General features: G+C 61.0%; 55 protein-coding genes (2 of these 55 running past the window's edge). 22 read left to right on the top strand and 33 right to left on the bottom strand.

Features of this window, described 5'->3' with window-relative positions:
- The 4 genes in view from AB4N92_RS00840 to AB4N92_RS00825 are tightly spaced (at most 46 nt apart) and all read left to right on the top strand, a layout consistent with a single transcriptional unit that may run on beyond the window.
- A protein-coding gene (locus AB4N92_RS00840; protein ID WP_010209525.1) for a branched-chain amino acid ABC transporter permease crosses the window boundary here: on the top strand, nt 1-230 show its end. It extends 820 nt beyond the left edge of the window; 230 of the gene's 1,050 nt are visible here — the last part of the coding sequence; its start codon lies off the left edge, out of view; the stop codon is at nt 228-230.
- A 46-nt stretch (nt 231-276) separates the two neighbouring features.
- Nucleotides 277-1,617, top strand: a complete 1,341-nt coding sequence (locus AB4N92_RS00835; protein WP_010209526.1) for an ABC transporter substrate-binding protein — start codon at nt 277-279, stop codon at nt 1,615-1,617.
- Nucleotides 1,618-1,620: 3 nt separating this feature from the next.
- Nucleotides 1,621-2,388 (top strand): ABC transporter ATP-binding protein, encoded by a 768-nt coding sequence (locus AB4N92_RS00830; RefSeq protein WP_042572131.1) that lies wholly within the window; start codon nt 1,621-1,623, stop codon nt 2,386-2,388.
- 12 nt (nt 2,389-2,400) lie between these two features.
- Nucleotides 2,401-3,792 (top strand): FAD/NAD(P)-binding protein, encoded by a 1,392-nt coding sequence (locus AB4N92_RS00825; protein WP_044287361.1) that lies wholly within the window; start codon nt 2,401-2,403, stop codon nt 3,790-3,792.
- Nucleotides 3,793-4,023: 231 nt separating this feature from the next.
- On the opposite strand, the gene AB4N92_RS00820 is transcribed toward AB4N92_RS00825, so the two are convergent.
- The 4 genes from AB4N92_RS00820 to AB4N92_RS00805 are packed head-to-tail and all read right to left on the bottom strand — an operon-like array spanning nt 4,024 to nt 8,650.
- Complete coding sequence (locus AB4N92_RS00820; protein WP_010209530.1) at nt 4,024-5,271, bottom strand: efflux RND transporter periplasmic adaptor subunit; 1,248 nt, start codon at nt 5,269-5,271, stop codon at nt 4,024-4,026.
- Complete coding sequence (locus AB4N92_RS00815; RefSeq protein WP_042572134.1) at nt 5,261-6,739, bottom strand: TolC family protein; 1,479 nt, start codon at nt 6,737-6,739, stop codon at nt 5,261-5,263. The genes AB4N92_RS00820 and AB4N92_RS00815 overlap by 11 nt, the downstream gene beginning before the upstream one ends.
- A complete protein-coding gene (locus tag AB4N92_RS00810) occupies nt 6,732-7,949 on the bottom strand; it encodes an ABC transporter permease (RefSeq protein WP_042572135.1) in 1,218 nt (405 codons plus the stop codon). The genes AB4N92_RS00815 and AB4N92_RS00810 overlap by 8 nt, the downstream gene beginning before the upstream one ends.
- Entirely contained in the window at nt 7,946-8,650 is a 705-nt protein-coding gene (locus AB4N92_RS00805; RefSeq protein WP_010209535.1) for an ABC transporter ATP-binding protein, read from the bottom strand. The genes AB4N92_RS00810 and AB4N92_RS00805 overlap by 4 nt, the downstream gene beginning before the upstream one ends.
- Before the next feature lie 360 nt (nt 8,651-9,010).
- Here AB4N92_RS00805 and AB4N92_RS00800 point away from each other — a divergent pair, with 360 nt between their 5' ends.
- Complete coding sequence (locus AB4N92_RS00800; RefSeq protein WP_010209536.1) at nt 9,011-9,769, top strand: TetR/AcrR family transcriptional regulator; 759 nt, start codon at nt 9,011-9,013, stop codon at nt 9,767-9,769.
- A 181-nt stretch (nt 9,770-9,950) separates the two neighbouring features.
- Here the strand turns inward: AB4N92_RS00800 and AB4N92_RS00795 are convergent, their stop codons facing one another.
- Both AB4N92_RS00795 and AB4N92_RS00790 read right to left on the bottom strand, forming a co-directional pair.
- A complete protein-coding gene (locus tag AB4N92_RS00795; RefSeq protein WP_137205671.1) occupies nt 9,951-11,009 on the bottom strand; it encodes an FUSC family protein in 1,059 nt (352 codons plus the stop codon).
- Nucleotides 11,010-11,032: 23 nt separating this feature from the next.
- Nucleotides 11,033-12,649 carry an NADP-dependent glyceraldehyde-3-phosphate dehydrogenase gene (locus tag AB4N92_RS00790; RefSeq protein ID WP_047540883.1) on the bottom strand — a complete coding sequence of 539 codons (1,617 nt, stop codon included), beginning with the start codon at nt 12,647-12,649 and terminating at the stop codon, nt 11,033-11,035.
- A gap of 138 nt (nt 12,650-12,787) precedes the next feature.
- Between AB4N92_RS00790 and AB4N92_RS00785 the strand changes: the two genes are divergently transcribed.
- From AB4N92_RS00785 to AB4N92_RS00740, 10 genes are all read left to right on the top strand, one after another.
- The gene (locus AB4N92_RS00785) at nt 12,788-13,648 is read left to right on the top strand and encodes a Dyp-type peroxidase (protein ID WP_042572137.1); all 861 of its coding nucleotides are present in this window, start codon (nt 12,788-12,790) and stop codon (nt 13,646-13,648) included.
- 467 nt (nt 13,649-14,115) lie between these two features.
- Nucleotides 14,116-14,388 carry a BufA1 family periplasmic bufferin-type metallophore gene (locus tag AB4N92_RS00780; protein WP_010209548.1) on the top strand — a complete coding sequence of 91 codons (273 nt, stop codon included), beginning with the start codon at nt 14,116-14,118 and terminating at the stop codon, nt 14,386-14,388.
- Nucleotides 14,385-14,792: a DoxX family protein gene (locus AB4N92_RS00775; RefSeq protein WP_010209549.1), complete on the top strand. Its 408-nt coding sequence runs from the start codon at nt 14,385-14,387 to the stop codon at nt 14,790-14,792. Before AB4N92_RS00780 ends, AB4N92_RS00775 begins: the two co-directional genes overlap by 4 nt.
- A gap of 18 nt (nt 14,793-14,810) precedes the next feature.
- A complete protein-coding gene (locus tag AB4N92_RS00770; protein WP_010209550.1) occupies nt 14,811-15,572 on the top strand; it encodes an alpha/beta fold hydrolase in 762 nt (253 codons plus the stop codon).
- Between the two features lie 26 nt (nt 15,573-15,598).
- On the top strand, nt 15,599-15,871 hold the full coding sequence (bufA2, locus tag AB4N92_RS00765) for a BufA2 family periplasmic bufferin-type metallophore (protein WP_010209551.1): 273 nt from the start codon (nt 15,599-15,601) through the stop codon (nt 15,869-15,871).
- A 59-nt stretch (nt 15,872-15,930) separates the two neighbouring features.
- Nucleotides 15,931-16,755 carry an MNIO family bufferin maturase gene (bufB, locus tag AB4N92_RS00760; protein WP_010209552.1) on the top strand — a complete coding sequence of 275 codons (825 nt, stop codon included), beginning with the start codon at nt 15,931-15,933 and terminating at the stop codon, nt 16,753-16,755.
- Nucleotides 16,752-17,501 carry an HvfC/BufC N-terminal domain-containing protein gene (locus AB4N92_RS00755; protein ID WP_236266937.1) on the top strand — a complete coding sequence of 250 codons (750 nt, stop codon included), beginning with the start codon at nt 16,752-16,754 and terminating at the stop codon, nt 17,499-17,501. The genes bufB and AB4N92_RS00755 overlap by 4 nt, the downstream gene beginning before the upstream one ends.
- Nucleotides 17,494-17,946, top strand: a complete 453-nt coding sequence (locus tag AB4N92_RS00750) for an alpha/beta fold hydrolase (RefSeq protein ID WP_154847079.1) — start codon at nt 17,494-17,496, stop codon at nt 17,944-17,946. The genes AB4N92_RS00755 and AB4N92_RS00750 overlap by 8 nt, the downstream gene beginning before the upstream one ends.
- Before the next feature lie 86 nt (nt 17,947-18,032).
- Entirely contained in the window at nt 18,033-19,397 is a 1,365-nt protein-coding gene (locus tag AB4N92_RS00745; RefSeq protein WP_010209557.1) for an MFS transporter, read from the top strand.
- A gap of 46 nt (nt 19,398-19,443) precedes the next feature.
- The gene (locus tag AB4N92_RS00740; RefSeq protein WP_045791930.1) at nt 19,444-20,574 is read left to right on the top strand and encodes an MFS transporter; all 1,131 of its coding nucleotides are present in this window, start codon (nt 19,444-19,446) and stop codon (nt 20,572-20,574) included.
- Between the two features lie 41 nt (nt 20,575-20,615).
- Here the strand turns inward: AB4N92_RS00740 and AB4N92_RS00735 are convergent, their stop codons facing one another.
- Nucleotides 20,616-21,137, bottom strand: a complete 522-nt coding sequence (locus AB4N92_RS00735) for a DUF3087 family protein (protein WP_010209560.1) — start codon at nt 21,135-21,137, stop codon at nt 20,616-20,618.
- Between the two features lie 113 nt (nt 21,138-21,250).
- Between AB4N92_RS00735 and AB4N92_RS00730 the strand changes: the two genes are divergently transcribed.
- Both AB4N92_RS00730 and AB4N92_RS00725 read left to right on the top strand, forming a co-directional pair.
- On the top strand, nt 21,251-21,427 hold the full coding sequence (locus tag AB4N92_RS00730) for a hypothetical protein (protein WP_010209563.1): 177 nt from the start codon (nt 21,251-21,253) through the stop codon (nt 21,425-21,427).
- Nucleotides 21,428-21,441: 14 nt separating this feature from the next.
- Entirely contained in the window at nt 21,442-21,642 is a 201-nt protein-coding gene (locus tag AB4N92_RS00725) for a DUF6021 family protein (protein ID WP_010209565.1), read from the top strand.
- A gap of 31 nt (nt 21,643-21,673) precedes the next feature.
- Here AB4N92_RS00725 and AB4N92_RS00720 read toward each other — a convergent pair whose 3' ends face one another.
- On the bottom strand, nt 21,674-21,910 hold the full coding sequence (locus tag AB4N92_RS00720; protein ID WP_010209566.1) for a DUF6555 family protein: 237 nt from the start codon (nt 21,908-21,910) through the stop codon (nt 21,674-21,676).
- 120 nt (nt 21,911-22,030) lie between these two features.
- On the opposite strand from AB4N92_RS00720, the gene AB4N92_RS00715 reads away from it, so the two are divergent.
- Entirely contained in the window at nt 22,031-22,858 is an 828-nt protein-coding gene (locus AB4N92_RS00715) for an arylamine N-acetyltransferase family protein (protein ID WP_010209568.1), read from the top strand.
- 133 nt (nt 22,859-22,991) lie between these two features.
- Nucleotides 22,992-23,744, top strand: coding sequence for an outer membrane beta-barrel protein (locus AB4N92_RS00710; RefSeq protein WP_236266938.1), 753 nt, complete (start codon nt 22,992-22,994; stop codon nt 23,742-23,744).
- Between the two features lie 61 nt (nt 23,745-23,805).
- On the opposite strand, the gene AB4N92_RS00705 is transcribed toward AB4N92_RS00710, so the two are convergent.
- The 24 genes from AB4N92_RS00705 to AB4N92_RS00590 form a co-directional block, all read right to left on the bottom strand.
- Nucleotides 23,806-24,120 (bottom strand): helix-turn-helix domain-containing protein, encoded by a 315-nt coding sequence (locus AB4N92_RS00705; RefSeq protein WP_010209571.1) that lies wholly within the window; start codon nt 24,118-24,120, stop codon nt 23,806-23,808.
- Nucleotides 24,110-24,460 carry a toxin gene (locus tag AB4N92_RS00700; protein ID WP_236266939.1) on the bottom strand — a complete coding sequence of 117 codons (351 nt, stop codon included), beginning with the start codon at nt 24,458-24,460 and terminating at the stop codon, nt 24,110-24,112. Before AB4N92_RS00700 ends, AB4N92_RS00705 begins: the two co-directional genes overlap by 11 nt.
- A 238-nt stretch (nt 24,461-24,698) precedes the next feature.
- Complete coding sequence (gene nuoN / locus AB4N92_RS00695) at nt 24,699-26,162, bottom strand: NADH-quinone oxidoreductase subunit NuoN (protein ID WP_012724956.1); 1,464 nt, start codon at nt 26,160-26,162, stop codon at nt 24,699-24,701.
- 7 nt (nt 26,163-26,169) lie between these two features.
- On the bottom strand, nt 26,170-27,702 hold the full coding sequence (gene nuoM, locus AB4N92_RS00690) for an NADH-quinone oxidoreductase subunit M (protein ID WP_010209575.1): 1,533 nt from the start codon (nt 27,700-27,702) through the stop codon (nt 26,170-26,172).
- 39 nt (nt 27,703-27,741) lie between these two features.
- Nucleotides 27,742-29,595, bottom strand: a complete 1,854-nt coding sequence (nuoL, locus tag AB4N92_RS00685) for an NADH-quinone oxidoreductase subunit L (RefSeq protein WP_021492765.1) — start codon at nt 29,593-29,595, stop codon at nt 27,742-27,744.
- Nucleotides 29,592-29,900 carry an NADH-quinone oxidoreductase subunit NuoK gene (gene nuoK, locus AB4N92_RS00680; RefSeq protein WP_236266940.1) on the bottom strand — a complete coding sequence of 103 codons (309 nt, stop codon included), beginning with the start codon at nt 29,898-29,900 and terminating at the stop codon, nt 29,592-29,594. The genes nuoL and nuoK overlap by 4 nt, the downstream gene beginning before the upstream one ends.
- Before the next feature lie 2 nt (nt 29,901-29,902).
- Nucleotides 29,903-30,406, bottom strand: coding sequence for an NADH-quinone oxidoreductase subunit J (gene nuoJ, locus AB4N92_RS00675; RefSeq protein WP_003174726.1), 504 nt, complete (start codon nt 30,404-30,406; stop codon nt 29,903-29,905).
- A 9-nt stretch (nt 30,407-30,415) separates the two neighbouring features.
- Nucleotides 30,416-30,964: an NADH-quinone oxidoreductase subunit NuoI gene (nuoI, locus tag AB4N92_RS00670; RefSeq protein WP_003174725.1), complete on the bottom strand. Its 549-nt coding sequence runs from the start codon at nt 30,962-30,964 to the stop codon at nt 30,416-30,418.
- Nucleotides 30,965-30,975: 11 nt separating this feature from the next.
- Nucleotides 30,976-31,983: an NADH-quinone oxidoreductase subunit NuoH gene (gene nuoH / locus AB4N92_RS00665; protein WP_003174724.1), complete on the bottom strand. Its 1,008-nt coding sequence runs from the start codon at nt 31,981-31,983 to the stop codon at nt 30,976-30,978.
- Nucleotides 31,980-34,694 (bottom strand): NADH-quinone oxidoreductase subunit NuoG, encoded by a 2,715-nt coding sequence (gene nuoG, locus AB4N92_RS00660; protein WP_236266941.1) that lies wholly within the window; start codon nt 34,692-34,694, stop codon nt 31,980-31,982. Before nuoG ends, nuoH begins: the two co-directional genes overlap by 4 nt.
- A 135-nt stretch (nt 34,695-34,829) precedes the next feature.
- The gene (gene nuoF / locus AB4N92_RS00655) at nt 34,830-36,185 is read right to left on the bottom strand and encodes an NADH-quinone oxidoreductase subunit NuoF (protein ID WP_003174722.1); all 1,356 of its coding nucleotides are present in this window, start codon (nt 36,183-36,185) and stop codon (nt 34,830-34,832) included.
- Nucleotides 36,182-36,679: an NADH-quinone oxidoreductase subunit NuoE gene (gene nuoE, locus AB4N92_RS00650; protein WP_003174721.1), complete on the bottom strand. Its 498-nt coding sequence runs from the start codon at nt 36,677-36,679 to the stop codon at nt 36,182-36,184. The genes nuoF and nuoE overlap by 4 nt, the downstream gene beginning before the upstream one ends.
- A gap of 2 nt (nt 36,680-36,681) precedes the next feature.
- Nucleotides 36,682-38,466, bottom strand: a complete 1,785-nt coding sequence (nuoC, locus tag AB4N92_RS00645; RefSeq protein ID WP_021492763.1) for an NADH-quinone oxidoreductase subunit C/D — start codon at nt 38,464-38,466, stop codon at nt 36,682-36,684.
- A 72-nt stretch (nt 38,467-38,538) separates the two neighbouring features.
- A complete protein-coding gene (locus AB4N92_RS00640; RefSeq protein ID WP_003219572.1) occupies nt 38,539-39,213 on the bottom strand; it encodes a NuoB/complex I 20 kDa subunit family protein in 675 nt (224 codons plus the stop codon).
- Between the two features lie 10 nt (nt 39,214-39,223).
- Nucleotides 39,224-39,637, bottom strand: a complete 414-nt coding sequence (locus AB4N92_RS00635; protein ID WP_003219575.1) for an NADH-quinone oxidoreductase subunit A — start codon at nt 39,635-39,637, stop codon at nt 39,224-39,226.
- Between the two features lie 658 nt (nt 39,638-40,295).
- Nucleotides 40,296-41,621 carry an isocitrate lyase gene (aceA, locus tag AB4N92_RS00630; protein ID WP_003174717.1) on the bottom strand — a complete coding sequence of 442 codons (1,326 nt, stop codon included), beginning with the start codon at nt 41,619-41,621 and terminating at the stop codon, nt 40,296-40,298.
- Nucleotides 41,622-42,111: 490 nt separating this feature from the next.
- The gene (locus tag AB4N92_RS00625) at nt 42,112-42,849 is read right to left on the bottom strand and encodes a secretin N-terminal domain-containing protein (RefSeq protein ID WP_236266942.1); all 738 of its coding nucleotides are present in this window, start codon (nt 42,847-42,849) and stop codon (nt 42,112-42,114) included.
- Between the two features lie 231 nt (nt 42,850-43,080).
- Nucleotides 43,081-43,503, bottom strand: a complete 423-nt coding sequence (locus tag AB4N92_RS00620; RefSeq protein WP_010209584.1) for a GNAT family N-acetyltransferase — start codon at nt 43,501-43,503, stop codon at nt 43,081-43,083.
- Entirely contained in the window at nt 43,496-44,662 is a 1,167-nt protein-coding gene (locus AB4N92_RS00615) for a ribosomal protein uL16 3-hydroxylase (RefSeq protein ID WP_010209588.1), read from the bottom strand. The genes AB4N92_RS00620 and AB4N92_RS00615 overlap by 8 nt, the downstream gene beginning before the upstream one ends.
- Nucleotides 44,663-44,745: 83 nt before the next feature.
- Nucleotides 44,746-46,116, bottom strand: a complete 1,371-nt coding sequence (gene purB, locus AB4N92_RS00610; RefSeq protein WP_010209589.1) for an adenylosuccinate lyase — start codon at nt 46,114-46,116, stop codon at nt 44,746-44,748.
- 125 nt (nt 46,117-46,241) lie between these two features.
- Complete coding sequence (hflD, locus tag AB4N92_RS00605) at nt 46,242-46,865, bottom strand: high frequency lysogenization protein HflD (protein ID WP_021492762.1); 624 nt, start codon at nt 46,863-46,865, stop codon at nt 46,242-46,244.
- Entirely contained in the window at nt 46,862-47,986 is a 1,125-nt protein-coding gene (mnmA, locus tag AB4N92_RS00600) for a tRNA 2-thiouridine(34) synthase MnmA (RefSeq protein WP_010209592.1), read from the bottom strand. The genes hflD and mnmA overlap by 4 nt, the downstream gene beginning before the upstream one ends.
- 59 nt (nt 47,987-48,045) lie before the next feature.
- Complete coding sequence (locus AB4N92_RS00595) at nt 48,046-48,492, bottom strand: NUDIX hydrolase (protein WP_010209593.1); 447 nt, start codon at nt 48,490-48,492, stop codon at nt 48,046-48,048.
- A 226-nt stretch (nt 48,493-48,718) separates the two neighbouring features.
- The gene (locus AB4N92_RS00590) at nt 48,719-50,944 is read right to left on the bottom strand and encodes an NADP-dependent isocitrate dehydrogenase (RefSeq protein WP_236266943.1); all 2,226 of its coding nucleotides are present in this window, start codon (nt 50,942-50,944) and stop codon (nt 48,719-48,721) included.
- A gap of 493 nt (nt 50,945-51,437) precedes the next feature.
- Here AB4N92_RS00590 and icd point away from each other — a divergent pair, with 493 nt between their 5' ends.
- Nucleotides 51,438-52,694: an NADP-dependent isocitrate dehydrogenase gene (gene icd / locus AB4N92_RS00585; RefSeq protein ID WP_010209595.1), complete on the top strand. Its 1,257-nt coding sequence runs from the start codon at nt 51,438-51,440 to the stop codon at nt 52,692-52,694.
- An 81-nt stretch (nt 52,695-52,775) separates the two neighbouring features.
- Here icd and cspD read toward each other — a convergent pair whose 3' ends face one another.
- Nucleotides 52,776-53,054, bottom strand: a complete 279-nt coding sequence (gene cspD / locus AB4N92_RS00580; protein WP_029529108.1) for a cold shock domain-containing protein CspD — start codon at nt 53,052-53,054, stop codon at nt 52,776-52,778.
- A gap of 224 nt (nt 53,055-53,278) precedes the next feature.
- Here cspD and clpS point away from each other — a divergent pair, with 224 nt between their 5' ends.
- Together clpS and clpA are read left to right on the top strand one after the other, a co-directional pair.
- Nucleotides 53,279-53,647, top strand: coding sequence for an ATP-dependent Clp protease adapter ClpS (clpS, locus tag AB4N92_RS00575; protein ID WP_010209597.1), 369 nt, complete (start codon nt 53,279-53,281; stop codon nt 53,645-53,647).
- Nucleotides 53,648-53,676: 29 nt separating this feature from the next.
- Nucleotides 53,677-55,881, top strand: the 5' portion of a protein-coding gene (gene clpA, locus AB4N92_RS00570; RefSeq protein ID WP_010209598.1) for an ATP-dependent Clp protease ATP-binding subunit ClpA. It continues 66 nt past the right edge of the window; the window shows 2,205 of its 2,271 coding nt (coding positions 1-2,205); the start codon lies at nt 53,677-53,679; its stop codon lies off the right edge, out of view.

The following is a 55,881-nucleotide window of genomic DNA, read 5'->3' as shown; positions in this document are numbered from 1 at the left end:
TCGCCGGCAACTTTGTCGGTGCGGCCTTCATCAGCCTGCTGCCGATCTTCCTCAGCCATGCCGGCCAGGCACTCTTCGGCGGTTCGGTGGATGCGGGGCAGTTGCAGAACCTGCAGAAAATCATCTTTGGCGTGTTGATCATCGTGTTCTTGATCAAGGAACCCGAGGGTTTGATTCGCCTGTTGCACAACCTGCGTGACCGTGTGCGGCAGTGGCCGCTGCGTTTCTGAGCCTTTTCGACTGACTGTTTATTTTACTGACTGATAGAGAGCCCCCATGCGTGCATCCTTGAAACGTTCCTTGATCGGCGCCGCGTTTACGCTGGCAACCCTGGCCGGTGCGGTCCCCCAGGCGACGGCCTCGCCGGACCAGCAGTTCATTCCCCTGGCCACCTATCGCGTGGGCGCCTACGCCTCCAGCGGTGTGCAGGTGTGGGCCGGGATGATCGACTATTTGCGTTATATCAACGAGGTCGAAGGCGGCATCAATGGCGTAAAGCTGGTGTGGCAGGAGTGCGAAACCGAGTGGACGGCGGAGAAGGGCATCGAGTGCTATGAGCGCTTCAAGAATGGCCTGGATGGCGCGCCGGTCGCGGTCTACCAGCCCAACGGCGCGCCAGCGGCGTATGCGCTGAGCGAGCGCGCGGAGGTCGACAAGATCCCGCTGATCACCCTCGGCTACGGCCGCACCGAAGCCACTGACGGCACCGTGTTCCCTTACAACTTCCCGGTGATGCTGACCTTCTACAGCGAGGCATCGACGCTGGTGAACTACATCGCCCAGCGCGAAGGCGGCTTCGACAAACTCAAGGGCAAGAAGATCGCCACGGTCTACCACGACTCGGCCTATGGTCGCGAAACCCTCGGCCCGCTGAAGTTGCTGGCGGAAAAGTACGGCTTCGAAAACATCCAGATTCCGGTGGCCGATCCCGGCAACGAACAATCCGCGCAATGGCGGCAGGTGCGTCAGGCCAACCCGGACTGGGTGTTCCTGCGCACCTGGGGTGTGTCCACGCCGGTCGCGGTAAAGACCGCCGCGCGCTTCGGCTTCCCGGTCGACCACATCATCGGCGATATCTGGGCCAGCTCCAGCGAAGACGTGTTGCCCGCCGGTGCCGCCGCCAAGGGCTACCTGGCCCTCACGCCATACCCGGCCGGGGCTGATTTCGAGATCCACAAGCGCCTCAAGCAGTACATCCTCGACAAGGGCCACAGCGACCTCAAGGACCTGAAGAACTTCGGCAGCGTCTACTACAACTCCGGCCTGGTGAACGCCGCCGTGGCGGTAGAAGCGATTCGCACCGGCCAGGCCAAGTTCGGCAAGCGCCCGCTCAATGGCGAAGAAGGCCGCTGGGGCCTGGAGCACCTGAACATCGACGATGCGCGCTTGAAGGACATGGGCTACCTGGGCCTGATGCAGAACCTCAAGCTGTCGTGCCGCGACCATGAAGGTGGTGGGTCGGCGCGAGTGCAACAGTGGGACGGCGCCAACTGGACGCTGATCAGCGACTGGATCGCCGCCGACCGCGCGCTGTTGCGCCCGCTGATCGATGACAAATCGGCAGCGTTCGCCAAGGAAAAAGGTCTGACGCCGCGTACCTGCACCGGGGATGAATAAACCATGAGCCAGCCCGCCGCTGAATCCGCCAGCCAGGCACTGTTAAGCGTCAACGACATCGAAGTGATCTATGACGGCGCGATCCTCGCGGTAGCCGGTGTGTCGCTGAGCGTACCCAAGGGCGCGATCGTGGCCTTGCTCGGTGCCAATGGCGCCGGCAAGAGCACCACGCTCAAGGCCATCTCCGGGTTGGTGCGTGCCGAGCGGGCCGAGGTCAGCCGGGGCACGATCGAATACGCTGGCACCGACCTGGCCGGCATCGACCCCAGCCAGCGCGTGCGCCAGGGCATGGTCCACGTGCTGGAAGGTCGCCATGTGTTCGGCCAACTGAGCGTGGAAGATAACCTGCGCAGCGGTGGTTTTGTCCGGCGCCTGAGCCGCCAGGAGATGGAGCACGACCTCGAACGCCTCTACGCCTGGTTCCCACGGCTCAAGACCAAGCGCCACACCCGCGCCGGCCTCACCTCGGGCGGCGAGCAGCAGATGGTCGCCATCGGCCGGGCGTTGATGACCCGTCCTACTTTGGTATTGCTCGACGAGCCGTCCATGGGTTTGGCGCCTATGATCGTGCAGGAGATTTTCGAGATCATCGGTCAGCTCAACCGCGAGCAGCAGGTGAGCTTCCTGATCGCCGAGCAGAACATCAACGTCGCGCTGAACTATGCGTCCCACGGCTACGTATTGGATACTGGGCGCGTGGCCTTGAGTGGCAGTGCCGCTGAACTGTTGGCGCGGGGTGACTTGCATGACATTTATCTGGGCAAACGGTAAGGGCGACTCTGCATGACTGAATCCATCCGCAACGCTGATGTACTGATCATCGGCGGCGGCCTGAGCGGCACGATGCTGGCCGTGCAACTGCTGCGCCTGCCTGGCCAACGCCGGATCCTGGTGATCGAGCCGCGCGCGGAACTGGGGCGCGGCGAGGCCTACAGTGCTGTCGAACTGGGCCATACCCTGAACGGCAATGCGGCGCGCATGAGTGTCGATCCGGACAATGCCGACGACCTGACCCAATGGCTCACCGACTACATCGGCGCTGGTGGCTGGCCCGAGTCCGACCAGCAACGCGTGCCGATCAGCGAACTGTTCCCGCCGCGCGGGATTTTTGGTTTGTACGCCCAGCAGCGCTTGGCTGAGGCCAGGGCGCAGTCCGCATCCAGCGTCGAGCACGTGCGCGGCGAAGTGGTCGACCTGCAAGTGGAGGAAGCCTCGACGCTGCTGACCCTCGATAACGGCCAGCAACTGCGCGGCGGGTTTGCGGTATTGGCCACCGGCATGTTCCCGGCGGCCCGTACACCACAGACTGAATCCACAGGGCTGAACGCGGCGGCGGTGGACCCGTGGGATGTCAAGGCGATGACCGGGATTGACCCACAAGCGCCGGTGCTGATCATCGGGTCGGGGCTGACTATGGTCGACGCCGTGGTCTCCCTGGAACAGGCCGGGCATCGCGGGCCCGTCGAGGTTTTCTCGCGTCACGGCTTGCTGCCCCATGTGCGCCGGCAACCGCCGAGCTGGGTGGATTTTCTCGGCGAGGATCACCGTCTGCGCAGCCCACGGCAGTTGTTGCGCGAAGTCCGTCGGCAATGCGCTATCGCGCAAACGCAGGGCATTGATTGGCAAGCGCCGCTGGACACCGTGCGCGCGCACATCGGCCGCCTGTGGAGCCAGGCCAGCGAGCGCGAGAAACGCCAGTTCGTGCGGCATGTGCGGCCGTGGTGGGAAAGCCATCATCACCGTTCGCCGCCGTTGAGCGCGCAGTTGGTGGCACGCTTGCATGATGAGGGGCGTTTGCGGATTCGGGCAGCCTCCTTCAAGGGCTTGGAGCCTTCGGCTGAAGGCGTGACCATTCGCTTGCGTCATCGCGGCGAGCAAGCCATCACCCTGGTTTCGGGTGCAGCGCTGATCAACTCCAGCGGCATCGAATACGACTGGCGCCGTGTGGCTCGTCCGCTGCCGCAGCAATTGCTCAAACGTGGACTGGTCCGCCCCGGGCCGCTGGCGTTGGGGATTGCGGCGGATGCGTCGGGCGCGGTGCTGGACGCCGAGGGCACTATCAGCCGGCGCCTGTTCGCCATGGGCCCGCCGTTGCGCGGGATGTGGTGGGAAAGCACCGCAGTGACGGATGTAGCGCTGCAAGCCAAGGCGCTGGCCGCACGACTCACCCTGTAGCGGGCTTGTCAGCTCCCACATTTGAATCGCGGGGCAACAGTAGGAGAGTGGTTGGCTGTCAGGCCGCCTTCGCGGGCAAGCCAGCTCCCACATTTGGATCGCGGGGCAACAGTAGGAGAGTGGGTGGCTGTCAGGCTGCCTTCGCGGGCAAGCCCGCTCCCACATTTGGATCGCGGGGCAACAGTTGGAGAGAGGTTGGCTGTCAGGTCGGCTTCGCGGGCAAGGCAGATCCTACAAGGGGTTTGTTTTCACGAAGCCGGGTTTGAGGCCGAACACTTCCACGCCTTGGGCCGTCGCTTGCCCGGTGGTCACCTTCACCCGCTCCGACGGCTTATCCATCGCCTCGCGGTATTCGACCGTCTTATCCGCCCGGATCGCCTGGCTCGGAATCACAATCGCCTGCGCATTGTTGTAAGTCACAATAGTCAACCGCGCACTCATCCCCAGCCGCACCCGCTGCAACTGCTGCGGCGTGAGTTTGGGGATCGACAGGGTCACTGGAAACTGCGCGCTGCCCTGGCTGTCACCGGCAATCGCCAAGCCGCTCACCACGCTTACCGAGCCAGTCAGTCGCTCGCCGTCAAAACCATCCCCCAGCACTTCCACTGCCTGGCCCTGATGCAACTGGTTGATGTCCAGCTCCGAGACCTTGGCGACGATTTTAAGCCGTTCGATGTTCGCCAGGCCAAACAGCACCTGACCCTGACTGACCTTGCTGCCGGCTTGCACCGGGGCCGTGTTGTTGCCGCCAGCCTGAGGTGAATTATTGCCGGGTGGTGGCACCACAATGCCGGAGAACGGCGCCTTGACTTCCTTGCCTTCGAGCAGCTTGTGCAGGGCGTCGTATTTCACCGTGGCATTGGTCAGTTCCATGTCGGCGATCTGGCGGTATTCGCCCTTGCCCTGGTCGATGGCCTGCTGCAGTTCGCTGCGCGCGGAGGCAAGGTCCAGCTGTTGCTGCTGGGTCTGCTGCTTGAGGTCATCGAGTTCGTTGCGTGGGATGATGCCGCGCTTGAACAGGTTTTCACTTTCGGTAAGTTTGCGCTGGGTATTACCGGCTGTCATTTCGACGGTGCGTAAGCTGCGGCGCGCGCGGGTGACGGTAGGGCCGTTGTCCCAGTCCTGCATTTCCTGCACGGTGCGCCGGGCCTTGAGTTGGGCGGAAAGGGCGTCGCGCAGTTGCACCTCCAGGGTCGCCGGGTCCATGCGCAACAGTACCTGGCCGGCCTCGACGCGCTGGCCTTGCTCCACCAGATTGGCTTGCACATTGCCGTCGAAAGGCGCGGTGAGGGTGATAGTGGTGTCGGGCTCGATCTTGCCGACCAGGCCGATCTGGTGCACCAACGCCTCGGGCTTGACGGCCTGCCACTGCTCTTGGGTGCCAACCGGATCGGAGGCAGGGCTGCGCAAGGTCAGGACCGCGCCGCCCAGTAAGAGAATAAGTACAGCGCCCAGCAGGCGTTTCTGATTAGTAGTCATTGAGGGCAATTTCCCAACTTTCCAGCGTCATGCCCAGGGTCAAGTCGAGCTGGGTCTGGGCGTTCAAATAAGCGATCAGCGCATTCAGCTGCGCGTTTTCGGCGTTGCGCAGGTCGGTCTCGAAACTCAGCACCTGGAAGTTGGTGGAACGTCCGGCGCTGAGTTTTTCCCGCTCGATCTCGATCTTGCGCCGCGACAACTCCACGGCGCGCTGGGAGATTTCATATTGGCGCCAACGGGTACCGAGGTCGCGCACCACATCATTGACGCTGCGCTCCAGGGCCTGGCGCGCGTCGGTGATACGGATCTCCTGATCCTCCACATTCACCCGCGCGCGCACTTCAGCCTGGCGCGTACTGATGTCGCCGATGGGGATTTGCACCTGCACCCCGGCGTAGCTGTCCCAGGTGCGGTTGTTGGAACGGCCGGCGTTGTTATCGGTGTTGGCGCGTATCTGGTTGGCACCGGTCACCAAGTCCACCTGCCAGCGCCCGGAGTCCTTGGCGATTACCAGGTTGAGGTCGGCCTGCTGGCTGCCGAGCAAGACCGCCAGGTACTCCGGTTGCTGGGTCTGGGCCAGGGTAAAGGCCTGGCGCTTGTCGATCTGCATGGGCCTGGCCTCCAGGGCTTCGGTGGCGCGAATCGGTGTGGACAGGTCCAGGGCCAGCAGGCGCAGCAGGGCCAGGCGGTTGGTGTCCAGTTGGTTCTGCGCTTCTTCCACGCCGAGTTGCTGGGTGGCGATATCGGCTTCTGTCTGCACGATCTCGAACTCAGCCATGCGCCCGGCATTGATCAGCGCCTTGTTCACTTCCAGCAAGGTGCCGGAGCGCTTGAGGGCGTCCTGCACGATGCTCAACTGCTCCTGGGCGCGCAGCAGTTCGCGGTAGGTGGCGATGATCTGGCTGATGGTCTGTGCCACGGTGGCCTTGAGGTTCAGGCGGTTGGCCTGCTCCGACAGCCGTGACAGGCGCAGCGGTGCGGTGGTGGCGTCCCAGCCGGCGCCGCGCATCAGCGGCTGGATGATCGCCAGGTCAAGGCCGTCACTGCGGTAGCGGCCGGCGCGGTCGGCGTTGTTCAACTGCTGGGTCCAGGCCATGCTCAGGCGCGTGCCGTACTCGCCGAGCAGGCTGGTGGCCGGCGCCACGTTGGCATTGCGCGCATTGTCGGCCGAGCCGCGGGTGCTGCGGTAATAACTGTTGAGGGTGAGCTTGGGGTTGAACTCGTCTTCGGCCACGCGCAGGTCGAATTTCTGCGCCACCCGTTGCAGGTAGGCGCTGCGGATCGCCGGGTTGTTGCGCAGACCCAGGTACACCGCGTCGCCCAGGGTCAGGCTGGTGACCTGGGCATTCAACGAGACGCCCCGGTCATAGCCGCTGCGGGTCGTACTGGGTGCCGATGGCTTGATTACCACGTCGGCGGCCATGCCGGGCAGGCTGGCGAAGACGAGCAGCCAGAGCCATTTATTCATCGCGCAGGGCCTCCACCGGCTGCAAACGTGAGGCCGAGACCGCCGGGTAGATGCCAAAGAACAACCCCACCAGCAACGTACTGCCCACCCCCAATGGCAAGGCAGCAATCGCCAGGGCAAATTCCCAGCCCGACAGCCAGGCGTACAACCAGGCGGCGGTCAGGCCCAGCACGGCGCCGCAGAGGGCACCGACGGCGGTGAGGGTCACGGCTTCGAGCAGGAACAGGTTGCGGATATCTCGCTGACGCGCGCCGAGCGCCATGCGGATGCCGATCTCGCGGCGGCGCTCCGAAACGTTCATCAGCATCACGTTCATCACCCCCACGCCACCGCCCACCAGTGAGATTGCGCCCAGGGCCAGCAGCAGGTAGGCGAAGGTGCGGCTTTGCCGGGTCATGCCGTCGATCATCTGCTGGGGCACCTGGATGTCCACATCGTGGTCGGTCAGTTGGGGTTGCAGCGCGACAGCCACGTCCTTGGCGATACGCTCCATGTCCTGGCCGGGCGCAGCGCGGATGATCAGGTTGCCGATCTGCGGCGTTGCATAGATGCGGCGCATGCCTTCGGCGGGAATGAACAGCGACTCGTTGGCTTGCACCGGCATCAGCATCGCCCGTGGCTGGCTGCGCAGGATGCCCACGATCAGGAACAGGTAGTCGTTGATGCGCACGCGATCGCCCAAACGCAACGGGTCACCCGGCGCTCCGAGTGACTGGGCCACTTGGTCGCCGATCACACCATAGGTTTCGTTGGCATCGAAACCCGACAGGAAGCGCCCCTGTTGCAACGCCAAGCGCATCGCGTCCTTGATGTCCGGGGTGCTGCCGACTAAGTTGGCGTTGACGGTACGGCCATGGAACACGATGGGGCCGCTGAACAGTGTGAGGGCGCCGACATGGGCAATGCCCGGCACCGTCTGGCGCACGGCGTCCAGGTCGAGGCGGGCGGGCATCGGGACAGTGCTGGCGCCTTTGGGGGGGAACTGTGCGATCAGGGTGTCGGTGCCCATGTCCTTGAAAATCATCGCGGCATCCACTGCCGCGTTGTGGCCGATATTGATCAGCGCAACCACCGACGAGCTGCCGATCACGATACCCAGCAGGGCCAGGATCGAGCGCTTGCCCAGGGTGCGCAGGCTGACGAAGGCTTCATGCAGCAGTTGGCTGAAGTTCTGTTCGACCCGCAGGCTGCTCTTTACCCGCTCGGTCATGGGCACCCGGCCTCTTGCACCACGCCATTGCGCACCAGGATCTTGCGGTCCAGGCGCTCGGCGATGTGTGGGTCATGGGTGACGATGATCAGGGTGACCTGTTGTTCGCGGTTGAGCGTCAGCAGCAGTTCCATGATGTCTTGGGCGGTGGTGCTGTCGAGGTTGCCGGTGGGTTCGTCGGCGAGGATCACCGAGGGCTTGCCTACCAGCGCCCGGGCAATGGCAACCCGCTGGCGCTGGCCGCCGGACAGGTCGGCGGGGCGATGGTGGGCGCGGTCGGCCAGGCCGACTTGTTCGAGCATGCGCAGGGCTTGCTCCACCGACTCATGGCGCGACACGCCGCGATAACTCAGGGGCAGGGCGACATTGTCCAGAGCGCTGAGGCGTGGCAACAGGTTGAAGCTCTGGAACACAAAACCGATCTGCTGGTTGCGGATGGCCGCCAACTGGTCGGGCGTGGCCGTGAAGATATCGTGGCCGGCAAAGTGGTATTGGCCACAGTTGGGCAGGTCCAGCAGGCCGAGGATATTGAGCAGGGTGCTTTTGCCGGAGCCGGAGGCGCCGAGGATGCCGCAGCTGTCGCCGCGGGCGATGGACAGGCACACATCATTGAGAATGGACAGGTGCTGCCCGGCCAGCTGATAGCGTTTGCCGATGCCTTGCAGGGAGATCAAGCCTGGGTGCGCGGGGGTATCTGTCATGAATACGCCTTCAGTCTCGACGCTGCCGTCAGCCGCCCCAGTAAAGCTTTGTAACAAGTTAGGAGGTTGGCCGGGGATGCGTCATGGACTGCTTTTGTTTCTTGTTTTTAAAATATTGTTTGAATACTAACCGCGTTCCAGGCGCTCCGCCAGCCATCGATATAGAGCGGCTCAAGCTTGGGAAAATGCCTACCTGCGAGGGCGAAAGGCAGCTCAAAACCCGCTTGGGACTCCCCCGTCGAGCCCGCCGGCCGAGGCTTTCGATCATATGGCGGTGTGTCACTACTTGCTTTCGAACGGTGGCCCCGGTATAAAAAATCAAATTATTTTTTTAAACAATATTTCCCATGTGGAACTTCTATGGTCGCGAAGAAAGTCAGCGCTCCAAACATTACCAAGACTCGATTGCTGGATGCGACAGAGGCTCTCTTCATCAAATACGGATACGACGCGGTATTGCTGCGGCAGATTACCGAGCGTGCCCAGGTGAATCTGGCTGCGGTGAACTACCATTTCGGGGACAAGGACTCCCTGATGCAAACCTTGCTCAAGCAGCGCCTGGAGCCGCTCAACGAGCAGCGCCTGGAACTGCTTGCGCGCTGTGAGGCTGAGTCCGACGGCCCGTTGGACTGCGACACGTTGCTCGGCGTGCTGTTCGCCCCGGCCATGGGCCTGGAGCGCAGCGATCCAGCCAGCGCCAGTGGGGAAGGGCGTTCATTCATCCGCTTCCTGGGGCGGGTGTACAGCGACACGTCGCCGTTTATCCAGGAATACCTCAAGGTGCATTACCAGCCGGTGTTCCAGCGTTTCTTCGAGGCTTTTGCCTTGGCCTTGCCGGACCTGCCGCGCAATGAACTGGGCGTGCGTCTGCAATTTGCCCTCAAAGCGATTTCCGGGGTGATGGCCGGCACCGAGCTGCGCCTGCTGATGAACTCCATGAGCCTGGGCCGTCCGGCCACGGATGCCGAGGTGATGGCCAAGTTGATCACGCTGGTGTCAGCGGCGATTCGGGTACCGCAACAAAGCCCGGAGGCAGAAAATGCCTTGGCCAAGGTGCTGGATACCCAGCGTGCCATTCGTGAGCAGGCCATGGCGCCAGCGAGCAAGGCCGCGCGTTGACGCAAATCCCAGGCAAAAAAAAGCCCGCTGGGGCGGCGGGCTTGATGTGCAACATTTGTAACGGATGAGGCTTCACATTACGTTCCGAGATGTGAATAAAGCGTGAAAACTTTGTAAGACAAACTGTGAAATTTCTGAAATGTGTGAACACATCGGAATTTTCCTCTTCCACCCAGCGGATTCAGATTTTCCAGCGCCCCGCACTCTTGGCCAGCCGCTGGCGCATCGCGTCCACGTTCTGCGCCAATTGCAGGGTCAGCAGCCGATAACCATCCAACGCGCTGTAGACCGGAGCATCCAGTGCAGGCTCGACACCCGCATGGCTTTGGCGCTCCAAGCGCTCCGTCACCCCTGACTTCAATGCCCGTGCCATCCCCACCAATTGCACGCGGATCTGCCGATGTTCGGCCTTCAACACCCCCCGCATGCGCGCCATCGCCTGTTCATCGCGAGGGTCGGGCCGGGTGTTGCCGAGAATCTCCAGGGTGCTGATGCACAGGCGCAGATGCCGCTGGATCGCGTCCAGTTCGGTCATGGAGATGCGCACTTCCTTGGACACCGACGGCATCAGTGAACGCAACTGCAACATCGCCGCATTCAGGCGGTTGAGCAACTTGAGGTGTTCATCACTGGTGACGGACTCGCCATTGATGATCCGGCTGTAGATCTGGGCACAATCGCGTAATGCGCTGGCCAGGTTATAGCGCCAGGAGTACACGGCATACAGCGGCAGGGCAAAGGAGAACGCCAGGGCCAGGGCGATACCGATCAGGATGTCCACGGTGCGCCACAACCCATCCGACAGCGGGTTGTCACCGTGGCCGGCGACGATAAATACCGTGATCGCCGACAACAGTGCGGTGTACCCACCCTTGCCGATGGCGTGATAGGAAAAGAACCCGCACACCACCGACATCAACAGGTAGGTCAGGAGTGGCTGGCCGACGTACGCCTCCTGCACCACCAGCAACAACCCGACGCTGGCGCCGATCAACGTACCGTAGGCGCGCTCCACGGCTTTCTTGCCGATATTGCCATGGTGCTGCAACCCGCCGATCACCACCAGCATGGTCACCGAGGCCCACTCACCATGCGGCAGGTTGATGCCGGTGGTCAGCAGGATGGTCGCCAGCAAACCGATGGACACGCGCACGGCATGGATCAGCTTGGCATGGCGATAGCGGCGGTACGGGTCGAGCAGTGGGCGCAGCAGGCGCCGGGCAAACACAGGCAGGTGCAGGTTAATCAACGACGAATCGTCCTCTAGAAAATGTAATCGGTGGTCAGGAAGCTCGAATCGCGGTTGCGCAGGATGTCGCTGACCAGCGCCTTGTTGCTCTCCTGGAACTTGGTCGCCACCAGGGTGCGGATCGAGAACACGCGCAAGGCGTCATGTACCGACAGCGTGCCCTCGGCCGAGTTCTTGCGTCCGTTGAACGGGAAGGTGTCGGGGCCGCGCTGGCACTGGGCGTTGATGTTGATACGGCCGACCTGATTGGCGAAGGTGTCCACCAGGCGCCCGACTTCTGCGGCGTTGGTGCCGAAAATGCTCAACTGTTGGCCGAAATCCGAGTCCAGCACGTAGTCGATCACGGTCTCCAGGTCGCGGTAGGGCACGATCGGCACCACCGGGCCGAACTGTTCCTCGTGGTACACGCGCATCTGTGGGTTCACCGGGTACAGCACCGCCGGATAAAAGAACGATCCACGACTTTCACCGCCCTGTTCATTCACCACCGTGGCGCCCTGTTGCGCGGCGTCAGCCACCAGGCCGTTGAGGTAATCCACCTTGCCCACTTCGGGCAATGGCGTCAGCGCCACACCGTCTTCCCACGGCATACCGGGTTTGAGCGTGGCCAGCTTCTTGTTGAATTTCTCGATGAAGCGGTCGACGACGTCTTCATGCACGAAGAGGATTTTCAACGCGGTGCAGCGCTGGCCATTGAACGACAAGGAACCGGTGACGGCTTCGCTGACGGCATTGTCCAGGTCCACGTCGGGCAGCACGATGCCAGGGTTTTTCGCGTCCAGGCCCAGCGCGGCGCGCAGGCGATGTGGCTTGGGGTGCAGTTTTTTCAGATCGCTGGCAGCCTTGTTGGTGCCGATAAACGCGAAGATATCGATCTTGCCGCTGGCCATCAGTGCGCTGACGGTTTCGCGGCCGCTGCCGTAGATCACATTGATCACCCCGGCCGGGAAACTGTCGCAGAACGCTTCCAGCAAAGGTCGGATCAGCAATACGCCAAGCTTGGCCGGCTTGAACACCACGGTGTTACCCATGATCAATGCCGGAATCAGCGTGGTGAAGGTTTCGTTCAGCGGGTAGTTATACGGGCCCATGCACAGGGCCACGCCCAGCGGCACGCGGCGGATCTGGCCGAGGGTGTCCTGTTCCAGTTCGAAGCGGCTGGAGCGGCGGTCGAGTTCCTTGAGGGCGTTGATGGTGTCGGTGATGTAGTCGCAGGTGCGGTCGAACTCTTTCTGCGAGTCCTTGAGGTTCTTGCCGATCTCCCACATCAGCAGCTTGACCACTGCGTCGCGCTGTTCACGCATGCGGCACAGGAAGGCTTCGACGTGTTGGATACGTTCAGCCACGCGCATCGTCGGCCATTCACCCTGGCCCCGGTCATAGGCACGAACGGCGGCGTCGAGGGCGGTGAGGGCGGTGTCGGCGTCCAGCAACGGCGTGCTGCCGATGTGCACACGTTCGTCGCCAAACTGCACCGGGCTTTGCACCTTGGCCAAGGGGCCGCTCCACACCCTCAACTGGCCATCGACCAGGTAATCACGCTGTTCAATGGGCGCTCCCAGCTGGAATTGCTCGGGAATCTCGGCGGCGGAGTCAGGAAACAGCTGGGCAAGCAGGTTGCTGGTGGTCATGTCACTACCCCTGGAATAGTTGCAAAACATGACTAGAGAGTCACCCAACAACAGGCTCTATGGCAAGGCTTGCGCGCTTTCTTGTACGCAGTGTTGTGGCTGAAGGTTAAACTGCGCGGCTTTTCAGAAGGAGTTCACATGAGTCAGTACCAGCCGGGCATTCTTGCCGCACCGGTGCCGTTGCAGGCACGCCATCTGTTTTTTGCCGTGGACTCACTGACCGCCGTGCACGCTGCGTTGGACACGTTGGTGCAGTTGACCGATTCGGCGGCGGTGGTCGGTTTTGGCGAGCCGCTGGTCAATGCCTTGGGCGCCCGGATTGAAGGCCTGCGCGCCTTTCCCTCCGTCAGTGGGCCGGGTGCGCACAACCCCTCTACCCAGCACGCGCTGTGGATATGGCTGCACGGCGTGGACCGTGGTGAGTTGCTGTTGCGCAGCCGCGCTTTCGAAAAAGCCCTGGCCCCGGCGTTTCGCTTGGTGCAGATGACCGAAGGCTTCCGCTACAAGACCGGCTTCGACCTTACCGACTACGAAGACGGCACCGAGAACCCCCACGACGATGCGGCGGTTGAAGCCGCCCTGACCGACAGCGGCGCCAGCTTTGCCGCGATCCAGCAATGGCAGCACGACCTCGACGGCTTCGCCGCCTTGCCCGCGCAGGAGCGCGACCACATCATCGGTCGCCGCCATGGCGACAACGAGGAACTCGACGACGCCCCCGAGTCCGCCCACACCAAACGCACCGCCCAGGAAAGCTTCACCCCGGAAGCCTTCGTGGTACGCCGCTCCATGCCTTGGGCGGAGAACGGCCAGGCCGGGTTGATGTTTCTCGCGTTCGGCCACTCCTTCGATGCATTCGAAGCGCAACTGCGCCGCATGAGTGGACTGGAAGATGGCATTGTCGATGGCCTGTACCGCATCAGCACACCGTTGACCGGCGGTTACTACTGGTGCCCACCGATCAAGGAGGGACACCTGGACCTGAGCGCGCTGGCTTGAATCACGCGTAGGCCACCCGTCATAAAACCGTTCCTGAAGGTGATGGGGGGCGGGCAGCTTCAGGTACAACAACGATTGGGCCGCGCCAAACATTCCGTTGGAAACACATATTTTTTCAACGGAATGACCTCGGGCCATCAACTAACAAACATGACCACAACCGCATGAAATTCAGGGTGATTCTTGCGGTCGTCGACGACCCGCAAGCGCCATCGTTCGTAAAGGCAAATATATCTAATTATCTCGATAGGGATGCCGAAGCAATCGCCGGGGGTTTGGCATTGTTTTAGTAACTGTGTATCGAACTGTATCCCCGCACCCTCCTGATACACCCGCATGACGTTCTATCGCGTTCGCGACACAGACCGGATACACGCCTGGCTTTAACTCTGCACACCAGCTGGCGCAGGCGGTCACCGACCCCGAGGCGCCCTGGCCATACTCAGTCAAGCCAGGAGACTCACCCCATGAAGCGTCCTTACGCAGCCCTCGCGGCAACCCTCGCCCTGTCCCTCAGTGCCTTCGCGGCCGTGGCCCATGCCGATGAACCCAAGCCCCAGGAAAAGTGCTTCGGCGTGGCCCTGGCCGGTGCCAACGACTGCGCCGCAGGCGCTGGCACCTCATGCGCCGCCACTTCCACCACCGACTACCAGGGCAACGCCTGGGTACTGGTGGACAAAGGCACCTGCACCCAGATCAAGACCCCTAAAGGCTTCGGCAGCCTGACGGAGCAGCCGTGATCCAGCGCCTGCTTCCCGATGCCCTGTTGTTGCTGGTGGCACGGGTGGCGATCGCGGCGGTGTTCTTCCTGTCAGGGCGCACCAAGGTCACGGGGTTTCTTGAACTCAAACCGTCGACCTACACGCTGTTCCGTTCGGAATACGCCTTGCCGCTGATTCCGCCGGACTGGGCCGCGCACCTGGCGACCTACGCCGAGCACTTGTTCCCGCTGCTGCTGGTGCTCGGCCTGCTGACCCGCCCGGCCGCTGCTGCGCTGTTGGGCATGACCCTGGTGATCGAGGTGTTTGTGTACCCCGCCGCCTGGCCGGTGCACCTCACTTGGGCGGGCCTGTTGTTGCCGCTGCTGGCGTACGGCGGTGGGGCCTGGTCGTTGGACCGCCTCATCTCAGGCAAGCGTTCTTAACTTTGATGGAGATTTCCAATGCGTATGCTTTCTTCCCTGGCCATTGCCATGGCCCTGACTGTCCCGATGCTGGCCCAGGCGGCAGATGCCCCGCAGCCCGGCACCGGTAAAAGCGTGGTGATCGTGCCCGGTTCGTTTGTCGACGGTTCCGGCTGGCGCGTGGTGCACGACATCCTGATTCACAAGGGCTACAAGGTCACCGTGGTGCACCAGGGCCACGAGAGCCTGGCCGCCGATGTGGCCGAGGCCCGCGAAGTGCTGGAGCAGCAAGTCGGGCCGGTGGTACTGGTGGGCCACAGTTCAGGTGGCGGGGTGATCTCGATTGCCGGCGACCGCGACAAGGTCAAGTCGCTGGTCTACGTCTCGGCGCTGCAGCCGGAAGTGGGCGAGAACATGGCCCAGTTGATCGGCTCGATGCCGGCGCCCAGCGATGACATCAAGGCCAGCCGCGACGGTCATCTGTTCTTCGACCGCACCAAGTTCAACGCCGACTTTGCTGCCGACCTGACCACCAACCGCACCGACTTCATGGCCGCCTCCCAAGTGCCGGCGACCACTGCCTTGTTCGGCGGCACCGTATGGGCCGCGGCCTGGCACAAAAAACCGACTTATGCCGTGGTCTCCACCGAAGACCGCGCCCTGAGCCCGGACCTGCAGCGTTGGATGTACAAACGCGCGGGTTCCAAGGTCACTGAAATCAAGGCCAGCCACTCGGTGTACATCTCCCAGCCTGAGGCTGTGGCGAAGGTCATCGAAGACGCTGCTTCCGTTATCAAGTAATTCACCCCAACCCTGGAGCAACACCCATGAACACTGCACTCAAATCCCGTCTGAGCCTCGCTGCCGCGGCTGCCCTGATCGCCATGGCCTCCGCTTCGTTCGCTACCGCCGCCAGCACCGCCGACGCGCCGGAAAAGCCCGGCCGTTGCTACGGCGTCAACACCTGCAAAGGCACCAGCCTGTGCGCCACCGCTAAGAACGACTGCAAAGGCCTCAACAGTTGCAAAGGCGAAGGCGTGATCGTCAAGACCCCGTCCGAGTGCCTCAAGGCTGGCGGTACCTTGACTGAACCTAAATAACGCCTCACCCCCTTTAGGCGCGGGCGAACCCGCTCCTAAAGGGTTATTGGAGCCCCTCAATGTCGACATCCAATCCTCACTTTTCAGGCTACGGCCTGGGACTGCGCAAGGAGCATTACTGCGATTTCCTGGAGACCTCGGTGCCCGTGGATTTCGTCGAAGTGATCTCCGAAAACTTCATGGTCGCGGGCGGTCAGCCCCGGCATATCCTGCGACAAGTCCGCGAGCGCTACCCGGTGGCGCTGCACGGTGTGTCCATGTCCATCGGCACCGCCGAAGGGCTGGATGCGGATTACTTGAAGCGCCTCAAGTCGCTGGTGGATGAAGTCGAGCCCCTGTTTGTGTCCGACCACCTGAGTTGGTCGCGCAGCGCTGGCTTCAATTCCCATGACTTGCTGCCAGTGCCTTACACCGACGAGGCGCTGGATCGGGTGTGTGCCAATATCCAGCAAGCCCAGGACGTGTTGGGCCGCACGATGTTGTTCGAGAACCCCTCAAGCTACCTGGCGTTTGAAGGCGCCTCCATGACCGAATGGGAATTTATTGCAGCCATGGCCAAGCGCACCGGCTGCGAACTGCTGCTGGACGTCAATAATGTGTTCGTCAGCGCCAGCAACCACGGTTTCGACGCCCTGGCGTTTCTCAATGGCCTCCCTGCCGAGCGCGTGCGCCAGGTGCACTTGGCCGGCCACAGTCAAGGCCGTGAGATGTTGATCGACAGCCATGACAGCCCGGTGTGCACCGGAGTCTGGGAACTGTACGCCCAGGCCATGACCCGGCTGGGCCCGGTGGCGACCATGATCGAGCGTGACGATGAGATCCCGCCGCTCGCCGAACTGCTTCAGGAGTTGTCCATGGCCCGAACGTTGGGAGCGCAACGATGAACCTGGCGCAGCTACAACAGACCTTTCGCCGCTGGTTGGTGAGTGCGTCGGATGAATCCGCGCAGGCGCTGGGCACTCACCACGCCGGCCTGGCGGTGTACCAGAACAACTACCGTGCGCAGTTGGTCGGTTGCCTGGAGCAGGCGTTTCCCTACCTGCGTCGTTGGGTCGGGGAGGAAGCCTTCCTGGCCGCGAGCATCACCCATATCGACCGTCATCCGCCTCACGCCTGGACCCTGGACGCGTACCCGGAGGGCTTCTACGCCACTTTGAAAGAGGTGTTCCCAGGCAACCCGGATGTGCATGAGCTGGCCTGGATCGAGTCGGCCCTCAATGAAGCCTTTGTCGCCGCCGACGCACAGCCATTGGCCCTGGAGGCCTTGGCCGAGCTGGATTGGGACACGGCGGTGTTGCAGCTCACGCCGTCGCTGCGCTGCCACGGCCTGACCACCAATGCCGAGGCCATCTGGTCGGCGCTGTGGCAGGACGCACCGGTACCGGAAGCGGTAATGCTGGCGCAAGCGGGCGGCTTGCTGGTGTGGCGACGGCAGTTCACGTCGCGTTTGCGCCAGGTGGATGCGTTGGAGCTACTGGCCGTGCAACACCTGCAGGCCGATGGCAGTTTCGCTGGGCTGTGTGAGTACTTGGTGCAACGCCTGGGGGAAGAAGCGGGCGTGATGCAGGCGGGTGAATACCTGGCCGGTTGGCTGGGCAGTGAATTGATAGTGGGAGTCCGTCATGTTTGATCGTCGTGGTTTTTTGCTGTTGGCGGCGGTGGTAATGGCCGCACCGGCATTGGCAGTGCAACAGGTCAGCATTGATGACGGAGAGATCCGCTATGCAGTGTTCGGGCCGGAGGAGGGCCGGGCGATCATTTTGCTGGCGGCGGATGTGAACGCGTTTGCAGCGATCACCGGACCGCTGGCTGCGCAAGGTTTCCGGGTGATCGTCCCGTACCTGCGCGGGCAGGATGAGGCGGTACAGGGCCAGGATGTGCTGGAATTGATGAACGCGCTGCATATTCCTGAGGCTGTGCTCGCCGGTGTGGACGTCGGCGGACGGGTGGCCATCCGTACTGCGGCCTTGAAACCGAGCCGCTGCGTGGGCCTGGTCAGCTTGAACACCGCACCCCAGGCCGGTTTTGGCGAGGCGGTGGGGGTTATGGCGAAGACCGGGCACTGGCGAACATGAAACTACTGACAGCCAGCCAATCCACGCCTGAAAAAATTCGCCGCAGCCCTTAATCTAAAAGCCTTTGTCACTTGCGCGGATTGTCCATGTCTTCTGTTGCCGATGGGTTGCCCCTCAATAAACGCCTGCCGGCCGTGATTGCGATCTCCCTGGGGATTGGCATGGCGACCCTGGACACCGCCATCGTCAACACGGCGTTGCCGACCCTGGCCGAGGGGATTGGCACCGATTCCGCCTCGGTGATCTGGGTGGTGAATGCCTACCAGTTGGCGATCATTGCCACGGTGCTGCCGTTTGCGTCCCTCAGTGATGTGCTGGGGCATCGCCGGGTGTACCTCGGCGGGTTGCTGCTGTTTATTGTCTCATCGCTGTTTTGCGGGTTGGCCGGCTCACTGGTCACCCTGACGGCGGCGCGGGTGGTGCAGGGGCTGGGCGCGGCGGCGATCATGAGCGTGAACACGGCGTTGCTGCGGCATATTTACCCGTCAAACATGCTGGGCCGGGGGCTGGGGTATAACTCCCTGGTGGTGGGGCTCGCATTTACCCTTGGGCCGACGGCGGCGTCAGCGATTCTGTCGGTGGCGACCTGGCACTGGCTGTACCTGATCAATGTGCCGTTGGGTGTGCTGGCGCTGGCGTTGGGCCTGCGCTCGTTGCCGACCTTGCCGATGACCGGGCATGCCTTCGACCGCTTTGCGGCCGTGTTGTGTGCGGGACTGTTTGCCTTGCTGGTACTGGGTCTGGGTACGGCGGTGCACGGCGCCCAGGGTGCGTTGACTTTGGGCCTGATCGCCGTGGCGCTGGTGTGCGGTGCAGGGTTGCTGCGGCGCCAGGCCGGGCACCCGGCGCCGATGCTGGCGCTGGACCTGTTCAAGCGCCCGGTGTTTGCGTTGTCTTCCCTTACCGCTATTTGCGCGTTCAGCGCCCAGGGCCTGGCGTTTGTGTCGCTGCCCTTCCTGTTGCAGGCGGTGCTTGGCCATAGCCAGGTGGAAACCGGCTTTCTGATGACACCGTGGCCCGCGGTGGTGGCGGTGATGGCGCTTGTGGCGGGGCGCCTGGCCGACCGCGTGAACCTGGGCGTGCTGTGCGGCATCGGTCTGTTGATGCTCAGCGTGGGCATGGCCGCGCTCGCGACCTTGGGCAGCGGCGCTTCGGCATTGGATATCGGCTGGCGCATGGCGCTGTGCGGGGCGGGTTTCGGCTTCTTCCAGTCGCCCAACCTCAAGGCGTTGATGACCAGCGCACCACTGGCCCGCAGCGGCGGGGCGAGTGGCATCGTGGCCATTTCGCGGTTGTTGGGGCAGACGTTAGGCGCGTCGTTGGTGGCCTTGTGCTTCCATCTGTCCATGGGCAGTGGTCCGCAATCTGCGCTGTGGCTGGGCTGTGGATTTGCCTTGGTCGGGGCCGTGGCCAGTGGTTTACGGTTGTTACCCTATGGGAAAAAGTGCTGATTAACGCTACCGTGGCGACCTGAGTATTTCGGAATGTTTCGGATTTATGTCCAGCCTGGCCCTCCGCACCGCTGATACCCACTCCCGCCGCGCCGCACTGACCCTGGCTTTATGCCTGCCCAGCGACGTGTTGCTCTACTTGCTGCTGCCGATGGAATCCCAGGCCTTCGGCATTACCCTGGCCCAGGCCGGTGTGCTGCTGGCAGCCAACCGCCTGGTGCGGATTTTCGGCTACCGCCATGTGCTCAATTTCTACGCGCGTCACGGCGACCGCCTGACCTGCATGATCGCCGCCGGCGCCGCAACCCTGTGCGCCGTGGGCAACTCGCTGTTGTCCGGCTTCGCCGCCTTGCTCTGCCTGCGACTGGTGTGGGGCCTGTGTTTTGCTGCGTTGAACCTGTCGACCCAAGTCTTGGCCACTTCGGAGCCAGCCGGTGCCGCACGCCGGGCCGGGCGTTCCCGCGCGCTGATTGCCCTGGGACCGATGCTGGCGTTGCCGTTGGGCGGCTGGCTGACACTGATGGCCGGGCCACGTCCGATCTTTCTGATTCTGGCCGGGTGCTGCCTGGTGGGCTTGTGGATGGCGCGCGGTTTGCCTAGGGCCGGGCATGATTTGCACGGCACGCCGGGGCGGCGCTTCAAGTGGCCGGACAGTGTGGCAATGTGGTCGTTTATCGAGGGGGTGGCGCTGGACGGCCTGTTTATCTTCGGGCTGTCGATCCAGGCACAGAAGCTCTTGGGCGGTGATGCGGTGCTGATCGCCGGTGGCTTGATGGCGCTGCGTTATGTCTCGGAAATGCTCCTGAGCCCCTTGGGGGGGCGCGCAGCCCAGCGTTTCGGCGCGACCTCGATGTTGCTGCTGTTTTCGTTCCTCAGTGCCCTGGCCCTGATCGCGTTCGGCAGCTACTGGGTGATTGTCGGTGCGGCGGCGGTGCTGGTGCTGCGCGCCCTGCAACTGCCGCTGGTGACGACATTGGTGGCCGAGCGCAACCCAGGGTCCATGCGCGTGTCGGCCCTGGCCTCGAATGCCGTGTGGCGCGATATCGGCGCCGGCCTCGGGCCATTACTCGCCGGCCTGTTGCTGCCGATTGCCTCGGCCCCCTGGGTGTTTGGCCTGGCGGGTGCTGCCATTGCCGTAAGTGCCGTGTTCTGTTGGCGGACAAAGATGCCCAACTGACGATATGGGGGGCATCAAGGAGACTGCGTAGGTGCGCTGGCCTAAGCGGTTTTAAAGGTGTCCAGCCACGCGGGGTCGAACCGGGTCTGCTCGGTATCGAGCCCCTGCGCCTGCATCTTGGCCTTATGTGCCTCGACCTCAGCGACCAGTTGCACCTGGGCGCTGGAGTTGGCGTCCAGCTCATGCATCTGCGTCAGGCCCAAGTGATAAAAGCGCAGCACCTTCAGCGCCGTCGGATCATTCGCCTGCACCCGCTCCGTGACCTTGTGCATTACATTGGTCACGCTCATCAGGTTGCGCTTGAGTTGCCAGCCATACACCGCCGCCGCCAGCCAAGGCTGGGTCCAGAACGGGCCGCGCACCAGCGCCACCGTGATCAACACCCCGGCGAACACCCCGCCGACATTGAAGCGCAAGTTGTCTCCGCCAGGCTCGCCAAACAGCATCACCGCCAGGCTCGACAGCAACATGGCCAGGGCCAGGAACAGCACCGCCACGATCAACGTACTACGTCGGGTCTGTTGACGGAAGGTGACGGGGTCGCAGGGTTTGAGCTCGAACATCCGGTTCATGTCTCCAGAAGGGGCGGGCATCATCTCACGCCTGGGCAAACAAGTTGAACGTTGGCGCATAGCGGTTTCTCTAAACCTGTGTAGACCCACTGAGGTGAAGCATCATGTCCGACTACAACCAGCCACCACCCGGCACCCCGAACCCTGACCGCACACCCGGCGAAGAAGAGCGCGACAACGACGCGTTGCGCCCCAACGACCCGGCGGAGCGTCAGAACGATGACGTGGAACGCGTCGAGGAAGACCTGGAAAACCTGCATGACAAGGCCCGTCCGCTCTGAATGAGGAGAACGCCGTGAGTAATACGCCAAAAGGCCCGGCTTCGGGCGAGCATTCCAGTGGTAAGGACGAATTGGGGTTCGATCCCGATTCGCCGGATGTGTCGGATCCGCAGGTGGATCCGGTAGGGCCGGCGATTGCGCCGTTGGATAAGGACAAAAAAGGCAAGGATGAAAAAAAGCCGCCCTATGATCCATTGGGCGACTTGAAGCCATAAAGCGAGCCCCGCCCATGTGCGGGGCTTTCGTTTACTTGGGCGCTATCCAAGTGACGTCGGTAATCCCGAATTTCTCCGCCCACGGTCGAGTCGTCTTCTTCACCTGCTCATGCCCGACCCGCCCCACGCGGCTGACATGCGCGATATCGGCATCCACCGCCGCCCAGTGCCAGGCCTCGGCGTTGTTCATCACTTCGGCACGCACCACAAAGGATTTCGGTTTGCCGTGCAGCTGGTAATTGATGGTGTAGATTTTTGCGGTACTCATGTTGCCTCCCTGTGTTGTTATAGATGGATAGGGCAGCGTTCTAAAAGGTTCATTCAAAATGACAATCTGCTCGTTGGCGCGGCATAGTGTCGCCTTTATCCCGTGCCGAAGGATTGCGCCATGTCACTGCTGACCCATAGCCGCCTCTACCTGCAACGCCTGGGCTATGACTCGCCGCCAGCGCCGAGCCTGCGCACCTTGCAGGATCTGCAACTGCGCCATGTGTGCAGCTTTGCCTTCGAGAACCTCTCCAGCCTGATGCGCTTGCCGGTGCCTATCGACCTGGCCAGCGTCGAGCAAAAAGTGCTGTTGGAGGGGCGGGGCGGTTATTGCTATGAGTTGAACCAGATGTTCCTGGCGCTGTTGCAGGAGCTCGGTTTTGATGCTCGCGGCATCACGGGGCGGGTGGTGATGGGTGGGCCGCCGGATGCGCGCACGGCGCGTACCCATCGTTTGAGCCTGGTGACCCTGGATGGCGTGCGTTACATCACCGACGTCGGCTTCGGCGGCATGGTGCCCAGCAGCCCGTTGCTGTTGGACACCGAGGTGGTGCAGGCCACCGCGCACGAACCCTATCGCGTGACCTTCGACGGGCACGACAGTTACACCCTGTGGGTCCAAGTGGCCAATGAATGGCGTGGGTTGTATGTGTTCGATCTGCAAGTGCAGGCGACCATCGATTATGAAATCGGCAACTGGTATGTCTCCACCCACCCGGACTCGGTCTTCGTCGGCCAGTTGAAAGTCGCGCGGTTGGCTGCGGGTGAGCGTCATACCCTGAACAACGCCAACTATGCAATTCACTACCTGGACCGGCCGAGTGAAAAGCGCGCCCTCGTCAGTGCCGATGAGGTGCTGCAGCTGTTGACTGAAGTCTTCGGGATTTGCGTGCCGGTCACGGCGGCGCTGCGGGCTGCCCTTGATGGCTTGACAGTGCCGAATTCATAGGAGCATTGAGATAGAGCCTTCGCTGAACCGTTTTACCTCCAAATTAGCGCAAATTAATTCGAACCTTTGGCATCCACCGGGGTTCGAACCGGTTCCTGAATAATTTGCTCACCAGACAAGGAGATGTAAAACGATGTCCAAGCTATTCGGAAAATTCCTCAAGGGTTCCTCGCTGCTGGCGCTGGTTGCTGCGCCTGCCGCGGTGTTTGCCGCACCGCCCACCGACCCGATTTCTACCTTCGGGATCCAGGGCAGCTACAACGATTTCAAATTCGAAGACGGCAGCGAAAGCGACAAGAGCCACATGCCTGAAGCTGGCCTGTTCTACAACTTCGGCAATAAGCTCACCGCTGAATCCGGCTTTATCTACCAGGCCGGTATCGAAGCCAAGTACGGTGAAAAGAGCGACAACAAACTGAAGGAAGGCCAGGCTGACCTGGACCTCGGTTGGCGTGCCGCGCTGGATGCGCGCAACTTTGTCGACGTGATCGTCGGCGGTGGCTACAGCTGGACGCGCTACGAGCCAGAGATCAACGACCTCGACGTGAAACTTACCAACAAGTCGCCGTTCGCCAAGGCGGCCCTGGGCTACAACCACCAGTTCGATGACATGACCCTGCGTGTCGAAGCGGGCGCCCGTCGCACTATCGACGGCCGCACCAAGCTCAAGGTGGAAGATTTTGGCAGCGACACCGTGGACCTCAAGGACCGCACCAACCCTTACGCCGAAGTCAGCTTGCTGATGAACCAGAAAGGCGACCTGCCGGTGGTCGCAGGCCTGTACTACACCCGCACCGAGTATAAGCTTGACGGTAATTCCGAGGTGGCCGACAACACCAAGCTCAAGCGTGATGAGTACGGGTTCAAGGTCGGTATCGCGTTCTGATACCGTTGCAATGGAAAACGCCCCGAATGTTCGGGGCGTTTTTTTTGGGGACAATTGCAGATCAACCCAACGCAGCAAGTTGTGCCACGGTCTCAGGAAAACGCGCCACCAGGCGAATCAGGGTGGCGGCCTGGGCATTTGGTTTAGCCCGGCCTTGCTCCCAGTTCTCCAGCGTACGCGTGTTGGTGCGCAGGTACATGGCGAAGACGGCACGGGAGAGGTTGAGCTGTTGACGCACGGCGACCACTTCCTCTGCGGTGAGCGGCTCCAGGTTGTTGAGATGAACCTTGTGGGTCCGCAGGGTGACTTTGCCTTGGCGTTCGTTTGCCAGGGCGTCGAAGCCTTCGACCAGTTCGGAAAAGATTTCACGTTTCATGATGTGTTCTCGCTTTGATTTCCCTGTCCAGCATGTGTTTTAGGGCTTTTTTGTGCTGAGGCGTCAGGTCGTCCTGTTCGTGTTTGCCGTACAGGGTGAATAACCAGAATTGCGTGCCGTCTGACCACCCGTAGTAAATGACCCGCAGGCCACCGCGCTGGCCTTTGTTGCGTCGTTCGTCGACAAAGCTAACCTTGCGTAACCCGCCTGTTCCCTCGATCACGTCTCCCGCTTCCGGGTTCTTCATCAACGCCTGTTGAAAACCGTGGAAAAGCTCGTCACTCAGATAGTCCTTGCGATGCCGCTCGAAGGCCGGCAGTTCGATAAATAGAGCATCCATGTTCTGTACGTAGCCTGCGTATAGTTTGGTGGCCCACGCGCCTTGGGTCAAGTGACCTTGCTGTGGGAACTTTCCTAGAACGCAAACACCATACGGCGGCCTCCATCGGGTAGATGCCAGATAAGGAGGCAGCTGGAGGAGGACATTTCCGTGAGCAGGGGAGGGTAAAAGCACCGGCCCCAGAAACGCAAAACGGCGCCCGAAGGCGCCGTTTTGTTTACCGCATCCCGCTAAGCGATCAAACGCCCAGCACCGCGTGCTGCACCAGGGTGAGCAACGGTTGTGGGTACACGCCCAGGAAGAACGCGAGCAGGGCGATGGCCAGCAGCATGACGCCACCGGCTTTCTGTTCCCAGTGCAACTCGGCATCCACACGGCGCAGGTTTGGCTCGATCAGGTACAGGGTGACCATCACGCGCAGGTAGTAGAACACGCCGATGGCGCTGCCCAGTACCAGGGAGGCAACCAACCACCATTCGTGGGCTTCAACACCGGTAGCGACGATGTAGAACTTGCCGATGAAGCCCGCCGTCAGCGGAATACCGGCCAGGGACAGCATCATCACGGTCAGTACGGCAGTCAGGTACGGACGGCGCCAGAACAGGCCGCGGTATTCATACAGGGCGTCGGCGTCACGGCCTTTGAACGGCGAGGACATCAGCGTGATCACGCCGAATGCGCCAAGGCTCGTGATCACGTAGGTGACCAGGTACACGCCCATGGCTTCCACGGCCAGGCCTTTGCTCGCCACCAGGGCGATCAGCAGGTAGCCGAAGTGAGCGATGGACGAGTAACCCAACAGACGCTTGAGGTTGTTCTGGGTCAGGGCCAGCAGGTTGCCGAACAGGATCGACGCGATGGCGATCACGGTCAGTACGGTGCTCAGCACACCCGTGTTGGCGGCAGGGGAGATCTGGAACAGACGCACCATCACCGCAAACACAGCCACTTTCGACGCAGTGGCCAGGAACGCAGCCACCGGCGCCGGGGCGCCTTCGTACACGTCCGGGGTCCACAAGTGGAAGGGCACCAGCGACAGCTTGAATGCCAGGCCGATCAGCATCATGGCCAGGCCCAGTTGGGCAATCGGCGCAGGCATGCTGGTGGCCGCCAGGGCGTGACCGATACCGGTGAAGCTCAGGTTGCCAGCTTCTGCATAGAGCAGGGCCATACCGAACAACAGGAACGCCGAACCGGCAGCCGACAGCACCATGTACTTGATGCCGGCTTCCAGGGAGCGCTTGTTGAAGAAGGCGTAGGCCACCAGGCCGTAAGTCGGGATCGACAGCAGTTCCAGGCCGATGAACAGGCCCGCCAGGTGCTGCGCGCTGACCAGCACGATGCCGCCGGCCGCAGCCAGCAGGATCAGCAGGTACAGCTCTTCGCGGTTGCCTGGGTAACCGGTACCGCCTTCGCCAAGGTAGGCGTGGGCGAGGGTGACACAGGCCAGGGTCGCGACCAGGATCAGCGCGATGTACAGCAGTGCGAAGTCATCCACCATCATCAATGGTGTTACCGCCAGAGGCGCGACCTTGAGGGCCGGGATGATCGACAGCAGGGCCAGGTTGAGACCGGCACAGGACAGCAGGAACGTTTGCGAGTGATTGCGGCGCCAGGCGATCGCCAGCATCACCACCACGATGGTGAGGCTGGTAATCAGCAGCGGCGCAAGCGCGATAAAGTGTTGGATCGTGAATTCCATAGCGCTCTTACCGGGCCGAAGCGAGTTGAGAGAAGGCGGTGCCGAACCACTGCTGCACGCCATGCATCGTCGCGGCAGAAGTGTCCAGGAACGGTTGCGGGTACACGCCGATGTAAATCAGCAGCACCGCAAGGCCGAGCACCATGATCAGTTCGCGAGCATCCATCCCTTGCAGGACGGTGTCGGACTTGGCCGGGCCGAAGTAGGCGCGGTGGATCATGATCAGCGAGTAGACCGAACCGAACACCAGGCCGGACGTTGCAATGGCGCTGATCCACGGCGTTTGCACGAAGGCACCCATCAGGATCAGGAACTCGCCGATGAAGTTACCGGTGCCTGGCAAGCCCAGCGACGCGGCGGCGAAGAACAGGCTGATCGCCGGCAGGTACGCGATGCGTGACCACACGCCACCCATTTCACGCATGTCACGGGTGTGCAGGCGCTCGTACAACTGGCCACTCAGGATAAAGAGGGCAGCGGCCGAGACACCGTGGGCCAACATCTGGATCACTGCGCCTTGCAGTGCCAGTTGGCTGCCGGAGTAGATGCCGATCAGTACGAAGCCCATGTGGGAAACGGACGAGAAGGCGATCAGACGCTTGATGTCGGTTTGCGCAAAGGCCAGGAACGCACCGTAGAAGATCCCGATCAGACCGAGGGTCATGGCGATCGGCGCGAATTCGGCCGAGGCATTCGGGAACAGCGGCAGGGCGAAACGCAGCAGGCCGTAGGCAGCGGTTTTCAGCAAGATACCGGCCAGGTCCACGGAGCCGGCGGTCGGCGCCTGGGCGTGAGCGTCAGGCAGCCAGGAGTGGAACGGCACCACCGGCAGCTTCACCGCGAACGCGATGAAGAAGCCCAGCATCAGGATGTACTCGGTGGTCAGCGACATCTTGGTTTTCAACAGGTCGGCGTAGTTGAAGGTAATCACGCCGGTGTTGTTGAAGTTGACCAGTACCAGACCCAGGATCGCCACCAACATGATCAGGCCGGAAGCCTGGGTGAAGATGAAGAACTTGGTCGCTGCGTAGATCCGGGTTTTCTTGCCGTCCGAAGAACTGTGACCCCAGAGCGCGATGAGGAAGTACATCGGCACCAGCATCATTTCCCAGAAGAAGAAGAACATGAACAGGTCAAGGGCGAGGAACACGCCGACGACGCCGCCCAGGATCCACATCAGGTTCAGGTGGAAGAAGCCCACATGACGCTGGATCTCTTTCCAGGAGCAGAGTACCGAGAGGATACCCAGCAGGCCGGTCAGCAGGATCATCAACAGCGACAGGCCGTCGAGGGCCAGGTGCACGTTGATGCCGAAGCGCTGGATCCACACGTGCTTGAATTCAAGCGCGAAGGTGGGATCGACACCCGGTGCCGGAGCAAATGAATAGTCGCCATGGGCCCACAGCCAAAGGCCGAGTGCGAGTTCCAGGGACATGGTCAGCAACGCAATCCAGCGGGGGAGGGTGGCGCCGAAGCGTTCACCCATCCAGCAGAGCAGGCCGCCGATGAAGGGGATCAGGATTAGCCAGGGCAGAATCATGACAGGCTCGTTTCCTTTCGCAAGTTCGCAAAGTTCATATCAGACCGCTACCACGACGATGGCGCCGATCACCAAAACGGCACCTGCCGCCATGGAAGCTGCATACCAACGCAATTGACCCGTCTCGCTGCGGCTCAAGGCGGTGTGACCGGCCTTGGCGGCACGCGGGATCAAACCGATGGTTTGGTCAAGCGGGTCTTTACGCAAAATGTGGCTGATAGCCAGGTAAGGCTTGACGAACAGTTTGTCGTAGATCCAGTCGAAGCCCCAGGCAGCGAACCACCAGGCCGACAGGAAACGGCCAATGCCACTGTTGGCCACGGCTGTCACGAAGCGACGCTTGCCGAGGAACAGCAGGGCCGCCAACAGGATACCGGCGATAGCAATGGCGCCCGACGCGATTTCCAGGCTGTGCTGGGCTTCGCCGCCGGCATGACCGACGCTTTGTGGCAACACACCGTGCAGCGGCGGGGTGATCATGGCGCCAACAAAAGTCGACAGGATGATCAGCACCGACAATGGCAACCAGTGCGAGATGCCGTGACCTGCGTGGGCTTCAGTCTTGGCTTCACCGTGGAAGGTGATGAAGATCAGGCGGAAGGTGTACAGCGAGGTCATGAACGCACCCACCAGGCCTGCATACAGCAGGTTCTGGTTACCGCTGGCAAAGGCTTCCCAGAGGATTTCATCCTTCGAGTAGAAACCGGCGGTCACCAACGGCAGGGCTGCGAGTGCGGCACCACCGACGATGAAGCTGGCGTAGGCCAATGGCAGTTTCTTCCACAGGCCGCCCATCTTGAAGATGTTCTGCTCGTGATGGCAGGCAACGATCACCGCACCGGAAGCAAGGAACAGCAGGGCCTTGAAGAAGGCGTGGGTCATCAGGTGGAAGATCGCCGCGTCCCAGGCGCCAACGCCCAGGGCCAGGAACATGTAGCCGATCTGGCTCATGGTCGAGTAGGCGAGGATCCGCTTGATGTCGGTCTGCACCAGCGCGGCGAAGCCGGCCAGTACCAGGGTCACGCCACCGACGATGCCTACAAGATGCAGGATGTCCGGCGCCAGGGTGAACAGGCCATGGGTACGGGCGATCAGGTACACACCGGCAGTTACCATGGTTGCCGCGTGGATCAGTGCGGAAACCGGGGTAGGGCCGGCCATCGCGTCCGCCAGCCAGGTTTGCAGTGGCAGTTGCGCGGATTTACCCACGGCGCCGCCCAGCAGCATCAGGGTGGCCAGGGTGATCCAGAAGTCACCGACCTGGAATTTCTGCGGTGCCAGCACCAGCAGTTCCTGGATGTTCAGCGTGCCCACTTGTTGGAACAGGATGAACAGGCCGATGGCCATGAACACGTCGCCGATGCGGGTGACGATGAACGCCTTGAGTGCCGCGTTACCGTTGTTGCGGTTGCTGTAGTAGAAACCGATCAACAGGTACGAGCACAGGCCCACGCCTTCCCAGCCGAAGTACAGGAACAACAGGTTATCGCCGAGCACCAGGAACAGCATGCTGGCGATAAACAGGTTGGTGTACGAGAAGAAGCGCGAGTAACCCGCTTCACCGCGCATGTACCAGGACGCGAACAGGTGGATCAGGAAGCCCACGCCAACAACCACGCCCAGCATGGTGATCGACAGGCCGTCGACGTAGAGGGCGAAGTTGGGCTTGAAGCCCTCCACCGACATCCACTGCCACAGCACCAGGGTGTAGTGACCGCCTTCCGGCGGCGCCACGTTGAATTGCCAGATGACGTAGGCGGCCACAATGGCCGACAGGCCAATAGAGCCCACGCCGATCAAGGCCGAGAGGTTTTCCGACCAGCGCCCGCGAGAGAACGACAGCAGCAGGAAACCGATCAGGGGGAATACGAAAGTCAGAAAGATCATGTTCATCCGCGCATCTCACTGGCAGCGTCGATATCAAGCGTGTGGAAGCGACGATACAGTTGCAGCAGGATCGCCAGGCCAATGCTGGCCTCGGCGGCTGCCAGGCTGATCACCAGGATGAACATGACTTGTCCATCCGGCTGGACCCAACGTGCACCCGCAACGATGAACGCGAGTGCCGCGGCGTTCATCATGATTTCCAGGCTCATCAACACGAACAGAATGTTACGGCGGACCATCAGGCCGACCAGGCCAAGGCAGAACAGGATGCCGGCGACCGCCAGACCATGCTCCAAAGGGATAGCAGGCATCGTCATTGCTCCTTGGCTTCGTTGCGGCCCAAGTGGAAGGCGGTGATGGCTGCAGCGAGCAGCAGCATCGAAGCCAGTTCGACCACCAGCAGATACGGGCCGAACAGGCTGATGCCCACGGCTTTCGCGTCTACGGTGGTGTGGCCGATGGCCTGGCCGCTCTGGTGAGCGAACAGCACATACAGCAGTTCACCCAGCAGCAGCGCTGCCAGCACAACCGGGCCGAGCCAGATGCCGGGCTTGAGCCAGACGCGCTCCTGGGCGACCGAAGCCGGCCCCAGGTTGAGCATCATCACCACAAACACGAACAGCACCATGATGGCGCCAGCGTAGGCGATCACTTCCAGCACACCGGCGAACGGTGCGCCGAGGCTGAAGAAGGTCATGGCCACGGCGATCAGCGAAATGATCAGGTAGAGCAGGGCGTGCACGGGGTTGGTGTTGGTGATCACGCGAAGCGTGGACACAACCGCGATACCCGATGCGAAATAGAAAGCGAATTCCATCTTTCTTCCTTAAGGCAGCAAGCTCTTCACGTTGATCGGCTCGGCTTCGTTTTGTGCGGCGCCTTTCGGCTTACCGGCAACGGCCATACCTGCAACACGATAGAAGTTGTAATCAGGGTTTTTACCGGGACCAGAGATCAGCAGATCTTCTTTCTCGTACACCAGGTCCTGACGTTTGAACTCGGCCATCTCGAAATCCGGTGTCAGCTGGATTGCGGTGGTCGGGCAAGCTTCCTCGCAGAGGCCGCAGAAAATGCAGCGCGAGAAGTTGATGCGGAAGAAGTCCGGGTACCAGCGACCGTCTTCGGTTTCAGCTTTCTGCAGGGAGATGCAACCCACCGGGCACGCCACGGCGCAGAGGTTGCAGGCTACGCAACGCTCCTCGCCATCGGGGTCGCGGGTCAGCACGATGCGGCCGCGATAGCGCGGCGGCAGGTACACCGCTTCTTCCGGGTATTGCAGGGTGTCGCGTTTGCGGAAGCCGTGACCGAACACCATCACCAGGCTTCGCAACTGGGTACCGGTACCCTTAACGATGTCGCCAATATATTTGAACATGGGTCAAATCCTCACTGAACCGCGGCCGCTGGCGTGTTCAACAACACAACGGCAGCAGTCACCAGCAAATTGATCAGGGTCAGTGGCAGGCAGAAGCGCCAGCTGAAATCCATCACCTGGTCGTATCGTGGACGCGGAATGGAAGCGCGCAGCAGGATAAACAACATGATGAAGAACGCGGTCTTCAGGAAGAACCAGAAGAACGCCAACTGCGGCAGGATGCCGAATGGACCGTGCCAGCCGCCGAAGAACAGCGTGACCAGCAGGGCCGAGATCAAGATGATGCCGATGTACTCACCAACGAAGAACATGCCCCATTTCATGCCGGCGTATTCAATGTGGTAACCGTCGGCCAGTTCCTGTTCCGCTTCCGGCTGGTCGAACGGGTGACGGTGAGTCACGGCGACGCCAGCGATGAAGAAGGTGCAGAAGCCGAAGAACTGCGGAATGATGAACCACAGGTTCTGCGCTTGGTACTCGACGATGTCGCGCATGTTGAACGAGCCGACCTGCACCACGATGCCCATCAGCGCGAGGCCCATGAACACTTCGTAGGACACGGTCTGGGCCGACGCCCGCAAGCTACCCAGCAGGGCGAACTTGTTGTTACTCGACCACCCGGCGAACAGCACCGCGTAGACCGAAAGACCGGCCATGGCGAAGAAGAACAGCAAGCCGATGTTCAGGTCCGCCACGCCCCAGGTCGGGGTGATCGGGATGATCGCGAAGGCGATCAGCAAGGCGCTCATGGCCACGACCGGTGCCAGGGTGAAGATCACCTTGTCGGCAAACGGCGGGGTCCAGTCTTCCTTGAAGAACATTTTCAGCATGTCGGCGGCGATCTGGAACATACCAAACGGGCCAACGCGGTTCGGACCGTAACGGTCCTGCCACCAGCCCAGCAGGCGACGTTCGACGAAGCTGAGCAGGGCGCCCGCGACGACCACGGCCAACAGGATCACGATGGCCTTGACGACCGAGATGATCACGTCGATCACTTCAGGGGTGAACCAGGTCATTGCGCTGCCTCCTGCAGACCGTCAACGGTTTTGCCAAAGATCGCCGGTGGAATACCGGCGAGGCCTTTCGGCAGTGCAACCAGGCCGGCACCCAACTCATCATTGATGCGCAGCGGCAGACGCAGGGTCTGGCCGGCCACGTTCAGGCTGAGCAGGGCCCCGTCGTTGACGCCCAGGCGGTCGGCTTCAGACTTGGCCACGGATACGTAGGCAGTCGGGATACGTTCTTGAACCGGTGCGGCTTTGGACGAAGTCTCTTCGCTGCCGAACAGGTGGAAGAACGGCACAACCTGCCAGGTGCCCTGGGCCGGGTTGAACGGACGCGGTACGGCGGCGAACCAGTTCAACGAGTCGCCCTGGGTTTCGATCAGGCGGGTGCCCGGGTCGCCAGCGCGGATGTGACCACCGACTTCGTCCTGGAACTTGTTCCAGGCCTGCGGCGAGTTCCAGCCCGGCGACCAGGCGAATGGCACCTGCTGACGCGGTTCGGCCGAACCCGAGTAGCCTTCCATGGAGAAGGCGAACGCGGTGTCGTTGTCTTGCGGGGTACGTGGTTCATGCACGCTGATATCGGCACGCATGGCGGTACGACCGGAGTAACGCAGCGGTTCACGGGCCAGTTTCATGCCCTTGATGCGGAACGCGGCGGACGGTGCAGCGTCGACGATACGTGCCAGCTGCGGCGCGCTTGCCGCGGCGGCGGCGGTGACGTGGTCGAGCTGGGTCCAGTCGATCGGCTGGTTCAGCAGGGTCGAGCGCAGGGCATGCAGCCAGCGCCAGCCTTCGTGAACCAGGATGCTGGCGTCCATGTACTTCGGATCGAACACCTGGAAGAAGCGCTGCGCGCGGCCTTCCTGGCTGACCAGGGTACCGTCGCCTTCGGCGAAGGTGGCGGCTGGCAGCACCAGGTGGGCGCGGTCGCTGGTAGCGGTCTTCTGGTGGTCGGCGACGATCAGGACCTTGGCGGCGTCCAGTGCAGCGTCAACCTTGGCGGCATCGGTGCGGGTGTACAGGTCGTTTTCCAGCACCACGATGGCGTCGGCTTTACCGTCGATGACCGCTTGCAGGGCTGCGTCCAGGGACTCGCCGCCAAGCATGGCCAGGCCAAGGCTGTTGGCTTCCGGCACGACCAGGCTGATGGAGCCGTTCTTGTCGCGCAGCTTCAACGCCTTGGCGATGTTGGCAGCGGCTTCGATCAGCGCCTTGGAACCCAGGGAGGTGCCGGCAATGATCAATGGACGCTTGGCTGCCAGCAGGGCGTCGGCGATGCGCTGGGCCAGTTCGACGGCTTCGGTGTCCAGGCCTTCGACAGCCGGTGCGCTGGCGTCGAGGGCGTGGGCCACGGCGAAACCGATGCGGGCCAGGTCGTCTGGTGCTGCGTGTACGCATTCTTCGGCGATGTCGTCGAGCTTGGTTTCAGCCAGGCTGGCGATAAACAACGGGTTCAGCGCGTGCTGGCCGATGTTTTTCACCGCGGCGTCGAGCCAAGGCTGGACGCGCATGGCGTCGGCCATGTCTTCGGCCTTGCCTTTGACCGACTGGCGCAGCGACAGGGCGATGCGGGCGGCGGTCTGGGTCAGGTCTTCACCGAGCACGAAGATGGCGTCGTGGTCTTCGATGTCGCGCATGTTCGGGACGGGCAGCGGGCTGTCGTTCAGCACCTGCAGGACCAGACGGATGCGCTCCAGCTCACCGGCTTCGATACCGGAGTAGAAGTGCTCGGCACCCACCAGCTCGCGCAACGCGAAGTTGCTTTCGAGGCTGGCGCGCGGCGAACCGATACCAACGATGTTGCGGCCGCGCAACAGCTCGGCGGCTTTATCCAGGGCCTCGTCGGTGTTCAGCTTCGCGCCGCCGGCCAGCAGCGGCTGGCGTGGGCGGTCTTCGCGGTTGACGTAGCCATAGCCGAAACGGCCACGGTCGCACAGGAAGTACTGGTTGACCGAACCGTTGAAGCGGTTTTCGATCCGACGCAGTTCGCCGTAGCGCTCGCCCGGGGAGATGTTGCAACCGCTGGAGCAGCCATGGCAGATGCTCGGGGCGAACTGCATGTCCCATTTACGGTTGTAGCGCTCGGAGTGGGTCTTGTCGGTGAACACACCGGTCGGGCAGACCTCGGTGAGGTTGCCGGAGAACTCGCTTTCGAGCACGCCGTCCTCAACGCGACCGAAGTACACGTTGTCGTGGGCACCGAAAACGCCAAGGTCGGTGCCGCCGGCGTAGTCCTTATAGAAGCGTACGCAGCGATAGCAGGCGATGCAGCGGTTCATTTCGTGGGAAATGAACGGGCCGAGGTCCTGGTTCTGGTGGGTACGCTTGGTGAAGCGATAACGGCGCTCGTTGTGACCCGTCATCACCGTCATGTCTTGCAGGTGGCAGTGACCGCCTTCCTCACAGACCGGGCAGTCGTGGGGGTGGTTGGTCATCAGCCACTCGACGACACTGGCGCGGAACGCCTTGGATTCTTCATCGTCGATGGAGATCCAGGTGTTGTCGGTAGCTGGGGTCATGCAGGACATGACGATACGACCACGGGTGTCGTTCTCGTCGGTGTATTGCTTGACCGCGCACTGGCGACAGGCACCGACGCTACCAAGCGCGGGGTGCCAGCAGAAATACGGGATGTCGAGGCCTAGTGAGAGACATGCCTGTAACAGGTTGTCTGCCCCATCGACTTCGAGCGCTTTGCCGTCTACGTGGATAGTGGCCATGGTTCAAAGTTCTTCGTTGGCCCGTTGTCAGCGGGCGTGGCTAATGGAATCTTGTTATTCATGGGCATCAACACAGCCTTTACGGCGTCAGCCCATGAGCAGTTGAAGGGCACGGACCCTTCGCCTTTTAAAGCGTTACGCGCCGACTACGATCGGCCTTGCCAGAGGCGGGACGGCGGCGCTGGTAGGCGCGATGCCGGCTTCGAACTCCGAGCGGAAGTATTTGATGGCGCTGCCCAATGGCTCCACGGCGCCCGGTGCGTGAGCACAGAAGGTCTTGCCTGGGCCGAGGAAACCGACCAGGCCCAGCAGGGTTTCGATATCACCCTCGCGGCCTTCGCCGTTTTCCAGGGCCATCAGCAGCTTCACGCTCCAGGGCAGGCCGTCGCGGCATGGGGTGCAGAAGCCGCAGGATTCCCGGGCAAAGAACTGCTCCATGTTGCGCAGCAGCGAGACCATGTTCACGGTGTTGTCCACCGCCATCGCCAGGCCGGTACCCATCCGGGTGCCCACCTTGCCGATGCCGCCGGCATACATTTGTGCATCGAGGTGCTCAGGGAGCAGGAAACCGGTACCGGCACCGCCTGGTTGCCAGGCTTTCAAGGTGTAGCCGTCGCGCATGCCGCCGGCGTAGTCCTCGAACAGCTCGCGAGCGGTCACGCCAAACGGCAGTTCCCACAGGCCAGGGTTCTTGACCTTGCCGGAGAAGCCCATGAGCTTGGTGCCCATGTCTTCGCTGCCTTCGCGGGCCAAGGATTTGTACCAGTCCACGCCGTCGGCGATGATCGCCGGCACGTTGCACAGCGTCTCGACGTTGTTCACGCACGTCGGCTTGCCCCACACGCCTACAGCAGCAGGGAAGGGCGGCTTGGAACGCGGGTTGGCGCGGCGGCCTTCGAGGGAGTTGATCAGTGCGGTTTCTTCACCGCAGATATAACGCCCGGCGCCGGTGTGCACGAACAGCTCGAAGTCGAAACCGGAGCCGAGGATGTTCTTGCCCAGCAGGCCAGCAGCCTTGGCTTCTTCCACGGCACGGTTGAGGTGCTTGGCGGCGGTGGTGTATTCGCCACGCAGGAAGATGTAGCCACGGTAGGTTTTCAGCGCGCGGGCGCTGATCAGCATGCCTTCGATCAGCAGATGGGGCAGTTGCTCCATCAGCATGCGGTCTTTCCAGGTGTTCGGCTCCATTTCATCCGCGTTGCACAGCAGGTAGCGGATGTTGATGGATTCGTCTTTTGGCATCAGGCCCCACTTTACGCCCGTGGGGAAGCCTGCACCGCCGCGGCCTTTGAGGCCGGCGTCTTTCACGGTCTGGACGATGTCGTCCTGGGCCATGTCGGCGAAGGCTTTGCGCGCAGCGGCGTAACCATTCTTGGCCTGGTACTCGTCGAGCCACACGGGCTCGGCATCGTCACGCAGGCGCCAGGTCAGCGGGTGGGTCTCAGGCGAACGCTTGATCAGGTTGGCCGGACCGAAAGAAGTCAGGGTCATGGGTAGCCCTCGAGCAATTGGGTCACGCCAGCGGGCTGCACGTCACCGAATGTGTCGTCGTCGATCATCAACGCCGGCGCCTTGTCGCAGTTGCCCAGGCAGCACACCGGCAGCAGCGTGAAGCGGCCGTCCGGGGTGGTCTGGCCGAGGCCGATGCCCAGCTTGTTCTGGATTTCGCTGACCACGGATTCGTGGCCGCCGATATAGCAGACCATGCTGTCGCACACGCGAATGATGTGGCGGCCCACTGGCTGACGGAAGATCTGGCTGTAGAACGTGGCTACACCTTCAACGTCGCTGGCAGGGATGCCGAGGATCTCGCCGATGGCGTAGAGGGCGCCGTCCGGCACCCAGCCACGTTCCTTCTGCACGATCTTCAAGGCTTCGATCGACGCCGCGCGCGGGTCTTCGTAGTGATGCAGCTCGTGCTCGATGGCCGAGCGCTCGGTTTCACTGAGGGTGAAACGGTCTGTCTGGATAAGCGTGCTGTTCATGCTTAGCGGTCCACGTCGGCCATAACGAAATCGATACTACCCAGGTACGCAATCAAGTCCGCGACCATCTCGCCTTTGATCACCGAAGGGATCTGCTGCAAGTGGGCAAAGCTTGGGGTACGGATCCGGGTGCGGTAGCTCATGGTGCCGCCATCGCTCGTCAGGTAATAACTGTTGATACCCTTGGTCGCTTCGATCATCTGGAAGGATTCGTTGGCCGGCATGACCGGGCCCCACGAAACTTGCAGGAAGTGCGTGATCAGGGTTTCGATGTGCTGCAGCGTGCGCTCTTTCGGCGGCGGCGTGGTCAGCGGGTGATCCGCTTTGTACGGGCCGGCCGGCATGTTGCGCATGCATTGCTCGATGATCTTCAGGCTCTGGCGCATTTCTTCGACGCGCACGATGCAGCGGTCGTAGGCATCGCCATTGGCCGCCAACGGGACTTCGAATTCGAAGTTCTCGTAGCCCGAGTACGGGCGCGCTTTACGCAGGTCGAAATCGCAGCCGGTGGAGCGCAGGCCAGCACCGGTGACACCCCATTCCAGGGCCTCTTTGGTGTTGTACTGGGCGACGCCGATGGTACGGCCCTTGAGGATGCTGTTATCCAGCGCAGCCTTTTGGTACTCGTCCAGACGCTTGGGCATCCAGTCGATGAATTCCTTGACCAGGCGATCCCAGCCATTCGGCAGGTCGTGGGCCACGCCGCCGATGCGGTACCAGGCCGGGTGCAGGCGGAAACCGGTGATGGCTTCGATGACCTTGTAGGCGCGCTGACGGTCGGTGAACGTGAAAAACACCGGGGTCATGGCGCCGACGTCCTGGATATAGGTCCCCAGGAACAGCAGGTGACTGGTGATCCGGAAGAACTCGGCCATCATGATGCGGATGGTGTCGACGCGGTCCGGCACCTTGATGCCAGCGAGTTTCTCGACCGAGAGCACGTACGGCAGATTGTTCATCACGCCGCCGAGGTAGTCGATACGGTCGGTGTACGGGATGAAGCTGTGCCACGACTGACGCTCGGCCATCTTCTCGGCACCACGGTGGTGGTAGCCGATGTCCGGTACGCAGTCGACGATTTCTTCGCCGTCCAGTTGCAGGATGATACGGAAGGCGCCGTGGGCCGAAGGGTGGTTCGGGCCCAGGTTGAGGAACATGTAGTCCTCGTTGGTGCCGGAGCGTTTCATGCCCCAGTCTTCCGGACGGAAACGCGCCGCTTCCTCTTCAAGCTGTTGCTTGGCAAGGTTGAGGCTGAACGGATCGAATTCGGTGGCGCGGGCAGGGAAGTCCTTGCGCAGCGGGTGACCTTCCCAGGTGGGCGGCATCATGATGCGTGTCAGGTGCGGGTGGCCGGGGAAGTCGATGCCGAACATGTCCCAGACTTCACGCTCGTACCAGCTGGCGTTCGGCCAGATACCGGTCACGGTCGGGATGCTCAAGTCGCTTTCCGACAGGGCGACCTTGATCATCACGTCGCTGTTACGTTCCAGCGACATCAGGTGGTAGAACACGGTGAAATCGGCGCCGCTCGGCAAGCCTTGGCGCTTGGTGCGCAGACGCTCGTCCACGCCATGCAGGTCATAGAGCATGACGTACGGCTTGGGCAGGTTGCGCAGGAAGGTCAGGACTTCGACAAGCTTGGCACGCGCGACCCACAACACCGGCATACCGGTGCGTGTGGCCTGGGCGGTGAAGGCGTCAGGGCCAAAACGGTTATTGAGTTCGACGACCACATCCTGGTCGTCTGCCTTATAAGGCGGGATGTACAGAGCACTGCCTGTAGTCATGGTTTTTTATCGCTTTCGGTCAACGTAAAGAATGAAGCCAGGTTTTCGTTCTATAAAAGAATCGGTGCTGGATCAGACTTCGTCGGGGCTGCGCAGGTTGGTGACCTGAATACGCTGTTCGCGGCGCTGTTCCTTTTGTGACGGCATCTCGGCGCGGTAAACGCCTTGATCTCCGACAACCCAGGAAAGTGGGCGACGCTCCTTGCCAATCGATTCCTGCAACAGCATCAAGCCTTGCAGAAATGCTTCAGGGCGGGGCGGGCAGCCAGGCACGTAGACGTCCACGGGCAGGAACTTGTCCACCCCTTGAACAACGGAGTAGATGTCGTACATGCCACCGGAGTTGGCGCACGAACCCATGGAGATAACCCACTTCGGCTCGAGCATTTGCTCGTAGAGACGCTGAATGATCGGCGCCATCTTGATAAAGCAGGTTCCGGCGATAACCATGAAATCCGCCTGACGCGGCGATGCCCGGATAACTTCGGCGCCAAAGCGCGCGATGTCGTGGGGCGCCGTGAAGGCGGTGGTCATTTCCACGTAGCAGCACGAAAGACCAAAGTTGTACGGCCACAGGGAGTTCTTACGTCCCCAGTTGACCGCGCCACTCAGCACGTCTTCCAGCTTGCCCATGTAGATGTTTTTGTGGACTTGGTCTTCTAACGGGTCGGAAACGGTTTCCCGTTCGCCGATGGGGTACTGCTCGTTAGGAGCATCCGGGTCGATCCTGGTGAGATTGTATTGCATCGCCAAAGCCTCATTGTTTCAGCTTCGCTTGCCGCTTACGACGAGCTTCCGGAGCCCAGTCAAGGGCGCCCACTCGAAATAGGTAGACAAGGCCTGCCAACAGAATTGCTATGAAAACGAGGGCTTCGACGAATCCGGTCCAGCCGCTTTCGCGGACGGACACAGACCAGGCAAAGAGAAAGAGGGCTTCGATATCGAAGATCACGAACAGCATCGCGACCAGATAGAATTTGGCTGAGAGCCGCAAGCGGGCGCCACCTGTAGGCAGCATGCCGGACTCGAACGGTTCATTTTTGCTGCGGCCCCAGGCTTTTGACCCGAGGAGGCTGGAGACGCCGAGCATGAAGGCGCAGAGGCCGACAACACCGAGGAGGAAAATGGCAAAGCCCCAGTTGTGGGCCATGAGTCCTGTCGCTTCGGTCATGCTGGAAATCCTTAACAGAGAGCAAAGGTCTCTGAGCTCGAAAAAAGTAACGATGCAGTGACGATATGTCGCACTGCAATCAATCGCGGTGATTTTATGGCTAAACACCGGGCAAGTAAAATTCCTATGGCGAAATTATTCGATGGAATAAGGACATAGTGCACCTTCTTGGGGCTGTAGCCCTTATGGTGTGGGCATTAGCGGGCTTTTGAACAATTAAGTTTTGTTTCAACTGTAACGAAGTTTTCACGCGCCAAATGATAATGACTATTGTTTGCGTGGGGTTTAAGCGAATGTTTCTCGTGTGGCGCGGGAAGTTGTTGTTACTTGCTTGAAGGGCGCTTAGTTGTCGACGGGGATCTTTTAACCGATTTGATTCAGGTGAATACCGCTCTGGATCAATGTTTTGCACAAAATCTTCAGGTTGGACGCTTTCCCCTGTGGGGGCGGGCTTGCTCGCGAAAGCGGTGTGCCAGGAAAACATGTGCTGACTGAGCCAGTGCTTTCGCGAGCAAGCCCGTCCCCACATTTTGACTTTTTATTGTCAGGGGGGATTTTCAGAAAACAAAAAAAACGCCCCGAACCAGTCGGGGCGTGATTGTCGTGCGGCACTGCGGTTAGGTCTTCCTTGGGGCCGCAGTGGCCGTGTACGCGGTGCTTAGTGGAACTGCTCTTCTTCGGTCGAACCGGTCAGCGCGGTCACGGACGAGGTGCCGCCCTGGATCACGGTAGTCATGTCGTCGAAATAGCCGGTGCCCACTTCCTGCTGGTGAGCCACGAAGGTGTAACCCTTGGCGGCGTCAGCGAACTCCTGCTCCTGCAGCTTCACGTAGGCCGTCATGTCGTTGCGGGCGTAGTCATGCGCCAGGTTGAACATGCTGTGCCACATGTTGTGAATGCCGGCCAGGGTGATGAACTGGTGCTTGTAGCCCATGGCGGACAGTTCGCGCTGGAACTTGGCGATGGTCGCGTCGTCCAGGTTTTTCTTCCAGTTGAAGGAAGGCGAGCAGTTGTAGGACAGCAGTTGGTCCGGGTATTCCTTCTTGATGGCTTCGGCGAAACGACGCGCTTCGTCTAGGTCCGGCTTGGCGGTTTCGCACCAGATCAGGTCGGCGTACGGCGCGTAGGCCAGGCCACGGGCAATCGCTTGGTCCAGGCCGGCACGTACCTTGTAGAAACCTTCCTGGGTGCGCTCGCCGGTCACGAATGGCTGGTCGTAAGGGTCGCAGTCCGACGTCAGCAGGTCAGCGGCGTTGGCGTCGGTACGGGCCAGGATGATGGTTGGTGTACCGGCAACGTCAGCGGCCAGGCGGGCAGCGGTCAACTTCTGTACGGCTTCCTGGGTAGGAACCAGTACCTTGCCGCCCATGTGGCCGCATTTTTTCACTGAAGCCAGCTGGTCTTCGAAGTGCACACCGGCGGCGCCTGCCTCGATCATGCTCTTCATCAGTTCGTAGGCGTTCAGCACGCCACCGAAGCCGGCTTCAGCGTCAGCCACGATAGGTGCGAAGTAATCGATGTAGCCTTCGTCGCCTGGGTTCTTGCCGGCTTTCCACTGGATCTGGTCGGCACGACGGAACGAGTTGTTGATGCGCTTGACCACGGTTGGCACAGAGTCCACCGGGTACAGCGATTGGTCGGGGTACATGGATTCAGCGGAGTTGTTGTCCGCCGCCACTTGCCAGCCGGACAGGTAGATCGCCTGGATGCCGGCTTTCACCTGTTGCACTGCCTGGCCGCCAGTGAGGGCGCCCATGCAGTTGACGAAATCTTTGTCGGGACGGAAGGAAGGCTTGGCACCTTGGGTCACCAGGTTCCACAGCTTCTCGGCGCCGAGTTTTGCAAAGGTGTGCTCAGGTTGAACCGAGCCACGCAGGCGGACGACGTCAGCAGCGGAATAAGCGCGGGTCACGCCTTTCCAGCGTGGGTTTTCAGCCCAGTCTTTTTCGAGGGCTGCAATTTGCTGTTCGCGTGTCAGTGCCATGGAAGTAAACCTCGTCGCGTCTTCTTGTGGTGGAAAAATCCATTTGCCAGCCCTGCATTCACATGCGTGGGCAGGGCTGCTCGCTGACCAGAAGCTTAGGCGGTCACGGCGGGTCTGGCGGGGAATGCGACGGGGTGAACGATTGGCGAGAGGGGCGGTAGGTAATGGCGGGCCGCGAACAGTCTGAGGGCGTCGTGGGCCCTTGGGTGTTCAACAGCGTGTAGCCGGGTTACCTGGTTAGCTTCCGTCCCTCGGGACAACTTCGTTCCAGTCGCAACCTCGTCAAACACGCCTTGTGGGCGGTACAGACACGAATCGGCTCAGGTGGGTAGCTTAGAGCGGCGATCCGAAGGCCCTTGCCAGGGCCCCTGATTAGCGGGAGCGAGGCCATCATGCCCATGCTTTTTTGGATCGTCAAATGTTTTGTAGTGCTTTTTTTCAAGCACTACATCTTTAGTCTAATACGACTCATCAGTCAGTTTTTGGTGCTTCAGTTCAGGGTGTCGACCTTGACCCGTAAAGTCAGGTCATCGCGGCCCTGGGTAGAGTAGCTGCGGGTTGTAGAGGATTTATCGGCCTGGGTTTCGCGATTGATGCCGGCCAGGGGAATCCACTCGCCCAGTCGACCGCTGACGGTCGTGTCGGTACTTTGCACATTCACTACATCGGGACGCTCCTGGCTCATGCGGTCACGATTGGTGCTGATCGCCAGGTGCACGGTCTCGCCAGTGACGCTGGCGGTGACGTAGAAGCCCTGGGTCACGTTGCGATACTGGGTCTGGTTCTGCAGACGGCCGTAGCTGTCCTGCTGGGTGGTGGTCAGCGGTACGCTCTGGCCTACCTGGATCAGCGCGGGCACACCTTCGCTGGCCTGAATCTGCTGGATCCCGCCGTCGCGGCTGGCGGTGCCGTAGCTGATGATGCGGGTCTGGCTGTCGCCGCTGTTCTGCTGGTTGTTTTCGTTGGTGTCGACGGTGATCAACAGGCGCTTGGCTGGTGTGTCCAATTGTGCAAGCAGGGCGCGCAGGTTCTGGATCTTGGCGGGGTCAGCGTTGACGATAAGTTGGTTGCCGTAAGCGCTGACGGTGCCGTCCTTGCCGATGAAGTTCTGCGCCACGGGCAGCAGGTCGGCACTGGTGCGGTTGCTCAGGTTGACGACTTCAGTGTCGGCCATGGCCGAGCAACTGGCGGTCAGGAGGAGGGCGGTGAGCAGGGTGCGTAGGGACATGTCCGTGATCTCTGCGAGTCATTTGGGCTTGATAGTGCCAGTTTGTCGGCCTGGTGGGTCGCAAGTTGAATCGTAGACGGCAAAATGCCCTGGCATGGCAGGGCATTGTTGGTGTTGCTGAAATAGCTATCGGGGGCAAGCCCCCTCCCACATTTTGACCGAGTACATCCTTGAGGATGCGGTCAAGTGTGGCAGGGGGCTTGCCCCCGATGGCAGCGACGCGGTCTCGAATCAGCCCCCGCGCACCATATCGACATGGGGAATCCCGACTTCCAGGAATTCCCCGCTGACGATCTTGAAGCCCAGTCGCTCATAGAACGGCGCCGCATAGACCTGCGCACTCAGGAACTGCTTGGTCTGACCGCGTTGCTCGGCCACGCCGATTACGGCTTCCATCAGCTTGTCGCCGACCTTCAGCCCGCGCCAGTCTTTGAGTACCGAAACGCGCCCGATTTCGCCGCTGGGCAGCAGGCGCGCGGTGCCGATCGGAAAGTCGCCCTCGAATGCGAGAAAATGCACAGCACTCGCATCGTCTGCGTCCCACTCCAGCTCAGGTGGAACCGATTGCTCAGCGATAAACACCGCTTCACGAATGCGCCGAATCTCGGCGATATCCTTTTGCCAGTCCGCGACACTTACGTGAATCTTATTCATCGGCAAATCCCAGGCTTCCTTGCTTGACCAATTCGCACAGCAGGTCGCGACCGTCTTCGTCCGCCAGCCATGGGGCGAGGTTTTCGGCGTGCAGCGCGTCGGCGGCGCAGATCAGCTTGAGCAATTCACGCAGCTTGCCCGGCAGGTAACGGCTCTGGCCGCTGGCGAACAGCAGCACATCATCGTCGACTTCCGACCAGGCCATGCGCGCGCTCGGATTGCGTACCAGGATCGCGCCGTCTTGCAGGCTGTTGACGAAATCCTCTTCGCCCAATTCTTCACCGGCCACCAGTTCAGGATAGCGCGGCTCGGTCATGAACTGGCCAAACCAGGTCAGCAGCATGCGCTCGTCACTCATGTGCTCGGCCAGCAGACTCTTGAGCCGGTCGAGGGCGTCGCCCTGGATCTGGTGCGGGTCAGTGGCGGGCTGAGCGTCGGCGTCAGTGTAGCGCTCTTCATCCGTCAGGTACTGGCTGAGGAAGTCGGTGAAGTGGGTCAGCACTTCGGCGGCGCTCGGTGCACGGAAACCCACGGAGTAGGTCATGCAGTCGTCTTCGGCAATGCCGAAGTGTGCCAGGCGCGGCGGCAGGTAGAGCATATCGCCCGGTTCCAGCACCCATTCGGCGCTTTCTTCGAATTCGGCGAGGATGCGCAGGTCGGCGTGTTGCAGCAGCGGGCTCTCCGAACTGCACATCTGACCGATCTTCCAGTTGCGCTTGCCCTGGGCTTGCAGCAGGAACACGTCGTAGTTGTCGAAGTGCGGGCCGACGCTGCCACCCGGCGCGGCGAAGCTGATCATCACATCGTCGATGCGCCAGCTTGGCAGGAAGCGGAACTGCTCCAGCAATTCGGCCACTTCCGGCACGAACTGATCGACGGCCTGCACCAGCAGGGTCCACTCGCGCTCGGGCAGGGTGCTGAAGGCGTCTTCGGCGAACGGGCCGCGACGCAATTCCCACGGGCGCTCGCCGTGTTCGATCACCAGGCGCGATTCGACTTCTTCTTCCAGGGCCAGGCCGGCGAGTTCGTCGGCGTCGATCGGGCTTTCGAAGTCAGGGATGGCCTGACGGATCAGCAGCGGCTTTTTCTGCCAGTAGTCGCGCAGGAATTCCCGTGCCGTGATGCCGCCCAGAAGTTGAAGAGGGATATCAGGATTCATGTGTAACCTATTGAAAAAAAGCATTTTTCAGACTGGAATAAAAACGCCCGGCGCGGCCGGGCGTCTCAAAGGTCTAGCGATGATCAGATGCGCTTGGCTTGCTCTACAGCGTTGCCGATGTAGTTGGCCGGGGTGAGCAGTTTCAGCTCGGCCTTGGCCGCGGCTGGCATGTCCAGGCCGTCGATGAAAGTTTGCAGTGCTTCTGGGCTGATGCCCTTGCCGCGCGTCAATTCCTTCAGCTTCTCGTACGGGTTTTCGATGTTGTAGCGGCGCATCACGGTCTGGATCGGCTCGGCCAATACTTCCCAGCACGCGTCCAGGTCAGCGGCAATCTTTTGCTCGTTGAGCTCGAGTTTGCTGATGCCTTTGAGGCTGGCTTCGTACGCGATCACGCTATGGGCAAAACCCACGCCGAGGTTGCGCAGCACGGTGGAGTCGGTCAGGTCGCGCTGCCAGCGGGAAATCGGCAACTTGCTGGCCAGGTGCTGGAACAGGGCATTGGCGATGCCGAGGTTGCCTTCGGAGTTTTCGAAGTCGATCGGGTTGACCTTATGCGGCATGGTCGACGAACCGATTTCACCGGCAATGGTGCGCTGCTTGAAGTAGCCCAGGGAGATGTAGCCCCAGATATCGCGATCGAAATCGATCAGGATGGTGTTGAAGCGCGCAATGGCGTCGAACAGCTCGGCGATGTAGTCGTGCGGTTCGATCTGCGTGGTGTACGGGTTGAAGCCCAGGCCCAGCTCGTCTTCGATGAAGGCGCGGGCGTTGGCTTCCCAGTCGATCTCTGGGTAGGCCGACAGGTGGGCGTTGTAGTTGCCTACGGCGCCGTTGATCTTGCCCAGCAGCGGCACGGCCGCGACTTGAGCGATCTGGCGCTCCAGGCGGTACACCACGTTAGCCAGTTCTTTGCCCAGGGTGGTCGGCGACGCCGGCTGGCCGTGAGTGCGCGACAGCATCGGTACGTCGGCGAAACGGATGGCCAGTTCGCGGATGGCGTTGGCGGTTTGGCGCATCAGCGGCAGCATCACGTCATCACGGCCTTCGCGCAGCATCAGGGCGTGGGACAGGTTGTTGATGTCCTCGCTGGTGCAGGCAAAGTGGATGAACTCGCTGACCTGGGCCAGTTCCGGCAGCTTCGCCGCTTGCTCTTTGAGCAGGTATTCGATGGCTTTTACGTCGTGGTTGGTGGTGCGCTCGATCTCTTTCACACGCTCGGCGTGCTCCAGGGAGAAGTTTTCCGCCAGGGTGTTCAGCACAGCGTTGGCTTCGGCGGAGAACGCCGGCACTTCGCTGATGGCGGGGTGAGCGGCCAGGCGCTGGAGCCAGCGCACTTCAACCAGGACACGAGCGCGGATCAGGCCGTACTCGCTGAAAATAGGGCGCAGGGCCTGGGTTTTGCCGGCGTAGCGGCCGTCAACAGGGGAAACCGCAGTGAGCGAAGAGAGCTGCATGGGGTGTTCTCGGACAGTCGGGCAACGAAATGGGGCGCGTATCATACATGAAAAAATCCGCCGGTCCGTTGCCAACTGACCGGCGTATTACGCGTAACGGCTTGAAAATGGCTTGCTTATGCGACTTATTCGTTGCGCATCAACGGGTAAAGCTCTTTGAGCAATTTGCGTCGGCTGATCACCAGCTGCCAACGATGACCGCCCAACTGGCGCCACAACCGCGCCGAACGAATACCGGCCAGGAGCAAGGCGCGGATTTTCGAGGCGTTGTTCGGTTGCTGCAGGTTGCGCATGTCACCGTGCACCTGGATGCGCTGCCGCAAGGTGCTCAAGGTGTCCTGGTACAGCGCACCGCAGGCTGCGATCACGTTTTCGTGGGCCGGGCCGAAGTGTTCCACCTGGGACTGAATCTGTGGCAGGCGCTTGCCGATGACCTCCAGCATGTCGTCGCGCTTGGCCAGTTGACGCTCAAGACCGAGCATCGACAGAGCGTAGCGCAACGGCTCGCGCTGCAAGGTGCTTGGGTCGCGCTCAAGCGCGCCGATCAGCGCGCGATAGCCTTCACGCAGCGCCAGATCGTCACCGCCGTAGACCTCCAGGGTGTCCTTGGGGTCGCGGATCAGTAGGCTGCCAAGCATGCAGGTGAGGCCGGCTTCAGTGACCTGGCCGGTCTTGGCGATCTTGTCCACCAGCACGGCGGAGAGAAAAACCCCGCCGAGTGCCGTCAATTGCTCCTGGGTCGGGCTCATGCCGGGTTGCTCCAGGCTTCGGCAACTTCTATCACGCCGCCGCCCAGGCAGATTTCGCCGTCGTAGAACACCACGGACTGGCCAGGCGTGACGGCGCGTTGCGGGTCGTCAAAGATGGCGCGGTAACCGGTGGCGGTTTTTTCCAGGGTGCAAGGCTGGTCGCTCTGGCGATAACGCACTTTGGCCGTCAGGCGGCGCGGGGTGCTCAGGTCGATCGGGTTGACCCAGTAGATTTCCGAGGCGAGCAGGGCGCCGGAAAACAGCAGTGGATGCTCGTTGCCCTGGCCGACGATCAGCTCGTTGTGTTCCAGGTCCTTGATCAGCACGTACCACGGCTCTTCACCAGCGTCTTTCAGGCCGCCGATGCCCAGGCCCTGGCGTTGGCCGATGGTGTGGTACATCAGGCCATGGTGGCGGCCGATGACTTCACCCTCGGTGGTCTTGATCTCGCCCGGTTGTGCTGGCAGGTATTGTTTGAGGAAGTCGCTGAAGCGGCGTTCGCCGATAAAGCAGATGCCGGTGGAATCCTTCTTCTTGGCGGTGGCCAGGCCGTGTTTCTCGGCGATTCTGCGCACTTCGGGCTTTTCCAGCTCGCCCACCGGGAACAGGGTCTTGGCGATCTGTTCACCACCGACGGCGTGCAGGAAGTAGCTCTGGTCCTTGTTCGGGTCCAGGCCCTTGAGCAATTCGGTACGACCATCGATGTCGCGTCGGCGCACGTAGTGGCCAGTGGCAATCAGGTCGGCCCCGAGCATCATGGCGTAGTCGAGGAACGCCTTGAACTTGATCTCGCGGTTGCACAGGATGTCCGGGTTCGGCGTGCGGCCGGCCTTGTATTCGGCCAGGAAGTGCTCGAACACGTTGTCCCAGTACTCGGCGGCGAAGTTCGCGGTGTGCAGCTTGATACCGATCTTGTCGCACACGGCCTGGGCGTCTGCCAGGTCGTCCATGGCGGTACAGTATTCCGTTCCATCGTCTTCCTCCCAGTTCTTCATGAACAGGCCTTCCACCTCATATCCCTGCTCCATCAGCAGAACGGCGGAAACGGAAGAGTCCACGCCGCCGGACATGCCGACGATGACGCGCTTCTTTTGTGTGTCAGAAGGGGCTGGATCACGCATAGGATTTCAACGGGTGTCTTGAAAAAGGACGCGATTCTATCAGGCTCAGGCCTTCAAGGCTAAAGAGAAGGGCGGATCAATTCGAGACTGTGGCGATGGCCGGCCAGATAATCATCGATGCAGCGGATGATCAGCTCGCTGCGCCAGTCGTCGCGCAAGGCCATCAGCTCGTCACGGGTCAGCCAGCGAGCACGCAGGATGCCTTCATCGAGTTGATAGTCTGGATGGTGTTTCAAGGCGTTGGCGATGAAACAGACCCGTTGATAAGTCACCCCATTGCTGGGGGCGGTGTACAGGTAGATCCCGACAATACCGGTGGCTTCGACGTCCCAGCCGGTTTCTTCGAGGGTTTCGCGCACGGCGGCCTCGGTCAGGGTTTCATGCGGGTCCAGGTGGCCCGCCGGCTGGTTGAGCACGGCGCGGCCACCCTTGAGTTCTTCGACCATCAAGAAGCGGCCGTTGTCTTCGACGATGGTGGCGACGGTGATGTGGGGTTGCCAGGTCATTCAAAACCTCGATTCGAGATGCGACGGTCTTTGGGCAGGATTGCAGTCAGTGTGGGGGCGGGCTTGCTCGCGAATGCAATGGGTCAGATATGCATCGGGCGACTGGCACACCGCATTCGCGAGCAAGCCCGCTCCCACACTTTGATCCGGTTTGCTCAGCAAAACGGCAGTGTCCTGAAACAGAAACCCCGGCACAGGGCCGGGGCTTCTTTGCATCCTTACAACCTTACTTCAACTTGGCAATGGCCGCGTTGAGGGTGGTGCTTGGGCGCATGGCCTTGCTGGTCAGCTCCGGGTTCGGCGCGTAGTAGCCGCCGATGTCCACTGGCTTGCCCTGTACGGCGTTCAGCTCGGCAACGATAGTCGCCTCGTTTTCGCTCAGGGTTTTAGCCAGTTCGCCAAACTGCGCTTGCAGTGCAGTGTCTTCGGTCTGGGCAGCCAGGGCTTGAGCCCAGTACAGCGCCAGGTAGAAGTGGCTGCCGCGGTTGTCGATGTTGCCGACTTTGCGCGATGGCGACTTGTTGTTGTCGAGGAACTGGCCGGTGGCCTGGTCCAGGGTCTTGGACAGTACCAGGGCTTTCGGGTTGTTGTACGTCACACCCAAATGCTCAAGGGAGGCGGCCAGGGCCAGGAACTCGCCCAGGGAGTCCCAGCGCAGGAAGTTCTCTTCCACCAGTTGCTGCACGTGCTTCGGTGCCGAACCGCCGGCGCCGGTTTCGAACAGGCCGCCGCCGTTCATCAGCGGCACGATGGACAGCATCTTGGCGCTGGTGCCCAGTTCCATGATCGGGAACAGGTCGGTCAGGTAGTCACGCAGTACGTTGCCGGTTACCGAGATGGTGTCCAGGCCCTTGCGGGTGCGCTCCAGGGTGAACTTCATCGCGTCGACGGGCGACATGATGCGGATGTCCAGGCCTTCGGTGTTGTAGTCTTTCAGGTAAGCCTGAACTTTCTCGACCACGACGCCGTCGTGAGCACGCTGTGGGTCCAGCCAGAAAATCGCTGGGGTGTTGCTGGCGCGGGCGCGGTTGACGGCCAGTTTGACCCAATCCTGGATCGGTGCGTCTTTGGTCTGGCACATGCGGAAGATGTCGCCGGCTTCGACCTTCTGTTCCATCAGCAGGCTGCCCTTGCTGTCGGTGACGCGGACTACGCCGTCAGCCTTGATCTGGAAGGTCTTGTCGTGGGAGCCGTACTCTTCGGCTTTCTTCGCCATCAGGCCAACGTTTGGCACGCTGCCCATGGTGGTTGGGTCGAAAGCGCCATTGGCCTTGCAGTCTTCGATGACCGCCTGGTAGATGGTGGCGTAGCAGCGATCCGGGATCACAGCCTTGGTGTCGTGCAGCTGGCCATCGGTGCCCCACATCTTGCCGGAGTCACGGATCATGGCCGGCATCGAGGCGTCGACGATCACGTCGCTCGGCACGTGCAGGTTGGTGATGCCTTTGTCAGAGTTGACCATCGCCAGGGAAGGGCGAGCGGCATAAACAGCCTGGATGTCCGCTTCGATCTGTGCTTGCTGCTCGGCCGGCAGGGCCTTGATGCGAGCGTACAGGTCGCCGATGCCGTTGTTCAGGTTGAAGCCGATCTGCTCCAGCACGGTAGCGTGCTTGGTCAGGGCGTCTTTATAGAACTCGGCAACGATCTGGCCGAACATGATCGGGTCGGAGACCTTCATCATGGTGGCTTTCAGGTGAACCGACAGCAGCACGCCTTGTTTCTTGGCGTCTTCGATTTCAGCGGCGATGAACGCGCGCAGGGCTTTCTTGCTCAGTACAGCGGTGTCGATGATCTCGCCGGCCTGTGCCGAAGTCTTTTCCTTCAGGACGGTGGCGGTGCCGTCTTGGGCGATCAGCTCGATTTTGACAGCGTCAGCGGCTTCGATCTGTACGGCTTTTTCGCTGCCGTAGAAATCGCCATTGTTCATGTGGGCAATGTGCGACTTGGAGTCGGCAGCCCAGGCGCCCATCTTGTGCGGGTGCTTGCGCGCGTAGTTCTTGACCGACAGCGGTGCGCGGCGGTCGGAGTTGCCTTCGCGCAGTACCGGGTTCACGGCGCTGCCCTTGACCTTGTCGTAACGTGCACGGGTTTCTTTTTCCGCGTCGGTGGTTACGGTTTCCGGGTAGTCCGGCAGGGCATAGCCCTGGGCCTGCAGTTCCTTGATCGCGGCTTGCAGCTGCGGGGTCGAGGCGCTGATGTTAGGCAGCTTGATGATGTTGGCTTCAGGCGTAACGGCCAGGTCGCCCAGTTCGGCGAGGTGGTCCGGGATAGCCTTGGCGCCCAGTTGCTCGGGGAAGCTTGCGAGGATGCGCGCGGCGAGGGAGATGTCGCGGGTTTCCACGGCAATATCAGCGGAAGCGGTGAAGGCCTCTACGATAGGCAGCAGTGAATAGGTGGCGAGGGCCGGGGCTTCGTCGGTGAAGGTGTAGATGATCTTCGAGCGGGTGGGCATATTCGGATTAACTCTCTTCTTTGCTGAAAGCGTGCGCAGAAACTCGAGATGCGCCGGGTGGAGCGCGTTCGTTCAAAGTCATCCATGAGCGAAATGTCGAGGTTTCTTCGCGGTGATGTTGGGTTGCATCAGTCGAGCGTCAAGCGTTTGGACTATTGTAATAGTCCTGCTTTCTGGCTGAAGGCTACTATCTAGAGCGGTCAGCCGTCGTGACTCTTTGGTCAGCGGCGGCATTATACATAGGTCGCTATGCTTACGCTGAGCCTTCATACAAAAGGTGTGTCGTCCATTGGTCTAAAGGTCGCAGGGCAGAAGTTGCTACCAAAGTCGCACGTTGTGCTCAATATTGGCGATTTTGCCTTTTCTTTCAGGCTTGTAGGCGACAAATTATGCTGTTTTCGATGCAAATGAGCATGGCGTGAGGTTTCAGTCGCCATTTATCTGGAGTAGGCTCGAACGCAGCCAGATGTTCAATCCATAGATGGAGTTCAGCATGGGATACAAGAAGATTCAGGTTCCGGCAGTCGGCGACAAAATCACCGTCAACGCAGACCATTCTCTCAATGTTCCTGACCAACCGATCATCCCTTACATCGAAGGTGACGGTATCGGCGTCGACATCAGCCCGGTGATGATCAAGGTGGTCGACGCAGCTGTTGAAAAGGCCTACGGCGGCAAGCGCAAGATCTCATGGATGGAGGTGTATGCCGGTGAGAAGGCGACTCAAGTCTACGACCAGGACACCTGGCTGCCCCAGGAAACCCTGGATGCGGTCAAGGATTATGTGGTTTCCATCAAGGGGCCGCTGACCACCCCCGTCGGTGGCGGCATCCGTTCGCTGAACGTAGCCCTGCGCCAACAGCTCGACCTGTATGTGTGCTTGCGCCCGGTGCGCTGGTTCGAAGGCGTGCCTAGCCCGGTCAAGAAGCCTGGCGATGTGGACATGACCATCTTCCGCGAAAACTCCGAAGACATTTACGCCGGGATCGAATGGAAGGCCGGTTCGGCCGAAGCGATCAAGGTAATCAAGTTCCTCAAGGAAGAAATGGGCGTCACCAAGATCCGTTTCGACCAGGATTGCGGGATTGGTATCAAGCCGGTATCGCTGGAAGGCACCAAGCGCCTGGCACGCAAGGCCCTGCAATACGTAGTGGATAACGATCGCGACTCGCTGACCATCGTGCACAAAGGCAACATTATGAAGTTCACCGAAGGGGCCTTCAAGGAATGGGCCTACGAAGTGGCGGCTGAAGAGTTTGGCGCGACCCTGCTGGATGGCGGTCCGTGGATGCAGTTCAAGAACCCGAAGACCGGCAAGAACGTGGTGGTCAAGGATGCGATTGCTGACGCCATGCTTCAGCAGATCCTGCTACGTCCGGCCGAGTATGACGTGATCGCGACCCTCAACCTGAACGGCGACTACCTGTCCGATGCCTTGGCGGCGGAGGTGGGTGGTATCGGTATTGCGCCGGGTGCGAACCTGTCGGACACCGTGGCGATGTTCGAAGCGACCCACGGTACTGCGCCTAAATATGCGGGCAAGGACCAGGTCAATCCGGGCTCCCTGATTTTGTCGGCTGAGATGATGCTGCGTCACATGGGCTGGACCGAGGCTGCGGATCTGATCATCAAGGGCACCAATGGTGCGATTTCTGCCAAGACGGTAACTTATGACTTCGAGCGCCTTATGGACGGCGCGAAGCTGGTGTCGTCGTCCGGCTTTGGTGATGCGTTGATTTCGCATATGTAATCACGCAGGCATAAAAAACGGCCATCTCAAGTTGATTGGGATGGCCGTTTTTTTATAACGCGCTGGACGCTCGGCGGCTGATCAGGCCGTTTGTTTCTTTTCTACGCCGCTCGCACGTACTGCCGGGCTCGCATCGGCTTCTGCTTTCACCGTATCGATATTCGCGGCGTGCAGCCCCTTGGGGCCTTGAATGATATCAAAGGTGACCGGTTGTCCCGCTTTCAGCGTTTTGTAACCATCCATGATAATCGCTGAGTAATGCGCAAAAAGGTCCTCGCTTTTTCCTTCTTCGTTAACAAAACCATATCCCTTGGCATTGTTGAACCACTTGACCTTGCCTTTGATCTTGACGCCAGACATACCCATATCCCTCTGCACCAGACTCCATCACTGGAGTATCATCCAGTTTATCCGTCCTAACCCGAATAAATAAGGTTGACTGCGCGGACCTTTTTTACCCACTGTGGGTTCTATTGGTTGTAACACCGTTTCGCCGATAGTCAAGGCGACCAGTCGGTCAGAGTTGAAATTCTGACAGGTCGCCCCCACCACTGTATTTGAACCACTGACGAACCTTTCTTTCCATGCATGCAAACAGCCAGATTCGACTAACATTCAATCAGGATCGACCGGATCAGGAACCTGATGACGACGGTTCTGCAGGCATTGCTGTTCAGGAGGCCAAGCCTGCCTTACAGGCGCCGCCGATGTACAAGGTGGTTTTGTTCAACGATGACTACACACCGATGGATTTCGTGGTCGAAGTGCTCGAGGTGTTTTTTAACCTGAACCGCGAGTTGGCGACCAAGGTAATGCTGGCCGTTCACACAGAAGGACGGGCAGTATGTGGAGTGTTTACCCGCGACATCGCCGAGACAAAGGCCATGCAGGTCAACCAGTACGCCAGGGAAAGCCAGCATCCGCTACTCTGTGAAATCGAGAAGGACGGTTAACGCCGACCACTTGGGTATGAGGTGAAGCTATGTTAAACCGCGAGCTCGAAGTCACCCTCAATCTTGCCTTCAAGGAGGCTCGTTCGAAGCGTCATGAATTCATGACCGTCGAGCACCTGCTGCTGGCACTTTTGGATAACGAAGCTGCCGCTACCGTTCTACGTGCGTGCGGCGCCAACCTCGACAAACTCAAGCATGACCTGCAGGAGTTTATCGACTCCACGACGCCACTTATTCCAGTCCACGATGAAGACCGTGAAACCCAGCCAACCCTGGGCTTCCAGCGGGTGCTTCAGCGTGCCGTGTTCCATGTTCAGAGCTCCGGTAAGCGTGAAGTCACAGGCGCCAATGTGCTGGTGGCGATTTTCAGCGAGCAGGAAAGCCAGGCAGTGTTCCTGCTGAAACAGCAGAGCGTTGCCCGTATCGATGTCGTCAACTACATCGCCCACGGTATCTCCAAGGTACCCGGGCACGGCGATCATTCCGAGGGTGAGCAGGATATGCAGGACGACGAGGGCGGTGAGTCTTCTTCTTCGGGCAATCCACTGGATGCCTATGCCAGCAACCTCAACGAACTGGCGCGCCAGGGGCGGATCGATCCGCTGGTGGGGCGAGAGCTTGAGGTCGAGCGTGTAGCGCAGATCCTTGCGCGTCGTCGCAAGAACAACCCGTTGCTGGTGGGTGAGGCAGGCGTGGGCAAGACCGCGATTGCCGAAGGCCTGGCCAAGCGCATCGTCGATAACCAGGTGCCGGACCTGCTGGCCAACAGCGTCGTCTACTCCTTGGACCTGGGCGCGTTGCTCGCGGGGACCAAGTACCGTGGTGATTTCGAGAAGCGCTTCAAGGCGCTGCTCGGCGAGCTGAAAAAACGTCCGCAGGCGATCCTGTTCATCGACGAAATCCACACCATCATTGGGGCCGGCGCGGCGTCCGGTGGCGTGATGGATGCTTCCAACCTGCTCAAACCGCTGCTGTCTTCGGGTGATATCCGTTGCATCGGTTCGACCACGTTCCAGGAATTCCGCGGCATCTTCGAGAAAGACCGTGCCCTGGCGCGTCGCTTCCAGAAAGTCGACGTTTCCGAGCCTTCGGTTGAAGACACCATCGGTATCCTGCGGGGGCTCAAAGGGCGTTTCGAAGCGCACCATGGCATCGAGTACACCGATGAAGCACTGCGCTCCGCCGCCGAGCTGGCGTCGCGCTACATCAATGACCGTCACATGCCGGACAAGGCCATCGATGTGATCGATGAGGCAGGGGCTTACCAGCGCCTGCAGCCGGTCGAGAAGCGTGTGAAGCGCATCGACGTGCCTCAGGTCGAGGACATTGTCGCGAAGATCGCGCGGATTCCGCCAAAACACGTCAACAGTTCCGATAAGGAGTTGCTGCGTAACCTGGAGCGCGACCTCAAGCTCACCGTGTTCGGCCAGGATGCGGCCATCGATGCGTTGTCCACCGCGATCAAGCTGTCCCGTGCGGGCCTCAAGTCGCCGGACAAGCCTGTCGGTTCGTTCCTGTTCGCAGGCCCGACCGGCGTCGGCAAGACCGAAGCGGCGCGGCAGCTGGCCAAGGCCATGGGCATTGAACTGGTGCGTTTCGACATGTCCGAGTACATGGAGCGTCACACCGTGTCGCGCCTGATCGGTGCGCCTCCGGGCTATGTCGGCTTCGATCAGGGCGGTCTGCTGACCGAAGCGATCACCAAGCAACCGCATTGCGTGCTGCTGCTCGATGAAATCGAGAAGGCCCACCCGGAAGTCTTCAACCTGCTGCTGCAGGTAATGGATCACGGAACCCTGACCGACAACAACGGACGCAAGGCGGACTTCCGCAATGTGATCGTGATCATGACCACCAACGCCGGTGCCGAAACGGCTGCGCGGGCTTCGATCGGCTTCAGCCATCAGGATCACTCTTCCGATGCGATGGAAGTGATCAAGAAGAGCTTCACGCCGGAATTCCGCAACCGTCTGGACACCATTATCCAGTTTGGTCGCCTCAGTCATGAGGTCATCAAGAGCGTGGTGGACAAGTTCCTTACCGAACTTCAGGCGCAGTTGGAAGACAAGCGCGTGCAGTTGGAGGTTACGGACGCGGCGCGCAGTTGGCTGGCGCAAGGTGGTTACGATGCGGCAATGGGCGCACGCCCAATGGCGCGTCTGATCCAGGACAAGATCAAGCGGCCATTGGCCGAAGAAATCCTGTTCGGCGAGCTTTCCGATCATGGCGGCGTG

This window comes from Pseudomonas sp. S3_A09, assembly GCF_054668065.1.
Note: the sequence above shows the minus strand (reverse complement) of the source record. Positions and strands in the feature narration are given on the sequence as shown.

Excerpts from the sequence above, each read along its gene's own strand:
- AB4N92_RS00835 (WP_010209526.1), top strand. The coding sequence starts at position 277 with ATGCGTGCATCCTTGAAACGTTCCTTGATCGGCGCCGCGTTTACGCTG.
- AB4N92_RS00830 (WP_042572131.1), top strand. The coding sequence starts at position 1,621 with ATGAGCCAGCCCGCCGCTGAATCCGCCAGCCAGGCACTGTTAAGCGTC.
- AB4N92_RS00825 (WP_044287361.1), top strand. The coding sequence starts at position 2,401 with ATGACTGAATCCATCCGCAACGCTGATGTACTGATCATCGGCGGCGGC.
- AB4N92_RS00820 (WP_010209530.1), bottom strand. The coding sequence starts at position 5,271 with ATGACTACTAATCAGAAACGCCTGCTGGGCGCTGTACTTATTCTCTTA.
- AB4N92_RS00815 (WP_042572134.1), bottom strand. The coding sequence starts at position 6,739 with ATGAATAAATGGCTCTGGCTGCTCGTCTTCGCCAGCCTGCCCGGCATG.
- AB4N92_RS00810 (WP_042572135.1), bottom strand. The coding sequence starts at position 7,949 with ATGACCGAGCGGGTAAAGAGCAGCCTGCGGGTCGAACAGAACTTCAGC.
- AB4N92_RS00805 (WP_010209535.1), bottom strand. The coding sequence starts at position 8,650 with ATGACAGATACCCCCGCGCACCCAGGCTTGATCTCCCTGCAAGGCATC.
- AB4N92_RS00800 (WP_010209536.1), top strand. The coding sequence starts at position 9,011 with ATGGTCGCGAAGAAAGTCAGCGCTCCAAACATTACCAAGACTCGATTG.
- AB4N92_RS00790 (WP_047540883.1), bottom strand. The coding sequence starts at position 12,649 with ATGACCACCAGCAACCTGCTTGCCCAGCTGTTTCCTGACTCCGCCGCC.
- AB4N92_RS00785 (WP_042572137.1), top strand. The coding sequence starts at position 12,788 with ATGAGTCAGTACCAGCCGGGCATTCTTGCCGCACCGGTGCCGTTGCAG.
- AB4N92_RS00780 (WP_010209548.1), top strand. The coding sequence starts at position 14,116 with ATGAAGCGTCCTTACGCAGCCCTCGCGGCAACCCTCGCCCTGTCCCTC.
- AB4N92_RS00770 (WP_010209550.1), top strand. The coding sequence starts at position 14,811 with ATGCGTATGCTTTCTTCCCTGGCCATTGCCATGGCCCTGACTGTCCCG.
- bufA2 (WP_010209551.1), top strand. The coding sequence starts at position 15,599 with ATGAACACTGCACTCAAATCCCGTCTGAGCCTCGCTGCCGCGGCTGCC.
- bufB (WP_010209552.1), top strand. The coding sequence starts at position 15,931 with ATGTCGACATCCAATCCTCACTTTTCAGGCTACGGCCTGGGACTGCGC.
- AB4N92_RS00755 (WP_236266937.1), top strand. The coding sequence starts at position 16,752 with ATGAACCTGGCGCAGCTACAACAGACCTTTCGCCGCTGGTTGGTGAGT.
- AB4N92_RS00750 (WP_154847079.1), top strand. The coding sequence starts at position 17,494 with ATGTTTGATCGTCGTGGTTTTTTGCTGTTGGCGGCGGTGGTAATGGCC.
- AB4N92_RS00745 (WP_010209557.1), top strand. The coding sequence starts at position 18,033 with ATGTCTTCTGTTGCCGATGGGTTGCCCCTCAATAAACGCCTGCCGGCC.
- AB4N92_RS00740 (WP_045791930.1), top strand. The coding sequence starts at position 19,444 with ATGTCCAGCCTGGCCCTCCGCACCGCTGATACCCACTCCCGCCGCGCC.
- AB4N92_RS00735 (WP_010209560.1), bottom strand. The coding sequence starts at position 21,137 with ATGTTCGAGCTCAAACCCTGCGACCCCGTCACCTTCCGTCAACAGACC.
- AB4N92_RS00730 (WP_010209563.1), top strand. The coding sequence starts at position 21,251 with ATGTCCGACTACAACCAGCCACCACCCGGCACCCCGAACCCTGACCGC.
- AB4N92_RS00720 (WP_010209566.1), bottom strand. The coding sequence starts at position 21,910 with ATGAGTACCGCAAAAATCTACACCATCAATTACCAGCTGCACGGCAAA.
- AB4N92_RS00715 (WP_010209568.1), top strand. The coding sequence starts at position 22,031 with ATGTCACTGCTGACCCATAGCCGCCTCTACCTGCAACGCCTGGGCTAT.
- AB4N92_RS00710 (WP_236266938.1), top strand. The coding sequence starts at position 22,992 with ATGTCCAAGCTATTCGGAAAATTCCTCAAGGGTTCCTCGCTGCTGGCG.
- AB4N92_RS00705 (WP_010209571.1), bottom strand. The coding sequence starts at position 24,120 with ATGAAACGTGAAATCTTTTCCGAACTGGTCGAAGGCTTCGACGCCCTG.
- AB4N92_RS00700 (WP_236266939.1), bottom strand. The coding sequence starts at position 24,460 with ATGGATGCTCTATTTATCGAACTGCCGGCCTTCGAGCGGCATCGCAAG.
- nuoN (WP_012724956.1), bottom strand. The coding sequence starts at position 26,162 with ATGGAATTCACGATCCAACACTTTATCGCGCTTGCGCCGCTGCTGATT.
- nuoM (WP_010209575.1), bottom strand. The coding sequence starts at position 27,702 with ATGATTCTGCCCTGGCTAATCCTGATCCCCTTCATCGGCGGCCTGCTC.
- nuoL (WP_021492765.1), bottom strand. The coding sequence starts at position 29,595 with ATGAACATGATCTTTCTGACTTTCGTATTCCCCCTGATCGGTTTCCTG.
- nuoK (WP_236266940.1), bottom strand. The coding sequence starts at position 29,900 with ATGCCTGCTATCCCTTTGGAGCATGGTCTGGCGGTCGCCGGCATCCTG.
- nuoJ (WP_003174726.1), bottom strand. The coding sequence starts at position 30,406 with ATGGAATTCGCTTTCTATTTCGCATCGGGTATCGCGGTTGTGTCCACG.
- nuoI (WP_003174725.1), bottom strand. The coding sequence starts at position 30,964 with ATGTTCAAATATATTGGCGACATCGTTAAGGGTACCGGTACCCAGTTG.
- nuoH (WP_003174724.1), bottom strand. The coding sequence starts at position 31,983 with ATGACCTGGTTCACCCCTGAAGTGATCGACGTGATCATCTCGGTCGTC.
- nuoG (WP_236266941.1), bottom strand. The coding sequence starts at position 34,694 with ATGGCCACTATCCACGTAGACGGCAAAGCGCTCGAAGTCGATGGGGCA.
- nuoF (WP_003174722.1), bottom strand. The coding sequence starts at position 36,185 with ATGACCCTGACTTCTTTCGGTCCGGCCAACCTGATCAAGCGTTCGCCT.
- nuoE (WP_003174721.1), bottom strand. The coding sequence starts at position 36,679 with ATGAACAGCACGCTTATCCAGACAGACCGTTTCACCCTCAGTGAAACC.
- nuoC (WP_021492763.1), bottom strand. The coding sequence starts at position 38,466 with ATGACTACAGGCAGTGCTCTGTACATCCCGCCTTATAAGGCAGACGAC.
- AB4N92_RS00640 (WP_003219572.1), bottom strand. The coding sequence starts at position 39,213 with ATGCAATACAATCTCACCAGGATCGACCCGGATGCTCCTAACGAGCAG.
- AB4N92_RS00635 (WP_003219575.1), bottom strand. The coding sequence starts at position 39,637 with ATGACCGAAGCGACAGGACTCATGGCCCACAACTGGGGCTTTGCCATT.
- aceA (WP_003174717.1), bottom strand. The coding sequence starts at position 41,621 with ATGGCACTGACACGCGAACAGCAAATTGCAGCCCTCGAAAAAGACTGG.
- AB4N92_RS00625 (WP_236266942.1), bottom strand. The coding sequence starts at position 42,849 with ATGTCCCTACGCACCCTGCTCACCGCCCTCCTCCTGACCGCCAGTTGC.
- AB4N92_RS00620 (WP_010209584.1), bottom strand. The coding sequence starts at position 43,503 with ATGAATAAGATTCACGTAAGTGTCGCGGACTGGCAAAAGGATATCGCC.
- AB4N92_RS00615 (WP_010209588.1), bottom strand. The coding sequence starts at position 44,662 with ATGAATCCTGATATCCCTCTTCAACTTCTGGGCGGCATCACGGCACGG.
- purB (WP_010209589.1), bottom strand. The coding sequence starts at position 46,116 with ATGCAGCTCTCTTCGCTCACTGCGGTTTCCCCTGTTGACGGCCGCTAC.
- hflD (WP_021492762.1), bottom strand. The coding sequence starts at position 46,865 with ATGAGCCCGACCCAGGAGCAATTGACGGCACTCGGCGGGGTTTTTCTC.
- mnmA (WP_010209592.1), bottom strand. The coding sequence starts at position 47,986 with ATGCGTGATCCAGCCCCTTCTGACACACAAAAGAAGCGCGTCATCGTC.
- AB4N92_RS00595 (WP_010209593.1), bottom strand. The coding sequence starts at position 48,492 with ATGACCTGGCAACCCCACATCACCGTCGCCACCATCGTCGAAGACAAC.
- AB4N92_RS00590 (WP_236266943.1), bottom strand. The coding sequence starts at position 50,944 with ATGCCCACCCGCTCGAAGATCATCTACACCTTCACCGACGAAGCCCCG.
- icd (WP_010209595.1), top strand. The coding sequence starts at position 51,438 with ATGGGATACAAGAAGATTCAGGTTCCGGCAGTCGGCGACAAAATCACC.
- cspD (WP_029529108.1), bottom strand. The coding sequence starts at position 53,054 with ATGTCTGGCGTCAAGATCAAAGGCAAGGTCAAGTGGTTCAACAATGCC.
- clpS (WP_010209597.1), top strand. The coding sequence starts at position 53,279 with ATGCATGCAAACAGCCAGATTCGACTAACATTCAATCAGGATCGACCG.